Source organism: Paenibacillus sp. YAF4_2, from assembly GCF_052113225.1.
Lineage (GTDB): Bacteria > Bacillota > Bacilli > Paenibacillales > Paenibacillaceae > Pristimantibacillus.
In genome coordinates this window covers 403700-461370 of record NZ_JBFRCT010000005.1, presented here as the reverse complement: position 1 = coordinate 461370, position 57671 = coordinate 403700, and the positions used below count along the sequence as shown (strand labels likewise).

At 48.2% G+C, this 57671-nt stretch carries 49 protein-coding genes (2 of these 49 running past the window's edge); 7 read left to right on the top strand and 42 right to left on the bottom strand.

Annotated features, from left to right (window positions below; all coding sequences use genetic code 11):
- The 9 genes from AB4Y93_RS15130 to AB4Y93_RS15090 form a co-directional block, all read right to left on the bottom strand.
- Positions 1–949, bottom strand: the 5' portion of a protein-coding gene (locus AB4Y93_RS15130) for a glycosyltransferase family 2 protein (protein ID WP_441893295.1). Its footprint begins 302 nt before the window's first position; 949 of the gene's 1251 nt are visible here — the first part of the coding sequence; the start codon lies at positions 947–949; its stop codon lies off the left edge, out of view.
- Positions 946–2520, bottom strand: a complete 1575-nt coding sequence (locus tag AB4Y93_RS15125) for a hypothetical protein (protein ID WP_441893293.1) — start codon at positions 2518–2520, stop codon at positions 946–948. The genes AB4Y93_RS15130 and AB4Y93_RS15125 overlap by 4 nt, the downstream gene beginning before the upstream one ends.
- On the bottom strand, positions 2517–4055 hold the full coding sequence (gene wsfD, locus AB4Y93_RS15120) for a glycan biosynthesis hexose transferase WsfD (protein WP_441893291.1): 1539 nt from the start codon (positions 4053–4055) through the stop codon (positions 2517–2519). The genes AB4Y93_RS15125 and wsfD overlap by 4 nt, the downstream gene beginning before the upstream one ends.
- A 35-nt stretch (positions 4056–4090) precedes the next feature.
- Positions 4091–5242 (bottom strand): hypothetical protein, encoded by a 1152-nt coding sequence (locus tag AB4Y93_RS15115; protein WP_441893289.1) that lies wholly within the window; start codon positions 5240–5242, stop codon positions 4091–4093.
- 641 nt (positions 5243–5883) lie between these two features.
- A complete protein-coding gene (locus AB4Y93_RS15110; RefSeq protein ID WP_441893287.1) occupies positions 5884–7893 on the bottom strand; it encodes an alpha-L-arabinofuranosidase C-terminal domain-containing protein in 2010 nt (669 codons plus the stop codon).
- A gap of 49 nt (positions 7894–7942) precedes the next feature.
- Entirely contained in the window at positions 7943–8794 is an 852-nt protein-coding gene (locus tag AB4Y93_RS15105; RefSeq protein WP_441893285.1) for an AraC family transcriptional regulator, read from the bottom strand.
- 82 nt (positions 8795–8876) lie between these two features.
- Positions 8877–10400, bottom strand: coding sequence for a sulfatase family protein (locus tag AB4Y93_RS15100; protein ID WP_441893283.1), 1524 nt, complete (start codon positions 10398–10400; stop codon positions 8877–8879).
- Positions 10401–10539: 139 nt separating this feature from the next.
- Positions 10540–12096 (bottom strand): ribosomal protection-like ABC-F family protein, encoded by a 1557-nt coding sequence (abc-f, locus tag AB4Y93_RS15095; RefSeq protein ID WP_441893281.1) that lies wholly within the window; start codon positions 12094–12096, stop codon positions 10540–10542.
- 186 nt (positions 12097–12282) lie between these two features.
- A complete protein-coding gene (locus AB4Y93_RS15090; RefSeq protein WP_441893279.1) occupies positions 12283–13497 on the bottom strand; it encodes a stalk domain-containing protein in 1215 nt (404 codons plus the stop codon).
- Positions 13498–13990: 493 nt separating this feature from the next.
- On the opposite strand from AB4Y93_RS15090, the gene AB4Y93_RS15085 reads away from it, so the two are divergent.
- Positions 13991–14821: a collagen-like triple helix repeat-containing protein gene (locus tag AB4Y93_RS15085; RefSeq protein ID WP_441893277.1), complete on the top strand. Its 831-nt coding sequence runs from the start codon at positions 13991–13993 to the stop codon at positions 14819–14821.
- Positions 14822–14845: 24 nt separating this feature from the next.
- Positions 14846–15658: a hypothetical protein gene (locus tag AB4Y93_RS15080; RefSeq protein ID WP_441893275.1), complete on the top strand. Its 813-nt coding sequence runs from the start codon at positions 14846–14848 to the stop codon at positions 15656–15658.
- A 69-nt stretch (positions 15659–15727) separates the two neighbouring features.
- Here the strand turns inward: AB4Y93_RS15080 and AB4Y93_RS15075 are convergent, their stop codons facing one another.
- From AB4Y93_RS15075 to AB4Y93_RS15060, 4 genes are all read right to left on the bottom strand, one after another.
- On the bottom strand, positions 15728–16357 hold the full coding sequence (locus tag AB4Y93_RS15075) for a 2OG-Fe(II) oxygenase (protein ID WP_441893273.1): 630 nt from the start codon (positions 16355–16357) through the stop codon (positions 15728–15730).
- A 93-nt stretch (positions 16358–16450) separates the two neighbouring features.
- On the bottom strand, positions 16451–17287 hold the full coding sequence (locus AB4Y93_RS15070) for an RMD1 family protein (protein ID WP_441893271.1): 837 nt from the start codon (positions 17285–17287) through the stop codon (positions 16451–16453).
- Positions 17288–17392: 105 nt separating this feature from the next.
- Positions 17393–17962, bottom strand: coding sequence for a YcxB family protein (locus AB4Y93_RS15065; protein WP_441893269.1), 570 nt, complete (start codon positions 17960–17962; stop codon positions 17393–17395).
- Positions 17963–18246: 284 nt separating this feature from the next.
- Entirely contained in the window at positions 18247–19209 is a 963-nt protein-coding gene (locus tag AB4Y93_RS15060) for a phage baseplate protein (protein WP_441893267.1), read from the bottom strand.
- A 203-nt stretch (positions 19210–19412) separates the two neighbouring features.
- Between AB4Y93_RS15060 and AB4Y93_RS15055 the strand changes: the two genes are divergently transcribed.
- Positions 19413–20111: a diphthine--ammonia ligase gene (locus AB4Y93_RS15055; protein WP_441893265.1), complete on the top strand. Its 699-nt coding sequence runs from the start codon at positions 19413–19415 to the stop codon at positions 20109–20111.
- A 54-nt stretch (positions 20112–20165) separates the two neighbouring features.
- On the opposite strand, the gene AB4Y93_RS15050 is transcribed toward AB4Y93_RS15055, so the two are convergent.
- Positions 20166–21266 (bottom strand): S-layer homology domain-containing protein, encoded by a 1101-nt coding sequence (locus tag AB4Y93_RS15050; protein WP_441893263.1) that lies wholly within the window; start codon positions 21264–21266, stop codon positions 20166–20168.
- Positions 21244–25593 (bottom strand): endo-1,4-beta-xylanase, encoded by a 4350-nt coding sequence (locus tag AB4Y93_RS15045; protein WP_441893261.1) that lies wholly within the window; start codon positions 25591–25593, stop codon positions 21244–21246. The genes AB4Y93_RS15050 and AB4Y93_RS15045 overlap by 23 nt, the downstream gene beginning before the upstream one ends.
- A 301-nt stretch (positions 25594–25894) precedes the next feature.
- Here AB4Y93_RS15045 and AB4Y93_RS15040 point away from each other — a divergent pair, with 301 nt between their 5' ends.
- Both AB4Y93_RS15040 and AB4Y93_RS15035 read left to right on the top strand, forming a co-directional pair.
- Entirely contained in the window at positions 25895–26041 is a 147-nt protein-coding gene (locus tag AB4Y93_RS15040; protein ID WP_441893259.1) for a suppressor of fused domain protein, read from the top strand.
- On the top strand, positions 26041–26184 hold the full coding sequence (locus AB4Y93_RS15035; protein ID WP_441893257.1) for a suppressor of fused domain protein: 144 nt from the start codon (positions 26041–26043) through the stop codon (positions 26182–26184). Before AB4Y93_RS15040 ends, AB4Y93_RS15035 begins: the two co-directional genes overlap by 1 nt.
- Before the next feature lie 114 nt (positions 26185–26298).
- On the opposite strand, the gene AB4Y93_RS15030 is transcribed toward AB4Y93_RS15035, so the two are convergent.
- From AB4Y93_RS15030 to AB4Y93_RS15000, 7 genes are all read right to left on the bottom strand, one after another.
- Positions 26299–27249: a nucleoside hydrolase gene (locus AB4Y93_RS15030; protein ID WP_441893255.1), complete on the bottom strand. Its 951-nt coding sequence runs from the start codon at positions 27247–27249 to the stop codon at positions 26299–26301.
- A gap of 19 nt (positions 27250–27268) precedes the next feature.
- A complete protein-coding gene (gene rbsK, locus AB4Y93_RS15025) occupies positions 27269–28192 on the bottom strand; it encodes a ribokinase (protein WP_441893253.1) in 924 nt (307 codons plus the stop codon).
- Positions 28193–29101, bottom strand: coding sequence for a nucleoside hydrolase (locus tag AB4Y93_RS15020; RefSeq protein ID WP_441893251.1), 909 nt, complete (start codon positions 29099–29101; stop codon positions 28193–28195).
- Positions 29102–29160: 59 nt separating this feature from the next.
- Positions 29161–30105, bottom strand: coding sequence for an ABC transporter permease (locus tag AB4Y93_RS15015; protein ID WP_441893249.1), 945 nt, complete (start codon positions 30103–30105; stop codon positions 29161–29163).
- Complete coding sequence (locus AB4Y93_RS15010; protein WP_441893247.1) at positions 30098–31147, bottom strand: ABC transporter permease; 1050 nt, start codon at positions 31145–31147, stop codon at positions 30098–30100. The genes AB4Y93_RS15015 and AB4Y93_RS15010 overlap by 8 nt, the downstream gene beginning before the upstream one ends.
- Entirely contained in the window at positions 31140–32696 is a 1557-nt protein-coding gene (locus AB4Y93_RS15005; protein WP_441893245.1) for an ABC transporter ATP-binding protein, read from the bottom strand. Before AB4Y93_RS15005 ends, AB4Y93_RS15010 begins: the two co-directional genes overlap by 8 nt.
- A gap of 79 nt (positions 32697–32775) precedes the next feature.
- Positions 32776–33918 carry a BMP family lipoprotein gene (locus AB4Y93_RS15000; RefSeq protein ID WP_441893243.1) on the bottom strand — a complete coding sequence of 381 codons (1143 nt, stop codon included), beginning with the start codon at positions 33916–33918 and terminating at the stop codon, positions 32776–32778.
- Positions 33919–34088: 170 nt separating this feature from the next.
- Between AB4Y93_RS15000 and AB4Y93_RS14995 the strand changes: the two genes are divergently transcribed.
- Positions 34089–34841, top strand: coding sequence for an AraC family transcriptional regulator (locus tag AB4Y93_RS14995; RefSeq protein WP_441893241.1), 753 nt, complete (start codon positions 34089–34091; stop codon positions 34839–34841).
- Between the two features lie 392 nt (positions 34842–35233).
- On the opposite strand, the gene urtE is transcribed toward AB4Y93_RS14995, so the two are convergent.
- The 12 genes from urtE to AB4Y93_RS14935 form a co-directional block, all read right to left on the bottom strand.
- Positions 35234–35932, bottom strand: a complete 699-nt coding sequence (gene urtE / locus AB4Y93_RS14990; protein WP_441893239.1) for an urea ABC transporter ATP-binding subunit UrtE — start codon at positions 35930–35932, stop codon at positions 35234–35236.
- Positions 35910–36686: an urea ABC transporter ATP-binding protein UrtD gene (gene urtD, locus AB4Y93_RS14985; RefSeq protein ID WP_441893237.1), complete on the bottom strand. Its 777-nt coding sequence runs from the start codon at positions 36684–36686 to the stop codon at positions 35910–35912. Before urtD ends, urtE begins: the two co-directional genes overlap by 23 nt.
- Entirely contained in the window at positions 36658–37752 is a 1095-nt protein-coding gene (gene urtC / locus AB4Y93_RS14980) for an urea ABC transporter permease subunit UrtC (RefSeq protein WP_441893235.1), read from the bottom strand. Before urtC ends, urtD begins: the two co-directional genes overlap by 29 nt.
- A 17-nt stretch (positions 37753–37769) precedes the next feature.
- Entirely contained in the window at positions 37770–38675 is a 906-nt protein-coding gene (gene urtB / locus AB4Y93_RS14975) for an urea ABC transporter permease subunit UrtB (RefSeq protein WP_441893233.1), read from the bottom strand.
- 113 nt (positions 38676–38788) lie between these two features.
- Entirely contained in the window at positions 38789–40039 is a 1251-nt protein-coding gene (gene urtA, locus AB4Y93_RS14970; protein WP_441893231.1) for an urea ABC transporter substrate-binding protein, read from the bottom strand.
- Positions 40040–40412: 373 nt separating this feature from the next.
- The gene (locus AB4Y93_RS14965) at positions 40413–40934 is read right to left on the bottom strand and encodes a DinB family protein (protein ID WP_441893335.1); all 522 of its coding nucleotides are present in this window, start codon (positions 40932–40934) and stop codon (positions 40413–40415) included.
- 73 nt (positions 40935–41007) lie between these two features.
- Positions 41008–41916, bottom strand: coding sequence for a helix-turn-helix transcriptional regulator (locus AB4Y93_RS14960; protein ID WP_441893229.1), 909 nt, complete (start codon positions 41914–41916; stop codon positions 41008–41010).
- A 52-nt stretch (positions 41917–41968) separates the two neighbouring features.
- Entirely contained in the window at positions 41969–43120 is a 1152-nt protein-coding gene (locus AB4Y93_RS14955; RefSeq protein WP_441893227.1) for an enolase C-terminal domain-like protein, read from the bottom strand.
- Positions 43121–43154: 34 nt separating this feature from the next.
- Entirely contained in the window at positions 43155–44960 is a 1806-nt protein-coding gene (locus tag AB4Y93_RS14950; RefSeq protein ID WP_441893225.1) for an ABC transporter ATP-binding protein, read from the bottom strand.
- The gene (locus AB4Y93_RS14945) at positions 44953–46782 is read right to left on the bottom strand and encodes an ABC transporter ATP-binding protein (protein WP_441893223.1); all 1830 of its coding nucleotides are present in this window, start codon (positions 46780–46782) and stop codon (positions 44953–44955) included. Before AB4Y93_RS14945 ends, AB4Y93_RS14950 begins: the two co-directional genes overlap by 8 nt.
- 279 nt (positions 46783–47061) lie before the next feature.
- Positions 47062–47718: an SDR family NAD(P)-dependent oxidoreductase gene (locus AB4Y93_RS14940; protein WP_441893221.1), complete on the bottom strand. Its 657-nt coding sequence runs from the start codon at positions 47716–47718 to the stop codon at positions 47062–47064.
- Between the two features lie 195 nt (positions 47719–47913).
- On the bottom strand, positions 47914–48873 hold the full coding sequence (locus tag AB4Y93_RS14935; protein WP_441893333.1) for an MraY family glycosyltransferase: 960 nt from the start codon (positions 48871–48873) through the stop codon (positions 47914–47916).
- Positions 48874–49012: 139 nt separating this feature from the next.
- Between AB4Y93_RS14935 and AB4Y93_RS14930 the strand changes: the two genes are divergently transcribed.
- Positions 49013–49345, top strand: a complete 333-nt coding sequence (locus AB4Y93_RS14930) for a hypothetical protein (protein WP_441893218.1) — start codon at positions 49013–49015, stop codon at positions 49343–49345.
- Positions 49346–49394: 49 nt separating this feature from the next.
- Here AB4Y93_RS14930 and AB4Y93_RS14925 read toward each other — a convergent pair whose 3' ends face one another.
- From AB4Y93_RS14925 to AB4Y93_RS14890, 8 genes are all read right to left on the bottom strand, one after another.
- Positions 49395–50618 (bottom strand): RCC1 domain-containing protein, encoded by a 1224-nt coding sequence (locus AB4Y93_RS14925; RefSeq protein ID WP_441893216.1) that lies wholly within the window; start codon positions 50616–50618, stop codon positions 49395–49397.
- A gap of 93 nt (positions 50619–50711) precedes the next feature.
- Positions 50712–52820 (bottom strand): gluconate 2-dehydrogenase subunit 3 family protein, encoded by a 2109-nt coding sequence (locus AB4Y93_RS14920; protein ID WP_441893214.1) that lies wholly within the window; start codon positions 52818–52820, stop codon positions 50712–50714.
- 263 nt (positions 52821–53083) lie between these two features.
- Positions 53084–53707, bottom strand: coding sequence for a flavin reductase family protein (locus AB4Y93_RS14915; protein ID WP_441893331.1), 624 nt, complete (start codon positions 53705–53707; stop codon positions 53084–53086).
- Positions 53708–53854: 147 nt separating this feature from the next.
- Positions 53855–54352 carry a DinB family protein gene (locus AB4Y93_RS14910; protein ID WP_441893212.1) on the bottom strand — a complete coding sequence of 166 codons (498 nt, stop codon included), beginning with the start codon at positions 54350–54352 and terminating at the stop codon, positions 53855–53857.
- Positions 54353–54382: 30 nt separating this feature from the next.
- On the bottom strand, positions 54383–55138 hold the full coding sequence (locus AB4Y93_RS14905) for an RNA polymerase sigma factor (RefSeq protein ID WP_441893210.1): 756 nt from the start codon (positions 55136–55138) through the stop codon (positions 54383–54385).
- The gene (locus AB4Y93_RS14900) at positions 55138–55560 is read right to left on the bottom strand and encodes a VOC family protein (protein WP_441893208.1); all 423 of its coding nucleotides are present in this window, start codon (positions 55558–55560) and stop codon (positions 55138–55140) included. The genes AB4Y93_RS14905 and AB4Y93_RS14900 overlap by 1 nt, the downstream gene beginning before the upstream one ends.
- A 154-nt stretch (positions 55561–55714) precedes the next feature.
- A complete protein-coding gene (locus tag AB4Y93_RS14895) occupies positions 55715–57106 on the bottom strand; it encodes an MATE family efflux transporter (RefSeq protein WP_441893206.1) in 1392 nt (463 codons plus the stop codon).
- A 157-nt stretch (positions 57107–57263) separates the two neighbouring features.
- Positions 57264–57671, bottom strand: the 3' portion of a protein-coding gene (locus tag AB4Y93_RS14890; protein WP_441893204.1) for an NADH:flavin oxidoreductase. It continues 633 nt past the right edge of the window; the window shows 408 of its 1041 coding nt (coding positions 634–1041); its start codon lies off the right edge, out of view; the stop codon is at positions 57264–57266.

Here is a 57671-nt window from a genome sequence, read left to right as displayed (position 1 = left end):
TAACAAGTAAGAAATAGATGGCTAGAAAATATAAGATATCAAAGCGAATTGTACGCGCTTCCGGACGGAAGAGCAGCGGGATGTTTTTGACAATCACATAAATATTACCCTTCGCCCAGCGTGTTCGCTGCTTGAACCATACCTTAACCGTCTGGGGCTCTTGCTCCCAGGTAACCGACTTGGGCTGGAACTTGATCCGGTAACCCATCATGTAAATACGGAAGCTGATTTCTGTATCTTCCGCGATCGCTTTCGTGTCCCAGCCTCCAATCGCTTCAATAATATGCCGGCGCATGATGAAGTTGGTGCCTGGAATCGTACATAGCTTGAACAGCTTCCACCTGCCAGCTTGCGCCATCCACTGAAACGATAAGGTCTCGATATTAATGAATCGGGTGAGCAGGTTCTCATCCCGGTTCCGCGTCCGAAATTTGCCGATAACCGCTCCAAGCTTAGCGTCATTAACGATTTCGGCTACAAGATAACGAAGCGCTGTCCGCTCCGGGGTATTATCTGCGTCGTAAATGGCGATAAGCTCCCCCTTGCTACGAGTAAAGCCGATATTAAGCGCGTTCGATTTCCCTTTACCTCCCGTAACATTATCGGTATTAATGATGATCAGATTGCGGCTCTTATATTTCTCCTGCAATTGACCTAGCAGTACGCTGCTATTATCTGAAGAATTATCATTAATCACGATAATTTCATACCGGTCATGCGGATAATCAAGTGCGAGTAGTGACTCTACCGTTTTGGTAATCACTTTGCCTTCATTATGGGCCGGTACCATAATGGATACAAAAGGCGCTTCCCCTACGAGCTCGGGCGGCATCTCACTCTCCAGCTTCATATAGTAGAAGTAACCAGCGATGATCAGCGCTATATTCACGAGCAGTAAAGACCAGATACATAAAACGCAAATAACCATTAATATATCCGGTATCGTCATAAACTCCCTCCCGACTTGTAGTATTTTTTCTTATACAAACGATATCCGACCATTAGGAAAACGACGAACAGCATTAATGTTGTTACAATCAGTACAATCAAGACCCTGCTCTGCACCGAAAATAACAAATGAAAGCTCTCCTTTTGTACAGGTGCCTTCACCTGAAGCGCTTCCTCCGGGAGATTCGACTGGTCCTGCAGGTCAACCGGCTTCCCGTCGAGGAGCAGTGCCCCTTGCAATGCTTCGGCTTTGTGCATGCTGCTGCTCAGGCTATGCACACCGGACTTAAAATCTGCGAATGGCAGCCAACTGCTCGCTATAACCTGAACAGCATCCTCCTGCTTGGCTTCACTCTCAAACCAATCAAATGTAATCGCCAGATCTACTGGAAAAGCTGGCCATATCTTGCCTGCACGATTAACCTGGAACAGCTCTTCTCCCCGCATGCTGTAAGGTGACGAAGTAAAAGGCAGAACAGCATCCGATTGTTCCTGTATTAACGCTGTTTCATTGGGGAACAAAATCGTTGTATCCGAGAACTCAAAACCCGCTTCGCGTCCAGTCTTCTCCTGCGCCCGCTTCAATTCCCCCGTCATCCCCAGAGGGGCAATACCCGCTTCAGCCAAATGATTCAAAAATCCGTCCAGCTGCTCTTTTAACAACGAAGCATCCTGTCCCATTGACGTTGGTGTCGGTACGTTGACAAGCACACTGCCGTTATAGGACTGAACGGTTTGCAGAGCAGCTAGGTATCGCTTCATCGCCGGATAATCCGTATTGCTGAACAGTGGGCTTACACTAACCAGGAACGGAATGCCGGCTTCATACAATTGCTTCGAGAGCCCCTCAAGTCTATTCAAATCAATAAAAGGCGTCACGCCTCGAATGAGCAAATACGCCTGTGAAGGAGCATTTGCAGCGTCTATACCAAGCCATGCCCGCAGAACGTAGGTGATCGCCATTTCACTCATATTGCCCGGCTCAAAATACGGCACATAGGCGTAGCCGCCAGCCTTAATAGCGAATGGGGCATTAACAGTCCCGTCCGTAGACGTCATTCGTCCGTAAGTCTCGCCCTTTCCTTCCGCAATGAAATCCAGTCGACTGACGAATACATGGTCTTGCGAGAGTCCATCAACCGACAGTTTAAGCGATTGCCTTGCTCTGGTTTCTGTCTGCAAAACAAGGTTCTCACGAAGAACGTCCGGGGGATTGTAACCGATATGCAGCTGGTCAACTGTGTATTGTTCAGCCCCATGCGTGATAGAGTCACACAAATCCTCCGTGTTACAAACCGTAATCAGCTTCTGGTAATCCGCTGCCATCTCAGGCTTATAGGCGTCTGACGCTATTGTCTTAACGGCCATCCCAAACGATAAAAGCAGCTGCTGCAAAGCTTCTACATTACCAGCTGCAGGTGTATCAACCCCTAAGCTGTCATAGACGAGCAGCACATTCGTAGACTTAGACTCTTCTTGTGCAGCCGCAGGGACCGGGACCAGCAGGGCTGCTGCTAAACAGAGACATAGTGTATAGAACAACCAAAGCTTTATTCCTGCTAGTCTGCTCATTGCTGTCCCTCCTGGTGCTGCGCTAACGATTGTTCGTCGTCTTCTTCGCCCGCATTTTTCTGCGCATTTGGCCCCCACAACCGACGGCAGACGCAGTCGGCAATCGTCCAGAAGGTAACCAGATCAAACGTCACCGCGAATAAAAACTCATGCTTTGCAATGTCCGCATCTCCTGCGCCAATGACTGCTACCCCCATCGCACAAAGCCCCGCTGCCATCATCATGAGGATAATAGGAAGACGAAGTGCCCTTCGAATTGCACGCGCCTTAACAGCTCTATAGAAAGAAGGAGCATACAGTCCGGCAATCACAGTCATCCATAACACTACGAACCCCGATGTCTTCGGAGCCGCCAGCTCCTTCAGATAGCTGTATCCGGAAAAAGCTACTGTACGTGCCCCAAACGGCTTGCCTGCCGCCTTCTCGTAGTTGCCAAGCTTCGTTCGGTTAGAAAAAGCGTTATGCGCAGCTGTCTCAAAAATCTTGCTTGCTGCACCGGGATGGGATAAGTAATACCTTGCAATTGATGGGAATCCATACTTGTCCAGGAATTGAACCTGCATCTCTTCCGATTCGACGGGAATAGGGGAGAACTGGTCATAATAAATCGCACCAGTGAGGACAGCGAACTGCTTGTCTATGCCAAAAAAGGCCAGCGCTTCTTCCGGATTATCCGTCGTCATCAACACACCTCGCGTCATTGCGTGGTATTTGTTTATGTTGACGAATTGCTCCGGAATAAGGGCATACGTCCCCACTGCTGTAAGGAGTAGAACGACCGCCTGCAATCCGGCAAGTACTCGAAATATCCTCTCCCGCCCCAGGAAGACGAACAATACCCCAACAATCGCAACGATCAGACCAATAGGCGCATTCTGTTGTTTACTCGTCGTGAGTATGATTGCGCTGACGCCAAACAGGAACAGCAGGAAATAATCGTTGTACTGCCGCTGGTAAAGCAGCATACATGCGCTGAACAAGAGCAGCAGCATAATGAGCACGACGCTCTCACTATAGAAAGAATTGAAATACGCGACATACCCGATGTCCCCAAATACGAAAATCGCAGCAACTGCCAGCCCGTAGCCGGCTCGACGTGAAGCCTTCCAGGTTACGGCCTTGACGAGCAAATACACGGCACCAATGTACAGCACACCATACAGCGCAGCCTGTATTCGTATATCAAACTGCTTATCATAACCAAACCACTCACTGATCTGAAGCGATAAGCGGACAAATAGCGTCTGCGAAGACCACAACAGCGCACTATTTTCATTATAAAATTGGAAGATTCCGAAAGTTTTGACAAAATATCCGAGAGTTTGGCTCGTATAATCCGGCACATTAAAGTACAAGCCATTGCTGTATAAAATCCGGTAATAGTCCCCGTTATCCGCCATGCCTACATAAGGAGGAATAAAGAGCTCAATCAGCAAAATAAGTGCAACGCCAAACGCCGCCAGCGTGGCCGGAGATATGTACTTTTCTAAGAAGAAGAGCGTTTGTTTCCATTTCATCCGCTGCAGCTTATTCATGCTATGCCCCTTTCCGCAACTGTTCCTATGAAGTCTTAATAGGCATAAGCCAATAAAGCCAACAAATTATCGAACGAATAGACCTCTTCAGTAGCTGCATTCCCGAAGCTTCCGTTAATCGGGCTTGTCCCATCCTTAATTCGGTATTGTTCCATTCGATGAATGCCATCCTCATAAAGCTCTTTATCCTCAATTGTTGAGCCAATCATCGCTGCAATGGCGTAAGCTGCTGTAGACTGGATATCCGTCACTGGTTTACCTTCTCGATCGTAGCGGCCGTACAGCGTACCTGCCTCCACAACCTTCTTAATGTACGTGATGCTTGAGGCACGCTCCTTGCCGATTTCAGCGAGAGATAACACCGTTAGTAGTGACTCAATAGTACTTATTTCACCCTCATGGTCACCATATGTATCTGTTGCGTACTCATAGCGGGTTGCATAGAACGGGAACTTATCAGATAAATACCCACCCGAGACGATTTCCAAAAGCTTGTTTTCCAATTTCCGTTTATCCTTTGAGGAGGCGTCTAACAATCGAATGGATTGAAAATCGGCATAACATAAGGTTAAAAGATCATTGGTCGTTCCATAGGCTATATCGTAGAAATCAAACAGCTTGTCCTGCTGGACATTATGTTCAAATACAAGATCACCGTAACGATCAGCTTCCTGTCCGTATGCATCACCAAAAGCCGTCTCTGCCTCGCGCAGCGCACGGATAATCCGAAGATCATCAACGACGGCATTGACCGGGTATTTCTTATCGAGCAAAGGGCTATATCGATAACTGAAGCCAGCTTCCGTTGCCAGCGTCTGCTTTGCCCGGGACCATACATTGTCGAAGGCATCCTTCTGCCCGGTAAGCACGTAATAACGCATGAGCAAGCCTGCAGATTCACTTAACGTCTCGTGACCGGTGGCAACTTCCGCGGCTTCATCGGTTTCCTTGTAATTCGTATAGACACCGGCTTTGCCCATTAGCTTCTGCTCAATAAATTGCTGCAGCTCCAGACGATTCGGCTTAAACCCCAGCGTATCCCCGTATCTGGCAGGAGCCACCTTAACCGCTTCACCACTCTCGCTTCTGCTGTCACCGAGACTGCTTATGAACCAGACCGCTCCCAGCAGTACAGCTGTCAGGGTCGCCAGAAGAGTAATCCGCTTTTTCACCGTTTTCAACTCCATCTATATATTCTGCTATTCTATCATCTTTTGAATATCAAATTTTAATAATGTTATAGAATGATGATTAGAATTTAATGGAAATTTCAAAAAAAGAGACTTTTTTACTTCAGAATAACCTTAAATTGTTTCAAAAATATGAAGAACTCATAATTAGTTACACAAAACTAAGCTTAAAGTCCCGCATAGGCATTTTACCACCCATTTATGTTAAATATTTGCACAATAAATTGCGGTGTAGGATAATAGTACCAAATACCAAATATATTCTGTTAAAAAGAGGCTGTCCCATATAGGGAACTCAAAGGAGTTCCCTACATGGGACAGTCTGGTAAAACTAGTTACGTCGTCCTATAAGACCCTGCGAGGGTCTTATACAATGTTCGTTGTGTGAAACTAATATTCATAAGTCCCTGTGAGGGTCTTATTTTCTTGATATTAGCGGAAAATTAAGCTGTCTTGAGCACTTCGAGGTGCAATAAGACCCTGCGGGGGCTTTATAATGGTAGTTCAGTAAAATTAGTATTCATAAGACCCTGCGAGGGTCTTATCGCTGTACTACCACGTACCAAATGAATAAGGGGACAATCCCATCGTCAGTTTAATGACTATGGGACAGCCCCCTATTTTCTCTCATTTTTTGCTTAACGCTGAAGCTCCAGCACGTTGACGGAATGAGGACGAAGCCTCACCCGGAGGTGACCGTCATCTGAAAGTGTAAGCGACCTCTCAGTCGCACGGATCCGATCTGGCTCAAACACGGAATTGATTACCTCATAATCGTCAGCACCAATCTCCCAAAGCACAGCCTGCTCCTGCTCAAACGCTAGGGCACGGATATCAACCTCTTCGGATTCCAATCCTCTATTAACAACAAATACAGTAAGCACCTGCTTGCTGTCGTCCAGACATGCTGCTACATCAAGGGTCGGCAGCGGCGAAGCTGCAAGTCCAAACTCCGGACGGCTTCCTTCCCAAGGGTATGAACCACATTCTGTCTGCACCGGTACGACCGACGCGATCGGCCGGTTCGCATAGAGCTGCATGACATGGTACGTTGGCGTTCCGTATACCGTCTGGCTCTTCCCGCTCCAGCCGGCAATCTTGCCGCGATATTGATCCGCATAGTGGTCGCCTACCCGAATGCAGCCGCCCAGCCAGCCGTTGACGAGATCAGAGTAGCTGCCGATCTGAACCAGATTCGACTGACGGATAAATTCATTCAGATTCGCTGCATTAGCGACCGCCGCTTCAAGGGTATGCTCGTTCGGCAGTCCTTTCCGAATCGTGTTCGGATAATACATCGTGTTGTACTCCGTAATCGCTAGCTTAATGTGGCCATATCGAGTATCGCTATTAATCAGCTCACCTGCTTGACCAATAATGGCCCGGGAAATCTCCGGGAAGGACGAAACAGCAGTATACCTTGCTTCCTTCGGCGTGCCGGGGTGGATACCAACCGTCGCAGCGCCATGATAAATATGCAGCGTCAGCATATCAATATGTTCTGCTGCTGCAGAGAGCAGTGCACGATTCCAGGCAGGGTCAACATCACCACAAGCGAGAAGAACAACCTCCGGATCCACCCGCTTCAAGGCTTCAGCGAACCTGATGTAGCGCTCGGCGAACTGCTCAGCCGTACAATGCCCATGCTGCCAAGGTCCATAAATTTCGTTGCCGATCTCCCAATAACGGACCCGATACGGCTCCGGATGTCCGTTCTTTGCACGCAATGCCCCATAAGGCGTACTCTCGTCACCATTACAATACTCCAGCCATGCCGCTGCTTCCTCCGGCGTGCCCGTTCCTGCATTTACACAGATGAGCGGCTCGGTATCTGTTGCTTGGCAGAAGGCAAGAAACTCATCCGTGCCAAAATACTTGTTCGTCCAACCACCCCACGCCTCATTAACCAGATTCGGGCGCTCCAGCACCGGTCCAATCGCATGCTCGAAGTGATAGGCGCTAATATAGTTGCCGGCCAGCCGCATCATACCTGGCTTCAGTTGTCTAGTCATCTCCACGACCTCGCGTTTCACAAAGCCTACACTATCTTCCGAGAGCATCGATACGTGATCGATCCACAGCATACCCGAGCCGGTGGAATCTCTCCAAACCTCCTCTTCCGAGGAGATAAGAAGTCTAAGCTCTGCTCTATCGAGTGACTTCAAAGCCGTAAGCTCGAACTCATAGGTCTGCCAATTATGGTTCGTCAGCTCAAGCTGCGCCTTGCCTAGCTGATCTCCTGTTTCCGGGTCAACTAATTCGCAGACGAGCACTTTCAATTCAATCGCCGCCCGCGCAACAAGCTGCAGCCGGTACGTCATACCACCTTTGACTGCTACACGCTGAGCGATTCCTCCGTAACAGCGATCATCACTGAGGATGCGGATCCTCTGGCTGTGGCCGGAATGCTTGGGAGCGGCAGGCTCCAGACTGTATTGTGTGTTCTTCCCATTCGTGACCGGGTACCAGCCCGCCGATACACCATGGCTTGCGGCGTCTTCCTCAAAGTCCATGTCCTTAAGCGTGAAGGCGAGCATCGCGTCCATATGATCGCGGATATCCTCCACGAAGTGGCCGAAGATAAACGGGTTAATCCGTTCTTCACCCGCGGCCGCCGTATCTATAGTAATAGTCGAAAGATTGTTCATATTCAAATGTCCTCACTTTCCTCTTAATTAGCTTGTAAGCGTCGACACATCATTGCGACGATTGAAGCTGCAGACGATAGTTACTAGGCGAAATGCTGTAAAAGTTATAGAAAGCTCGGGAGAAAGCATACACATCCGCATACCCAAGCGAGAGAGCAATTTCGGTTACCGTAAGCGTTGCCTGCAGCAGCAGCTCACTCGCCTTCTCCATCCGCTTTTGAATCAAATATTGCTTGGGCCCCATCCCGTAGCTGCGAGTAAATTCCATGTATAGATGAGAGCGGTGAACACCAGCAATCTCAGCCACATCGGATACACTAATTGGCTCCATATAATGGCTGCTTATGTAGTCCTCGCATTTTTTCAGCCAATCTACCGTCTTCTTCTGGCTCTCATTCGGCGGAAGAGACAGCATGGCGAACAACTGATAAAGGACTTGTTGAAGCTGAAGCTCCGCCCCCTCTTCAGCCATCCAGTCGAAGATCTGCCGGACGAGGTCATGAACCTCAGCGGAAGCTTTACCGTGAAGATAAGGTCTTCCCTCGGTCAACCCGATTCTCTCTAGAAGATGGGATGCCTGTGGTCCGTCAAAAGCCAGCCAACACATACGAAGAGGCGAATGCGGGGTATATTCAGCAACCTGATAGCTATGTTTTCGGCCGGGATACAGACAGAACAAATCTCCCTTCCTGAGACGTTCCTTCCCTTCCTCGAACGTAAAATCCACTGATCCATTCAGCACAAGGTGAATGGAATAACACTCAATCATGCGAGTGCCTATGGCATAATTGGCTTTCGCCACGTTGCTGCCGGACCGGATGGGCCATAGCCCTCCCAGCTTCTCGAATTCGGACGGTGTATAATAACGGAAATCCACATATTCATGAGCGTGCTCCTTCAATCGTCAAACCTCCCCTGGGATTCTGACTCTTATTTAAGGATACTTAACTCGCTCTTATATAGCTACACGTTATTGTCCCGGATCACGCATGCCAAATACGAGGCATAGGCATTGGTTCCTTCCCAAGCTCTGCCCAAACGTATTTCAGCAGCAGCTCTGTTTTCAAAGCTTGATGCTCGGGGTCATCCCACAAATTACGCAGCTCGCCTGGATCGTTCTCCAGATCAAAAATCTCGCCGTATGTCTGATTGTAGTACACGGTGATTTTATAACGTAGATTCACATAGGTTTTCTGATGAATGGTCGTTGGCTCATGCCGGAATTCGCAGATCGCATGGTCTCGTGCCGAAGAGCTTTTACCCCGCCAAACATCGCTTTGATCAACCCCTGTGATCTCCGGACGAATGTCCAGGCCACTCATAGAGAGGAAGGTCGGAGCCAAATCAACAAGAGACTGGATCGCAGACGACTGCTGCCCTGCGGGAACTTGACCCGGATAACGAACAATAAACGGAAGCTTGATTAGATCTTCATAATGGAAGCCTCCCTTATATTGCAAGCCATGCTGGCCAAAAAAGTGACCATGATCCGTCGTAAACACGACAATCGTATTATCTGCGATCCCCAGCTCGTCGAGTTTATCCAGAATGCGGCCGATGTACTTGTCCATAAGGCTGATCATCCCGTAATAGGTCGCCACCAGCTGCTTACGTTCCGTTTCCGGCAGCAGATGCGATTGATAGCCATGAATCGCCCGCCCTGTCTCCAGCAAGTGAGAGAAGTCCGGATTCTCCTGCTGTGTTTGGCCAAAATGCGGTGGATTCTGATCATGCTCCCCTGGGGACACTCCGGGAATCGTCAGCTTATCTGGATCATACATACGGTCCCAAGGCTCGGGTACAAGATAGTCAGGATGAGGATCAAAGAAGCTCGACCATAAGAAGAATGGTTCGCTCGCCTCCTTATATTGTGTAAGAAGCGCATTGGTTCGTTCCGCGATCCACGTATTATAGTGGAACTCTTCCGGGATTGGCCAAGTGTGTGTAATAGATGGATCCATCGTCCCTGTTGGTGCAAGGAAGTAATCCCGCCAGTTATCGCAGCCCTTCTCTTCTAGCCAGAGGGTATAATGCTGCCCCACATGAGCTTCGTTCGTATGATTACGCGCAAGCTCGACATGGTCAAAGCCATAGAACGGACCATTAAAGTTACGCCAGAATTCCAAATCCTGCAGCGTCGGGTAGGCTTCCAGCGACGGATATTTCTCCGTGCTGTGCAGCGGCTGAAAATGAGCTTTGCCGACCAGAGAGGTCTTATAGCCCGCCTCCGAGAAATCTGCCCCGATTGTTTTCCGGTCTTCGAGCAGCTTGGTGCCGAGCGTCCACGCCCCATGCTGACTTGGATATGTCCCGGTAATGATGGATGCCCGTGTAGGTGTACAGGTCGGATTCGGGCAATAGGCCCGAGTGAACGTTGTCCCTTCCTTCACTAACCGATCCAAATTCGGCGTATGAAGCTCCGGATTAAATGCCCCTATCGTATTCCAATGCTGCTGATCGCTTGTAATAAGCAGAATGTTAGGTCGATCCACTGCAATACCTCCCATTGCTTTAGTGACTTTGAGGGTATCATAGCTCAGCCCGAGCCCAATGGGAATGTCCTTATGTATTTGGCAAAATGTTGGGTCGTAAAAAAAAGGAAGGCATATCACGGATTCGTGACTGCCTCCCTATTCCATCTATTCCTTATCTTTGGGTCTGCATAGCCCAAGATTCAACATCCCATGTTTTTGTTACCCAATCCTCATAGAAATCAGGCTCGTGAGAGACGAGTACGACTGTACCCTTGTAAGCTTGCAGCGCGCGCTTCAATTCGGCTTTAGCGACGATGTCCAAATGGTTCGTCGGCTCATCGAATAAGATCCAGTTGCTCTCTCGCATCATCAGCTTGCAAAGTCGAACCTTCGCTTGTTCCCCGCCGCTAAGCTGATTCAGAGCACGTGTAATATGCTCGTTCTTCAGACCGCAGCGGGCAAGCGCTGCCCGAACCTCATGCTGGTTCATGAAGGAAAACTCATCCCACACATCCTCCAGCGGAGTCATCGTAGGCGCCTTCGCTTCCTGCTCGAAGTAGGCCGGAGTTAAATAATCACCGAGATAAGTCTTGCCATCCAGTGGTGGAATAACACCAAGAATCGTCTTAAGCAGCGTCGACTTACCAACGCCGTTGCAGCCAACGATTGCAATCTTGTCACCACGCTCAATAACCATATCCATCTTAGGCAGCAGAGGCTTGTTATAGCCGATGACCATCCCCTCAGCTTCAAATACCGTCTTGCCGCTTGTTCTGGACTCCTTGAAGTTAAAGGTTGGCTTTGCCGCTTCCTCCGGCTTATCGATACGATCGATACGGTCGAGCTGCTTCTCACGGCTTTTCGCACGTCCAGAGGTTGAAGCGCGAGCTTTATTTTTCTGAATAAACTCTTCTTGCTTCTTAATATAATCCTGTTGCTTCTCGTAAGCGTCGATATGCTGCGCCTTGTTCAGCTCAGACATCTCCAAGAACTTCTCATAGTTGGCCGAGTAACGCGTCATCTTCGTAAATTCAAGATGATAAATCACGTTAACAACCTGATTCATAAAGCCCGTTTCATGAGAGATCAGAACAAACGAATACGGATAATTTTTCAAATAATTGGTCAGCCAGTTAATATGCTCTTCATCCAAATAGTTCGTAGGCTCATCAAGCAGCAGAACGCCTGGCTTCTCAAGCAGCAGCTTGGCAAGCAGCACCTTCGTCCGCTGTCCGCCGCTTAATGCTGTAACATCACGGTCAAGCCCGATTGCATTAAGACCTAAACCATTGGCCATTTCATCAACCTTCACGTCGATCAAATAGAAGTCGCCGATTTCAAGCTCCTCTTGAATTTCACCCATACGTTCCAACAGCTGCTCCAGCTTATCCGGATCGGCATCGCCCATTTGCGCAGCAATGTCGTTAAGCTCCTCTTCTAATACGAGCAACGGCAAAAAAGCATCCTTTAGAACATCCCGAATCGTCTTCCCTGCTTCAAGCTTCGTATGTTGGTCCAAATAACCGTAACGAATACGCGGCGTCCATTCCACCTTGCCTTCGTCCTTGAGCAGCTTGCCAGTCAAAATATTCATAAGCGTAGATTTTCCTGTACCATTCGCACCAACGAGCCCAACATGCTCCCCCTCAAGTAGACGGAAAGACACATTCCTAAACAACACCCGATCGCCAAACGTATGCGATAATTGCTCCACTGTTAACAAACTCATTATTATTTATCTCCAATCATTTATATAAACCTTAATTAGCACTCGCAAAGCATCATTGTAACACAGATCTGTCCATTCAACTTCGGACATTAGCGGATATACCTAAAATTTACTTGCCGCAGCCCACATAAAAAGGCCGGAATCCTCTGTGGTTTCCGACCTGCATATACGAAATACCATTCTACCTTAATCTACATACCGGTTTGCATTCATTCTAACCCATTCATCCTGCAATCCCAAGTCCTTCATCTCCTTAACAATGGCTTCCTCAATACCTTTTTCATGGTAGACGTAGGTTTCCAGGTGGAAATAATAATTTCTAATAAGTGCCAGCTTGGATGCATATGTGGCATTACTCAAAAAAGCCTTCAGTTCTTTCAACCCGATATATTCATCGAGTTCAATCGTTTCGTGCTTACGTCCGGCGTCAAGTGGATTCACATTCGTAACACCAAGTAGGTCTTCCGTTGGAACAAGGATGCCTGCGTCCCGCTCTGCCCTTACCTGAGCAGAATAGGTATAGGGATCGCTAATTTCAGGCAGCTTCAATTCTTTCTCAAGTCTCTCCCGAACAATCAGCCTGTTCTCACGTTCTTCATCCGTCTCGACGTAACCTTCCATATCTTCGGACCGCTGCTTTAGATAATCCTCTTCATTCGCATATTCCATATAGAACATGCTTGAATCGATTAATGCGATCCGCAGAAACTCCCTAATATTTTCGGCTACGATGACGGCTGGCTGGTCGAAGTTCATTGGGGTAACCAATACTATCGGAGCTTCCTCCAAATTCGTAACAGCACCGAAGTCAGTCAGGAATCCATAATGATCACCATCACCACCCGTCCGTCCGAAGGTGATAACATCCAGCGGCGTGCCGAAATATCCGCTATGATGATAGTCAGGATAAAATCTAAGCACATTCCATGCATTATAGCCCTCTTGCTCAAGCTCGGAATAAATGTTGGATAATGCATCAAGTGTTGGTGATCCTTCATATTTGCCATAGTTCGCCTTGATACTCTCCTCATCCGTCAGCTCCGGCCGCTCTGCTTCTTCCTCGTCTTCTTCATCTTCAACATCAGAAGAAATGACAATGGTGTTGGAAGCATCGTCCCACTTCACTTCCGAATCACTGATTTCGCCCAAACGATACATCTCGACGTAAGCGGTGCTGTTTATGATTCGGATCATGCTCTCATCTTCCAAATATAAATTGAGGGCTGTCAACAAATCCGTTGTTTGCTTTGAGATGGTAATAAGGTCAGGTTTCCAGTCCACCTTCCAGCCCATTTGCTCCAGCGCCGCCCGCATCGGCACAAACCGCTTCCTTCCATCCAGAATAACGTGCTTGTCTGTTTGCAGCGGCTTGTTGTCGATAACCACTTGTGTTTCCACCATCTTGCTCCCTTCCGCATACGAGGTATCATGAACCGATGTTATTCCAAATAAAATGATGCCGCTCAAAACGACGATTATAGTCCTTTTAACGTTTCGCATTCCCCAAATCCTTTACTGAAATCCCATATTTTTCAATGCTCTAAAGTACTTTATCGGAAAATGGAGCGATAGATATTAGTGGTTCTTTCAGCTTCCAATCACTAACAACGAAACTTTCTCCGCTACTTCCTCTTTATCATATCTGCGGCGGCATTGAATATTCAGGGGTTGATGGAAGTCCTCATTGAGCTAGAGAAGAAGCTATTTGAAATCAGGTATTCCATACTCGTTTTTGAAGGCGTGATGGCAGGAGCTCCTCGGTGCCTTAGCGCTGGCCTATGCTGTGTGCATAAACCTATGAAAGCTTGGGTTGCTGTCTATTAATCTAGTTGATTTGCCTAGCACCCCCTTCTCATTCACACATAAAATAAGTTATCTGCCAGGAGGTGTATAAATGGATTGTCAAATCAAGAGAACCAAGTGCAGAAAAGTTCATATAAGCAGTCAAAAAAAATCGTCAGTGAAAGATAGTCATCGCAATACAAAAATCAGAGTAGTTGCCCCCAAAGAAGTACAGGGGCCCGAAGGCAGCACCGGGCCGCAAGGACCTACAGGTCCCGCAGGTCCTCAAGGTGCTGCAGGACCTCAGGGACTAACAGGGGCACCAGGGCCTCAAGGCGTTACCGGGCAGCAAGGATTACCGGGAGCACCGGGAGTCGGATTGCTTGCGTTCTATGATTTTTTCAACATTCCAGACCCTATGGTTCCTGGTAGTCCCCCTATTGAGACGGCTACGCTGCCGATTCCTCCCGCCGAAACCGGACTAGAAATTATCGTCAGTGATCAATTCCTTTCCTTAGGCGGCATTGATGTTAACAGCAGAATCGATCTGAAAGTTACCGTCGTCTGGAGCTTTAGTTTTATTTCCTTGTCGGCCCCTGAGCTCACATCAGCAAGTCAGATTATGAATTTCAGCATTTTTCGCGACTTTCCCTTAGCCGGCCAACGTGTTTGTTCGATAGTAGATTCCGGCAAGGTCTCGCAAATTAATATAGAGGGTACCGAAACGACTTTGGTTAGCGGCACCTTCACTACGACGTTCGGATGTACAGATACAAATGTTGCAGGACCGACCGTAACTTATTATTTGACTGCAGCTGCTGGAGTTGCTTCAGGGGTGCAAGCTCCCTTGAATACTTTGCCCAGCCCTATCGCCAACTTTATGAACCCAACCATTAACGAAATTCATTTCAGCGGGAAGGTCATCCGTCCAAACTCGAATTAATCATCCCGAGGAGGAGTATATGTTATGAAGTGCGTCGTACCACGCCATCGCAAGAAATCAAGCAAGAAAGTATCCCGGCACCGAAAACGTAAGATTATAATCGTTGCTCGTCAAGGCCCGATCGGACCGAGCGGACCGTCTGGGCCAACTGGAGCAGTTGGACCGATGGGACCTCCTGGGCTTGCGGGGCCACAAGGAGAAGTTGGGCCGACAGGTTCTCAAGGCCCTGTCGGACCGCAAGGCTTGCCAGGCCCCTCAGGTGTTGGTCTGCTAACTTCCTTCGATTCTATTGAGATCCCAGATCCGATGGTAACCGGAGCTCCGCCAATCACTACGGTCGCACTCCCGGCAGCCCCTGCTGCGTTTGGTCCCGAGATTCATATTAGCGATCAGTTCGTTACGCTAAGTACCATCAATTTGGATAGCCGGATACTATTAAGCGCCACCATTGTATGGAGTTTTTCCTATATAAGTCAAATCCCTCCCGAGTTATCAGTAGCGAGTCAATCCATGCAATTCAGTATCTTCCGTGAAGCGCCTCTAATCGGCGAACGAATTTGCACGGTATTAGATGCCGGAAGCGTAACCCAAATCATCTTTGAGGAGGGGTTGGATCCAACTGTTATTACAGGAAGGATCACGACATCGTTTCGATGCACCGATACAGGAGTCAGCGGCCCTGCTGCCAACTATTATTTAACCGCCGCAGCCGGACCAGGCTCGGGTTTCAATGTCTCAGGAGATAACGGAATGCCTTCCCCTATTCCTAATTTCAACAATCCAATTATCAATGAGATTCATCTCAGCGGAGAAGTGATTGGTCCTAACGTTCTCTAAAGGCCGCAGCCCACATAAAAAGACCGGAATCCTCAGCGGATTTCCGGCCTTTCTTGTCTATATAATAATTTAGCGATAGCTCTGTCTTCTCATCCATTGGGTTGCCACCCATTTCTCCCCGGCTGCCACGGGATGACCCGCATGTAACGTTAATTCGTTTAAGTGAGGATCGTTATAGAAATATTCAAAGTAAACTGCACTGCCTTTCTTAGGCGTTACCGAAAAATGAAGAGATGGAAAATACGTCTCGCCGCCTTCTTCCACATCATTCAGATACATCACCAGCGTACTGATTCGATTATTAGCGTCATTACCTTTTGTGAAATAGTCAAAATGAGGATGATACTGTTCGCCAGGCTGATAACGTAATACTTGCAGCGGCTCCGCATGGGAGACTGGGATATTCATCAGCTCAGCAACTCGGGACTCCACTTGTTTAATGCTTTCATTTTCACTTTCCTCGAAGAACATGCTGCTGCTTGTTCTAACGTCGCTAACATCGTGAGAGTTCCCTATTTTGGCTCGCTGCATTCTAGCTGTAGCCAAGTCAATCATCAAGTCGCATTCCGCGGAGCTTAATACATTTTCCAGGATCAAAATAAGCGGTTCATCCATTTTCCCAACGATTCGAATCTCTTTATCCTTGGTCAGGATTTTGTTGCCCGTAGACGTTACGATCGTCTGCTCTTTAATGGTCATCGCCTTCGATCCTCCAATAAAGAATACTGAGGTCGTATTCGATTCGGCATTTTATCAGTCGATTAGTCATTCTCCGTCTGACGGGAAATACCTTTATGGCAAGAGCCCTGTAATCTGCAATACGGTCAGAACAACCTCAATAACAATAAGGATAACGATGATCCATTCCACAAATAATCCCCGTATCGAATGGCTGATCGTTGAGAACCCCTCCATGATGTGATGTAAAAGATCCGTTTTGCTTTTCAAAATTTTATATCGATCATTCAGCTCGAAAAACTCCAGCATTTTATCATAAAATTCGCCGGCGTGGCTAATACTCCATGTTATATCAGGCTTGTCCAAAATCATGATATAACCGAGGGTGTTGTACTCGTAACGCAAGATGATGGCCGTCGTCCTGGCCAGTTCCTTGTTGCCGATTCTGAGCCTTCCTTTTTCCAGTCGTTCAATCATGTTCTCAAGCTTGTCATGGATTTTCCCAAGCTGCTCTTCAATCTTCTCCAGCGCAACTGATTTCGCGAGTACTGTAGCTATAAGCTCAGGATAGAACACCTCATATTCCGGTACTTCCACATATTCATCGGTTAATTCCATCGTCTCGATCTCTCCGTAATGAAGGCGGTAATCATCGGTATATCGGTCGGCATTCGTAATGTCGATGTCCGGTTCAAAGGACTGGATGTATTTCATAAAGCTTTGTATATCTTTAGGACGCGAATTGTTAACGAAGACAAGGCTGCCAAAGGAAAATACCAGCACCTGCTGTGAATCGTCAACCTGGTGGTCAAGGATAGATGCTAGAATATCACCTCTGAGGATCAAAGGCTGCTCCCAGGTGTATTTCTTAGGAATTCCGCAATGGATGGCGATTTGGTTCAAATCAATTTCATTCGTAATCGCATAGGCTTTAAAGGTAACTTCCTTCATTTCTATCACTCATTTCAGTGGACAGTATTACCATATTATTCCCCGTGGCTTTGCCTTATAACCACAAAAACCGGGACATTCCATTACGGAGACTCCCGGTTCATATCAATTTGCCGCATAATATTGAACGATACCAACGGTCACAAGGAAAATTACCAAATAGATGATCGCATTTCTTACCCATTTATACTTATTTTTTCGTTTAATGCGGCTCTTGGTGATTTTCCGAAAATGAATCCATTGTTCCTGCGTAAAGCACCTCCGAGGTAACGCATGGGCAGCATTATGGCTGACCATTAAATAAATGGCCGATTTCGTCGTGATCGCATTGGTAAAGTCTGCCCACATGATTCTCGCGGTCATCGATTCAGATTCCATGAACAAGCCTTCATCCGACCACGTGTATGTCTTCGTTTCTTTGACGAATTTATTTTGAATACTCTTCCTGCTGCTTCTAATCGTTAAGAACACAATTAAAGGTACAAAGATGAAAAAGAGGATCATGATCGGATTAACACTGGTTATATCACCATCCACTATTGCGGCTACGATGTTTAAGATAGCCCCAATAAAAAAGAGTAGCAGCACCCACGTATACGTTTGCCTAGCTAGAAAGGAGAATTGCAGTCTAAGTAAATCTTCTTGGGTGAGTTGAACGTTAATAGATTCATGCATGAATAGTTCCTCCGGATATAATGAGATGAATGATTAACTGGATTTATTTCCAGTTAATTCAAACTGACTATACCATGACATTGTACCTATGCATAGAATCTATTTTGCTGTAATCCGTTTGCACGTGCCTTACGAGATGCAACATGAATCAAAAGAAATTAAAGAAGCCGGGAAATTCGCCAACTCGGCGTGTTCCCGGCCTGCTTGTGCTATTGGAGAGTATTTGAGCTGTTTGATCAGGCCTTCGAGCAACAAGAAGCAAGCTAGTCCGATTGAGCGTTTATTTAGAATACGCTGTCCGCAACATAATAAATTTTCTGCGTGTCCTTCTTATTCACCGTATCTGTAACGATATTAAAATACACGTTGCCGTCTTTCGTTTGGACCCCCTCGATTTCATGGGTGCCCACATTCGTTATTTTCACGAGGGTTTTGTACGTTCCAGTGTTCGACATCAACGCAATCTGCGGCGTATCGCCTTCCGCGCCGCCCGACGTGTAGATTTCCGTACTACCAAGCATATCGAAGCCCTGAAATGAACCATTTGGTCTGACGATAGAACTATCCGACTGGGTAATGCTTGCAACGTTTGCGTTTACCGCCGCCGCACTGTCCATTCTCACCTGTTCGTTGCTGTCGAGAAGCTTGTTCAAGGCTACTGTGTCATAAATGGACCAGGTTACGCTTCCTTCAGCGGTTTGTACCCGAAAAATCGTATAATCACTGTTGCCGCCGCCATCGACGCGGTAGGTTTCACCAAGACTTGTACCGGTCTCATCTGCGTAATTCATATAGGTGAACCGATGAAGATCCGTATAATCGTAAGTCGCACCAGCCGAGTATTGAAGTCTTGCTACCTGCAACGACCAGTTATACGTTGTCGAAGGATCTGCTTTCGAGCTGAAATAAAAGTAATTGATACCATTATACGTGTACATATCAAGCGTTTGGCCATGGCCTGCATTGGTGATGGTCATTTCGTCAACGTAGGTAGCGTTCGTTCCGTTCATTAGCAATCTGGACAGGTAGACCGTTCCTCCAGACCGCTGAGTGACGTAAAGATACGTGGATGCGATGTAGGCTTTCTGGACGGCCAGGTTGTGATTGAGTCCTTTGAGATTATAGGCGAGTGTTGCCGAAGCGTTTACCGTTTTACCGGGAGTCGCAGCGAAGACGGGCAAGACAGTCATGCCGAAAATAAGAACCGCAAGACCGACGGAAGCCAGTAGTTTCAATTGCCTTTTCATTAGTCCCTGGATACCTCCATTTCTATATTTCTCAAGTATTTGAGTACTACCTGATTATCAAATAATCGAATACCGCTTTGAATAGTCTTCAGGTACCATAAAATGTTAATTTTGTTTAAACGTTTGTGATCGCATTATTTTAAACATTACCCTGCCCTAAGTGTTACAATTCACAAAGCATAATAATAAAGGAGAACGATAGGATGAATGAAACGGTGAACTGGAAAAATGGTGCTCACGGACATACATTTATAGCTTCTTTTAGCGGGGGAAAAGATAGCGTCCTGGCGCTGTATAAATCAATGAAGGTCGGAGAACCAATTGGACTTATCGTCATGATGGAGGAGGAAGGAAAACGTTCCAGATCCCATGGCATGCCTCCTGAGCTTATCCGCGCCCAAGCTGAATCAATTGGTTTGCCTGTTTATACAACAGCTGCTAGCTGGGACGATTATGAGAACAAATTTATTGCTCTCTTAGAAGAGGCTAAGCGTCAAGGTGCAGAAGTGTTAGTCACTGGAGACTTGGATATGCCTATCGACAACTGCTGGCATGACAAGGTTACTCAAATTGCAGGCCTTAAACTTGGAATGCCGTTATGGGAAATGGATCATCAAGAGGCTGTCGAGGAGTTTATAAATCTCGGATTCACTTCCATTCTGGTCACTGTAAATTTATCCCTCGGAATGCGAGAAGAAGATTTGGGACGAACATTAACTCACGATTACATAAAAGAACTGCAAGCTCGTAAAATTGATCCTTGCGGAGAAGGCGGCGAGTTCCATACCAGTGTCATCGATGGCCCTCTCTTCAAGCATCCTATTCCTGTTCGCAAAGGCAGCATTCTGAGGCACGGGGATTACGCCTTTTTGCCTTTGGAGCTGTTAGAACAGTCCATTTAAACTGGCTTAAATCGAAAAAGCACCCTGCAGATCATAGTCTGCAGGGTGCTGTACTTAAAGAGACTTCATTAACAATTGATACAAAATAACTGCCGCTTGAGCACGAGTTGCCGTTCCCTTAGGATCAAACTTGTCGTTGCCGACGCCTTTGATGATACCTGCCTGATTCATGACAGTCACCGCTTCTTGGGCATAGCTTGCAATGTCTTGCGCGTCTTGGAAGCCAGATGCCGGATTCCCTTCATCCAGCATAATTCCTGCTTTCCGAATCGCTTGATATGCCATTGCAGCCATCTCTTGACGAGTAATCTTGTTGTTGATACAGAACGTTCCATCAGTCAGTCCAGACACGATACCAAGCTGCTGAGCTGAAGCAATCGAGTTGTAATACCATGCGCCTTGCTTAACATCCGAGAAAGTACTAGTTGCGTTAACCTGGTTCAGGTCAAGCGTTAGCATTAACATTTGGATAAACTCGGCTCTAGTAACCGAATTGCCTGGTGCAAATGTATCTTTTGTAACACCATTTACAACTCCACGTGCAGCTAGTCCCTCAATACTTTCACTTGCCCATGCGACTGCTTTTACATCGTTGAAATGTACAGGATTGGCGATGGCGGCGTATTTGCTGAAATGCTTCGCGTTAAATTCCACCATGCCCGTATCCTTGTTATAACGGCCATTCTTGATCACTTCGAGCTTGCCATCTTCCGTCAAATAGTAGATCACGACCTGACCCGGGTTTTCACCAGACTTAAGTGTGTAAGGCACCGCCACTTTCACAGTTTGACCTTGACCGAAGTCATTGATTTTCAGACCATTAACGCTCAGATTGAAGTCATATACAGTGTTCGAACCTACGACTCCGCGCACTTCTTGGGGCAACGTACTGTTGTCCACCTTAGCTATGGTTAATTCAACATTTGCATGACTTGCCGTGCCTTCGAATAACGATACAGGCAGCTGTACAGACGCGAATCCGGAGGAAATCTCGATACGTTTAATGCCTGCTTCTTTGGCTGCTTCCACCTGATCAACCGGTATAGAGACCGTAACCTGCTTCATATTCTGGACATCTTGAACTTGTAACTTCAAGGTACCAGCCTGCGCTTCAGATAGAGCCTTTTTTACATCATCGGCTGTGACTATTACCATTTGCATCAACTTCTGCCTTCACTTCACCAGGCTTCACTGGAGTTTGATCTGTAGGTGTTGATGGAGAAGTCCCCGAATTCGTACTTTTATTCGTTGTCGCTTGCGCTGCAGCGGATAGCTCGGATTCACCTGCATCATTGACAGCCATCACCTTGTAGAAATAGGTAGTCGATGCGGACAAGCCGCTGTTACGGAAATTGGTTTCGGTAATCAGCTGCGTATTCACTTTGCTATATTCACCATCTGCGGAAGCAGAACGATAAACATTGTAGCCCGTTGCGTTGTCCGCAGCTGTCCAGCTGACTTCAATCTCGCTTGTGCTCTTCGCTTGTGCGGAAACATTAGTCGGTGCTGCAGGTGCAGCTGGAACTTCGACTTTTTTCGGCCAGTCAACCAGAAGTTGATCAGCAGTGCCACCGGCACCAATCTTCTCCACTTTAATCCAGTTGATCGTGTAGGCATTGCCGCCGCCGCCGCCACGGATGGCAATATTGCCAATTAAGCCATTGGCAGGCTGTGAACCATCCAATTGGATTTCTGTTGTTAAGGTATAGCTTCCCATATTCACCATGCCGCTGTTGAAGTACGCAGGTAGTGCAGCAGCTACTTCGCTAGCTGAATACGGATGGCTGTTGACAGCCGCTCCATCAGCCTCGGTGTAACCGCCGTTTGTATCATCTTTGCTCCAACGAACACGAAGGGCAGTCGTCCCTTTCGCGGTGTAGTTGAAGGTAAGACGGTATTTCGCATCCTTCTCCGGTGTAAAAGCTACTTTGCCATCCTCACCCGCCGTCGACCACGGCCACGCATTCACGTCATTGCCTAGGATGATATTCGCGCCGGTCCAAGCGTCTCCATTACCAGCGTCATAGACATGGACGCCGTCAAGCGGCTCTTGCTTCGGACCGGTCTCCGGCTCAATGTATTCATGTGTTCCAAGATACGCAGCAGGATCTAGAACCGCCACCAACGCATCCTTGGCCAGTCCTTCCGAAGTGAACAGCAGTGCAAATTCGCCAGCACGCCATCCGGTTGTTGCATCTCTCACGCCGCAAATACTTACGCGATCGATAACTTTCGGGTTGTCCGTCTTGTTGGCTGAACCTGTCGCATACTTTTTGTAAATCTGGAACAACTCAGCGAACTTCATAGCTTGGTTGTTCTCATTTTCTGGAGTGAGAGTTCCAACAGGCGGGCTGCCGATATCCATCTCCGTAATATTGATACTGACACCTGGAAGCGTCGCGAACAGCTTAATGGAGTTCTCGACATCTTCCGCACTTGTGGTCAGGTTATAGTGCGATTGCATACCGATGACTTCAATTAATGGCTTGCCGTTTGGACGCACGCCAGCGTAGCGCTCGTTAATGTCCTTAACCATCTCATAGACAACGCGAGCCTTGCTCGGTGAATCAAGACCAAAGTCATTGTAGATCAGTTTGACATCCCAATCTGGGTGACTGTCCACCACGCTGGCTGCTTTCAGGAATGCAAGCTCAACCCACTCCCAGCCAAGCGCCATGTACCAGCCTTCTCCTTTAGCGAGCGAGGCTTTCCAGTCGTTCGGGTTCGCCGTACCAACAGCTTCATTAACTACGTCGATGCCTGTAAGACGTCCACCGTAGTAACCAAGTACATTCTCAATGTGATTATTGAGATTGGCTAGGGCGGTGTCCTTGTCGAACGTGCCTGGCTGTCCATATCTGGCAGGCGGAGCGTCCCACATCCACGTAGGTGTCTGCGAATGCCAAGCCAGCGTATGCCCGTAGAACAACATGTCCGGGTTCTGGTTAGTAAGGTTGTTGAACGTATTGTCTGTGCTATCGTACGTAAAAGTGCCCTTAACATTTTGCGTGCTTTCAGGCTTCATCTGATTGCCAGGCGTAAACGAGGCAAAATTGTGGATCAAGGCATTATTCTCGCCTGCGCCAAAAATCCCCATAGTGAAGTAATCTTTGTAGACATCCCTCAGTGCCGGATATGCTTCATAAGTTTGGCCAGCAGGCGGGATTACGATCGCAGGCTCTTCGTTTTCTCCAGGCTCTGTACCTGGCTCGTCGATTCCTTCCGGCCAATTAACAAGCAGCTTATCAACCGCGCCGTCGGCACCAATCTTCTCCACTTTGATCCAGTTAATCAAGAAGCTGTTTCCTCCCGCTCCTCCGCGGATCCCGATGTTGCCAATCAGGCCATCAGCAGGCTGGGTGCCGTCCATCGTAACTTCACTAGTTAACGTGTAGGTTCCGGCATTCACCATACCGCTGTTGAAGTAAGCAGGTATTGCAGCAGCAACTTGGCTGGCTGAATACGGATGAGCGTTAACAGCTGCGGCATCAGCCGAGGTGTAGCCGCCGTTTGATTCATCTTTGAGCCAGCGCACGCGTATAGCACTTGTGCCCATCGAGGTGTAATTGATGGAGATCCGATACGCCGAGTTTTTCTCAGGAGTGAAGGCCACTTGGCCATCCTCACCTGCCGTCGACCATGGCCACGCACTTGCGTTATTGCCTAGAACGATGTTCGCACCAGACCAGCTGTCTCCGTTAGATGTGTTATAAATATAAACGCCTTGTGTTCCGGCTTTTGGCATACCATCCGGCCAATTGACCAGCAATTTATCGGACACATCGCCGGTACTAATTTTCTCCACTTTGATCCAATTGATAGAGAAGCTATTGCCTCCTGCACCTCCGCGTATAGCAATGTTGCCAATCAGGCCATCGGCAGTTTGGGAGCCGTCGAGTTTGATTTCATTCACTAAGGTGTAGCTGTTGCCAGTCGACATGCCACTGTTGAAGTAGGCAGGTAATGCCGTGGCGACCTGGTCAGCCGAATAGGGATGACTGTTGACTGCTGCTGCATCGGCCGAAGTGAAGGAGCCGTTTGTATCATCTTTGAGCCAACGCATGCGTATAGCATTAGTTCCAAGTGATGTTAAATTAACGGAAATACGATACGTCGCATCTTTCTCGGGTTTGAAGGCTGCTTTGCCATCTTCGCCCGCCGTCGACCAAGGCCATGCGCTCGCGTTATTGCCAAGGATGATATTTGCACCAGACCAGGAGTCCCCCTTGCTTGTATCATAGACATGAACACCGTCAACAGGCTCTTTTTGCTCCTGTTCAGGCTCATCTACAACAGGATTCTCTGCAAGGTAAGTGTCTGGATCGAGAACCGCTACCAGCGCCTCTTTGGCCGTTATATCCGTCCCACTCGGAGCGTTGAAGAGCAGCGGTAAGCCATCATGCTTCCAGCTGTCTCCATCATTCGAGCCCCAGAACGTCACACGCTCAATGACCTTCGGATTTTCCGTGTCATTTGCCGGACCCGCGGCGTACTTCTTGTAGATCTGGAAGAACTGTGCGTACTTTTGGGCTTGCGCCACAGCCTGTGCTGATGTGAGAGAACCCAGATTAGGCCATTCCATATCAAGCTCGGTGACGCTCACATTCACGCCCGGCAGGGTTGCGAACAGCTTAATGGAGGCTTCTACATTCTCAGGCTTCGTGCTGCTGTTGTAATGCTCCTGCATACCAATGCCTTCAATTAATGGCTTGCCGTTCGGACGTGTGCCGGCGTATTTCTCGTTGATTTCCTTAACCATCGCGTACACGGTTTGAGCTTTGGCTGCGCTGTCGAGACCAAAATCATTGTAGTACAGCTTCGTATCCCAGCCGTTCTCGTCAATTACTTTGGCCGCCTCCAGGAAAGCAAGTTCAACCCAATCCGAGCCGAGAGCTAGAGACCAGCCTTCTCCTTCATCCAAGGAAGCTTTCCAATCGCTTGGGGTCGCTTTGCCGATCGCTTCGTTCACCACGTCAATGCTGTAAAGCTGTCCACCGTATCTGCCAAGGACACTATCGATATGGGTATTAAGATTGTCCAGCGCAGTATCCCGATTGAAATTAGGCGCGTCCCACATCCAGTTGGGTGTCTGCGAATGCCACGCAAGTGTATGCCCGATCAGTGCAATATCGCTGGACAAGGTGGTAACGTTATTTAGCAGCCCGTCCAAGGTATCAAAGGTAAAATTGCCTTTGACGTTCTGCACGCTTTGGGGCTTCATCTCGTTCTCTGGTGTGTACGCGTTAAAATTGTAACTGATAAGGCCCGACCTGGGGCCCGCCAAGGAGCCGACCGTACCAACCTTGAAGTAATCCTTGTATACGTCCTTCAACGCCGGGTATTGATCATAATTCAGCCCAGCGGGAGCAAGCTGCGATTCGGAGCTCGGCTCACTCGCAACGGCTGTTGTTGTGAAGGTGGCGAATGAGGAAACCATCGCAGTAATAAGTGTCAGAGAAAGACATCGTTTCAAATTCCGCAAAATAGATATAGCCTCCTTTTTCTAATTTTTATACGATACAAAGCATGAATGCGCTTTCATAAATGTATTGTACTCATTCTCCTAACAAAACTCCCCAAAAATGTTACTATACGCTTCTCAATTATTGCGATATTTCAAGTATTTAAGCACTAAAACTGGATGTATCCAAAAAATGCACAAAATTGTATTATTTAATTAATAATATTAAATCTTTATCCCAAAGACTAATGAAGTTTCCCTTGATCTCATTTCCGAGCATGTCGAAAAGCATATCGGGCCCATTCAAGCCGTTTTCCATGAAATGATCTCCGATCTCATTCATCTCGATATCTTGTTCGTCGCTCCAGCCCAAGAGAGAAACTACATTATTACCTTGATAACCTGCGGAATGAGTAATATGCCTATGACGGTGCCTGATGGAGCGGAAGATTTCAGTTATGCCGAATAATGCCTCTTTATAATAGTGAAATGAGCTTTAAACTCAAGCATGGCTCAGATGCCTTATTAGAGAAGCTTGATAAAGCTGGCGTTACTCCGGTTGTCGATCCGGGGCGCAAAAATACCTGCAAGAAGTGGTTAGGTTTTTTCTAATATCATTAAATTGGATATTATTCTAACGTAGTAATCCACGTTGCCTGCAACAAAAAACAAAAAAAACAGAGCATCGGCTAATCTCTCGCCGTGCTCTGTTTTGAACTCATAACCTTATATGAATACTTCTAGCAGCAGATCAATTGCCTGCTCTGCCGATACGTCGACGCATACCTGGACAGGACTTCCAACAGACGGCTTCACACGTTGATCAGCTACGGTCATGCCTGCACAATGCTCGCCCCCGCACTCAACGGATAAATGCATGGTCTGGGTCCGGACGATTCCCGGCTCAACAGCAATCAGCACCGTCAGCGGGTCATGCATAGGAGCGCATTCACGGTAAGCGTTGACTTCCCGGTAAAAGTCAAAATAATATTGCATCGATTGATTAATGAAGCTGACAATCGGCTGATTCTCCGATTTGCTTAACCGCGCTAGGGAATCCAGATGGCTCTGATGGAGTAACGTCTTCATCGTTACATCAAGGCCAACGAGCGTAATCGACATGCCTGACTGGATGACCAAGTCGGCGGCTTCCGGATCTCCCCAAATATTCGCTTCCGATACGGGAGTTACATTACCCGGTACGTTAACCGCTCCGCCCATGATATACAGATGCTTCACCTTGGAAGGCAGCCCCGGATCCTTTTGCAGCGCATGCGCAATATTGGTTAGTCTGCCCATCGCAACAATGACGAGCTCGCCCCTGAGTTCTTCAGCCTTGCGTATAATGAAATCTGCCGCAGGCTCTTCGAGCTTCTGCTGCGAGGATACCGGAAGCTCAACATCCCCGATACCGTTCCCGCCATGAACATGCGTCGAGAACCCATTCAAGCTGCGGGTAAGCGGGCGTCCTGCCCCTTCACTGACAGGGATTTCATGCTCCCGCCCAGCGAGCTTTAGTATGCGCAGCGTATTATCCGTTGCCATCTCAACGGGAATGTTGCCAAATACCGTTGTAATGCCCTCCATATCAATCTTCGGCGACTTGAGTCCATATAAAATGGCAAGCGCATCGTCGATTCCTGTGTCTGCATCAATAATCATCTTAGTGCGATTCATGACTGCCTCCCATGATCTTTTATCTAGATTTGAATAACTCTACTTCTTGCAATGTCGGCATACCGTCCTGGGCACCAAACTTAGTGACAGCAAGTGCTGATACAGCTATGCCATGTTTAACACTATACTCAATTCCAAGGCTCATAGCCAGAGAGCAGGCCAAGCCGCCGTTGAATGCATCACCTGCTCCAGTCGTATCCGCAACCTCGACCCGATGAGCCGCAGCACGGTGCAGGCTGCCGCCGCGCTCTTTCCAAGCCGCACCTTTGCTGCCAAGCGTCGCAATGACAATTTCAGGTCCGCGGTCAAGTAAGGCATCTATGGCCTTCTCAAGCCCTTCGGCTTCCGGATCGATACCCGTAATCGCATACAGCTCGGACTGGTTCGGTGTTATATAGCTTACTTTACGAAGAATATCTTCTGGAATATTGCAGGCTGGTGCCGGATTTAGAATGATAGGAATGCCTTGCCCTTCCGCAAGATTCACGGCTTCAGCCACGGCTTCCATCGGGATCTCGAGTTGGACAAGCATAATGGCTGCCTCTGAAATAATGTCCTTCCATGCGGTCACGTCCACGGAAGTAAGCGCACCGTTCGCTCCTGGCACAACTACAATCGAATTATCCTGCTCGGCCAGCGTTATGGAGGCAATACCAGTTACGACCCCTGGCTTTGACAGCAAGCGGCCAGTGTTCACACCATTTCCTTCAAGCGATTCAAGCAGACTTTTGCCGAAAGCATCCTCTCCAACAGCACCAAGCATCACTGTCTCATGCCCCTGTCTTGCGCATGCAACAGCCTGATTAGCCCCTTTGCCGCCGGGATGGAAATGAACTTCCTGCCCGGACAACGTCTCGCCTTTTTCCGGAAACCGTGTCGTCTGGACTACGATGTCCATGTTCAGACTGCCCACGACTACAACTTTACCTTTGCGAGTGCTCATTCAAGCCCCCTCCTTGAGAAGGCGGCTTATCAAGAGCTGAACCATCCTGTCCGCATCAACCTCGAGGCAGACTTCTACGTTCGGATTGTCCGCAAGCGTCGCAATCGTCTGACCAGTTCTTGGCCGATGATCATATTCAACCTCAATTCTCATCTTCTTTGTCTGAACAAGGCTGCGGTCAATCAGTAAAGAGACCGTAAGCGGATCGTGCATATACGTATGCTGCTCCTTGACGAAGCCGAACCAGCGCTCCATCATATCGGCAAGTTTCAAATTTAGAGGATCATTCGAGTCGATCAGGCTTTGCCGTTCCTTTTCCGTAATTTGAACCTTCATCGTCACATCTAGGCCAACCATCACGATCGGTGCTCCACTGCCAAATACGACCGAAGCAGCTTCCGGGTCGCAGGCAATGTTATGCTCCACCACACGAATGTCCGCGCCATTATCAGCAAGCCTCGTCGCACCGCCCATCAGGACGATCTCCTTAACATGACTTGCGATCTTCGGTTCCCGAATGAGACTAGCCGCAATATTGGTCAAAGGGCCAATCGGAATAAGCGTAATTTCTCCCGGATTATTCATGACCGTTTCAATAATGAAATCAACGGCATGACGGCTGTCAAACCTTAGTTCTTCACCCGGTTCCAGCAGTCCTTCCCCCTCATGCCCCGCCATCCAGATCGGGCGGTTGCCAAGCAGCGGACGATCTAATCCTGCCATAACAGGTATGTCCGATTTACCGGAAAGCTGTATCATTTTGCTAACCATCTTGGCGCGCAATTGAGCATCCCCGTATACCGTTGTTACTCCTTCAAGCTTCAGCTCTGGCGAGCGCAGTGCAAGGGCCAGCGCCATCGCATCGTCAATGTCGCTGCCAATATCCGTATCGATAATAAGACGAATCATAATTCCATCCTCTCCCGGATCCACCAATCGATCTTGATCGTTTGATGAATAAACGGCTGTTATTTATTCTTATCTAGGTTTTTAGCCAGCTTCCGGCTCTTTACTTTCGCTTCTGTAATCGCGTAAACAACCAGACCGATAACCGTAACTACATAAGGCGTCGTTCCAATTAACTCCGCCGGAATCTTCAATACTTGCAGCGCATTTGCCAAGGCATCTGCTGCTCCGAAGAGCAGTGAGGACAGGAACGTGCCTATTGTCGAGCTTCGACCTACGGCTTCAGCCGCGATACCAATCCAGCCTCGTCCGGCCGTCATATCTCTTGTGAAGAGAGACAGATAACCCATCGACATGTATACGCCGCCAAGCGCTGCGAAGAATCCCGAGATCAGGAGGGCTGTGAATTGAACGCGGTTCACGCGGACACCAACGGACTGGGCTGCCTGCGGATTCTCGCCAACGGCACGGATACGCAGTCCAAGCGGAGTTTTGGCAAGCATATAATACAGACCAGCAACGCAAAGCACCGAAATATAAGTAAGCACATTATGACCGGACAATATAGGACCAAGCACAGGGATATCCTGCAGCAGCGGAATATGAAGCGATGGCAACACTCCGCTTTTCAAGGACGTTGACGCACCTTTGTCTCCGCTCACCAGATACAAGATAAATACGGTACCTCCTGAGGCGAACATGTTTACCGCAATACCGCCAAGAATGATATGAGTTTTAAATTTCAGTGTAAAAAATCCGAGTAATGCAGCAATCGCAACTCCGGCTGCAATACCAGCGAGAAGTCCGAGCCACGAGCTGCCTGTATAGGCACTGACGATAACACCAGTCAATGCCGAAGTAAGCATCGTTCCTTCCATACCAATATTCACGATACCAGCTTTATTCGAGATCAGTGCCCCTAGTGCAGCGAACAAGATTGGCGTCATAACGCGGAGAACAGAGAAGGCAAAGTCTGTGGAAAACAGAATATCGAAAAAATCATTCATGGATACCCGCCTCCTTGAGCAGCATGCGAGTCTTCCAGAACTTCAGAAACTGTTCTGCGGATATAAGCAAAATAATGACAGCCTGAACAATTGAGATCAGCTCTGCTGGTACATCGGACATACGGGCCATTTGATCGGCACCGATACGGATGTAAGCCAGGAAGAGTGCCGCACCAATCACCGACAAAGGGTTGTTCTTGGCGAGAAGCGCAACAAGTGCCCCGTCCAATCCATAGCCGGGAAGGCCTGTCCATTGAAATCGGTTATACATCCCGAGCACTTCGACCGAGCCGCCCATACCAGCGAGGAAACCTGCAATAAGATGAACAACGATAATAACCTTTGTTGTATTAATCCCCGAATACTCAGCAAAGGAGCGGTTCGAGCCTGTCATACGCAGCTCGTAACCCCATTTTGTTTTGTACAAGTAATAATGCACAGCCAATATAGATAGGAGTGCCAGAATCAGACCAATATGAATTCGCGTTCCCGGTACGAGATTATTGAGCATCGCCGTCGTGTTAAATTTATAAGATGCATTCATGAACGATTGCGGATCCCGGAGCTTGTAATTGAGCAAGTACAGACCAACACCGAACAAGATGCTGTTGAACATAAGTGACGTGACCAGCTCATTGACGTTCCATTTGGCTTTCAGGACACCTGGAATCGCTGATAGCAGCGCTCCTGTCAATCCGCCTGCCAATATGGCAGCAATCGGGTGAAGAAATGAGCTTAATGTGACATGAATGGCTACCGTGGAAGCAATAATCCCGGCAAAATAGAACAGACCCTCTGCACCGAGGTTGAACAGATTCGCCCTGAACAACAAAGCGACGGACAAACCCGTAAACATTAAGGGAATTGCCATTTCGACTACGTTACCAATATGCGAAACCGAAGAGATAGGCTCGGTCAAGAAAACGACCATCGTGCGCAGCGGGTCATCGCTCACAACCGCAATAACGATCAGCGTCAGGAGCAGCGATATCGCAATAACCGCAATCGTCCGTATTTTCTCAAAGTGGATGGCTTTAATCATGGAGAGCTCTCCTTACTTCGGCTTCGTCCTGGCGTTTGATACCAAGCATCGCAAAGCCTAATTCTTCTTCCGTTACATGTTTAACGTCTGGGTAATACGCGACGAACTGTCCGTTATACATAACTAGCAAACTATCGCTTACCTCAAGGATTTCATTCAAATCTGCCGACAGAAGCAGAATGGCACAGCCATCATTCCTCATCTCCAGCAGCTTCTCATGAATAAGCCGCGCCGCACCGATATCAACGCCTCTCGTCGGCTGCTCGGCAATGAGCAGCTTAGGCGCCGCTTCGCATTCCCGAGCGACAACAATCTTCTGCATATTACCGCCGGACAACATGCCAATGGGCTGCTCTGGCCCGTTGCAGCGCACGTTATAGCGGGCGATTTGCTCCTCGGAGAACCTAGTGATTTTCCGCTTATTCAAGAATAAACCTCGATTCCATTCCTTCATTCGGTAAAACATCGCGATCAAATTGTCCGAGATACTAGCCTCCTTAGATACCCCTTGGTGCATTCGGTCTTCCGGTATATAGGAGACGCCTCTATCCCGGACTTCCTTGATTGGACGCCCAATAAGACTCTCCCCTGCGACCTCTGCCGTTCCCGAAACCCCCGGCATGCCACCCGTCAAGGCCTTAACAAGCTCTGCCTGCCCATTGCCTTCCACGCCTGCAATGCCCACGATCTCCCCTTCGCGAACCGAAAAGCTGACATTGCGCAGCAGCACCTTGCCTTCCGTACCAACGTACGATAGTCCCTTCGCCCTGAGGACAGCGGAGCCGGCAGGCCGACCAGCTTTCTCATACTTGAGCACAACATCCCTGCCAACCATCAAGCGAGAGATATCCTGCTCGGACATGTCCGATGTCGTGAATACACCTTCCGTCTTGCCGCTGCGCATAATCGTAATGCGGTCACAAATTTCTTTTACTTCCTTGAGTTTATGGGAAATAAACACGATCGTATGGCCTTCACGCTTCAATCCCTTTAGCTCGCGGAACAACTCTTCCGTCTCCTGCGGTGTAAGTACAGCCGTCGGCTCGTCCAGAATCAGAATTTTGGCACCGCGAATGAGTACTTTCAAGATCTCAACCTTCTGCTTCATCCCGACAGACAAATTCTCGACCTTTGCAAGTGGATCAATCGCAAGGTTGTACTTGGCCGACAACGCCTCCGTCATCCGAACAGCTTCTTTATAGTCGATATATCCAGCCTTGGTTGGTTCCATCCCAAGCACGATATTTTGCACCACAGTAAAAGAAGGGACAAGCATGAAGTGCTGATGCACCATACCAATTCCGTTGTCTATGGCGTCCTGCGGCGATCGGAACCGAAGCGTTCGGCCGGCCAGCCGCATTTCGCCCTCACTTGGCTCTTCCATACCGAAGATCATTTTCATAAGGGTAGACTTGCCCGCTCCATTCTCGCCCACGATGGCATGAATCTCGCCTTCATTCAGAGAGAAGTTGACATTCGAATTGGCAACAACGCCGTTTGGATATACTTTTGTTATGTTGCGCATTTCAAGCAATGGAGTAGATCCCATACTTGTTCAACGTCTCCTTTCTTTTACGGAGTGACTTCAAATAGAAAGGGGATTCCGCTTGGCAGAATCCCCTTCGGAATTATGGCTTCACAGATTGACGAATCTGATCAATCGCCGCCGTATCCATGCCCATTGCGTTGCTCACCTTAATCTCTCCGGATGCGAGCTTCGTTTTTAATTCATCGATTTCGGTGCGCAGATCTTCCGGTAGAACCTGGACGTATACATTGTTCTCGGCAAGACCAACACCGCCTTGCTGCAGGCCTGCAACGACCAGCTTGCCGGTTGGCAGCGTGCCTTCTTTTGCTTGCTTCACAGCGTTTAATATCATTTCGTCAATTTTCTTGATAGCAGATGTAACGATCAGGTTCGCTTTTGTATCATCGGTACCTTGCATCATTGCGGATTGATCGGAGTCGACACCAATGGCATATTTCGTCTGATCTTTGGCAGCGTCGAACACACCAAGCCCTGTCCCGCCTGCAACGTTAAAGATCACATCTACGCCCGATTTATACTGCAGCAATGAGAGCTCTTTGCCCTTACCTGGATTTGCAAAATCTCCAGCATAAGAGATCGCTACTTTTATGTCAGGTACGACATATTTCGCACCCTCGATGTAGCCTACGAGGAAGGCATTAATGCCGGGAATATCCATGCCGCCAACAAAGCCAATCTTCTTGTCCGGATTAGCATTTGGCAGTCCTGAGGTGGATGCCAATGCCGCCGTTGCTCCAGCAAGGAAGGAAACTTCGTTTGTTGCATACGATACGCCGTAGACGTTTGAAGCAAGCTCTGCGATGTCCGTATCGTAGTTAATAAATTTCTTGTCCGGATGACTCTGAGCTGTCGCGTTCATAAGCTCTGTAATTTGCGAGCCGCCAGAAATAATAAGATCCCAATCCTGCGCAGCGACATCCTCCAAGGTAGGCTGATACTTCGTTTGATCGGTACCCATCTCAATAACTTTTGTCTCTACGCCAAGCGTTTGCTTAGCTTGTTCTACGCCGGCGTTGGCGGCATCAAAGAATGACTTGTCCCCAAGCGTACCTGGGATAAGCAGTACGACCTTGAAAGCATCTTTTCCATCAGTTGTTGCATCCCCATTTGCCCCCTTATTCGGAGCTGCACTTCCCGATGTATCCGGGGAAGAAATATTCTTCTCGCAAGCGGTTACAAAAAATAGAGTCATTAGGAACAGCAGCATGAAAGCTTTTCTCATTGACCAATTCCTCGCTTCATCGTTGTGTATCATCGATGGCCTTATGATCAGCGCCAATAATAGATCCGGCATCAATGTGACCTCATTGTAGCAAAATACTGCCGTTATCTTTATTGCCATTCGGTCAATATTATTATATGATTCGGCTAAAATTGAAGGAGGGCTGCAGCGTGAATCTGCTCGACTTTCTATTCTATTCCAATCGGGAGAAAAGCCGGTATATTCCCCCGCATAGTCACGAATGCTACGAGTTAGTCTATTATTTCGGTGGATCTGGCGAGTCCCGAATCGGCTCCAAATTTTATACATTCGGCGGTGACATGCTTGCAGTCATCGCCCCGGGAACGGTACATGATGAACGGCATGATTCCGAAGGAGAGGTTTTGTTCATCGGATTCCACAGCGACAGCGACACTCTCGGAAACATGAATACAATTATCAAAGACCATGAGAACAGCGGCATCAAGCCTCTTATTTTACGTATGTATGAGGAGTTCAAAGGAAAGAAGCAAGGATACTCCGAAATGCTGAATTTTATGACTGGTGAGCTCGTGATTCAGATTAGCAGGCTGACAGATTCACGCAAATCAGAACAGCCGCTCATGAACCAATTGCAATATGTACGAAACTATATGGAAGAGCATTTCCGGCAGAAGATTTCAGTCGAAGAGTTAGCCAAAATGTCCGGGTACAGCTATGACCGCTTCCGCCACTTGTTTAAGGAAGAGTACGGAGTTCCGCCGTTGCAATTCTTGTTCAATAAGCGGATGAACTACGCCAAACTCATGCTGTACGAGACAAACGAACAAATCTCCCAGATCGCTCACTCATGCGGGTTTTCCAGCGAGGTGCAATTTTGCAGCATGTTCAAGCGTGAAACTGGCATGACTGCCAAGGCATTCCGCCAGCGGAACAAAAAGTAATGATAAAAATGATAAAGCAGGTTTCCGTACTATCCTTGCCTTATCGTTGCATAAAGAAAACACCGCAAGTAGGTTTGTAGCATATTTGATATTTGATCACAACAAAAAAGCAGCTGCACAGGTTTTCCTACCTTGTACAACCGCTTTTATTTACCTTGGATCTTACATTGGATTTCATCCAATATTTAAGCTTAAATGGTGTACCGCTTCGAACCTTGATTGGATTAAATCCATTGAAATCCTCCATTTATACGAATCTTCTGTCATTCTCGAGAATTCTAATGGAGTAAATCCAACGTAGGCTTCTTCTATCATTCTCCGCGTATCATTCTAGTGGAGATAATCCAATGTAGACCGCGTTTCTAGACAGGTCAGATAATAACTTTGGGGCCCTACACCGTCAAATACTTCTTAATCACTTCATCACTCAGAGCCTCCAGGCCGCCTTCCCATGCGATAGCACCCTTTTCTAACACGTAGAAATAATCACCAACACTTTTCACAAAATCAAGGCTTTGCTCCACCAGCAAAATCGATGTTTTCCCATCCGCCTTAATGGATCGGATTACATCACGGATATCATCAACGATGGATGGCTGGATCCCCTCGCAGGGCTCATCGAGCAGCAGCAAGTCCGGCTTTGAAGCGAGTGCTCGAGCAAAAGCCAGCTGCTGCTGCTGGCCGCCGCTCAGGTCGCCGCCGCGCCGGGTGTACATCGTGGGCAGCACCGGGAAGTTGGCGATCGCCTCTTCCGGAATGGACTGGTGCTTATTATCCCGCGAAGCCTCAAGGCCGACCAATATATTCTCATACACCGTCAGCTGTCCGAAGATTTCACGTCCCTGCGGCACATAACCGATACCACTCTTTGCACGGCGTCCCGGCGCGGCCTTCGTCAGTTCGCGTCCGTTATATGCTACCTTTCCTTTACGCGCCTTGAGCAAGCCCATAATACTCTTCATGAGCGTTGTCTTTCCTACTCCGTTACGTCCAAGCAGGCAGACGACCTGCCCCGGCTCCACCCGCAGCGTGACATTACGCAAAATGATGCTTTCCCCATAACCAGCTTCAAGCTGTTGAACGGCTAACATCCGCATCCCGCCTTTTCCCTAGATAAACTTCCGCTACACGGTCATCCCGCTGCACCTCTTCCATCGAGCCTTCCTTCAGCAGCTTCCCTTCATGCATGACCGTCACCTTGCTCGCAAAATTACGGACAAACTCCATATCATGCTCCACCACAACGATCGAACGATGCCTTGCTATCTCGATCAAGAGCTCACCTGTTTTATCCGTTTCCTTATCGGTCATCCCTGCTACAGGCTCATCCAGAAGCAAGACTTCCGGCTCTTGGAGCAGCATCATGCCAATCTCAAGCCATTGCTTCTCGCCATGCGATAAGCCGCCTGCCCTCCAATCAGCCTTATCCTGAAGCCCAATCATAACAAGCTGCTGCTCGATACGTTCCCGCTCCTCCGCCTTCATCCGGGCAAACAGTACCGTAAACACGCCGCGCCGCTGGCGCATCGCAATCTCCAAATTCTCGAACACCGTCATTGATGGAAAAATTGACGGCGCTTGAAACTTGCGTCCGATGCCAAGCTCGGCAATCTGATGCTCTTTTTTCTTCGCAATATCGATGGATTGCTTGAAGGTAACCGTGCCAGTCGTCGGCTTTACCTTGCCGCAAATGACGTCCAGCATTGTTGTTTTACCAGCACCATTAGGGCCAATTAGAAAACGAAGCTCTTCTTTCTGTAAATGCAGGCTCATGCCCTGAATCGCTTTGAACCCGTCAAACGCCACAGTCACCTCATCACACTGCAGGATGCTCGATTCCGTCATGCTCCACCTCACTCCTAACCTCTCTTGTTTTGCTAAATTTGAGCTTACTGACCAGGCCCGCGAGCCCATTTGGCAGAAAGACAACGACAAGGATAAACACGCCACCAAGGAAATATGTCCAGCCTTCCGGATAGGTCGTGCTGAACTCGCTTTTTGCCCAGTTCATCAGCACAGCGCCAAGTGCCGCACCGATCAACGTGCCACGACCACCAATAGCAACCCATAGCACCATCTCAATCGAAGGCACAATCCCCATCATAGAAGGCGAAATAATACCAACATGGAGGACAAACAGCATTCCTGCAATCCCCGCAATCGCAGCCGACAATGTGAAAATAACCATCTGATAAACAGCCGGATTATAACCGATGAATCGAACCCGGTTCTCTCCGTCACGGATGGCGCGAAGCACTTTGCCGAACCGGCTTTTCACGACGTAACGGCACAAAATAAACACCGCCACCAGCACCGCTGCGGTCACCCAATACAACAGCCTTTTCGTATCGGGCGAAGCAATGGATTCCCCTAATATTTTGCTAAAACCCGTAACGCCGTTCGTCCCGCCAGTATACGCCTGCTGACCAACAAGCAGCGTTGTCGTAATGATGACAAGCGCCTGCGTAAGAATGGTGAAATAGACGCCGCGGATTCGGTTACGGAAGGTGAAAAAACCAAGAAACAGTGCCAATGCAGCAGGTATAAGGATCCCCATCAGCACCGCAAATCCGAAATTCTCGAACGGCCTCCAGAACCACGGCAGCTTTTTTAAGCCGCTCCAGCCCATAAAATCCGGAAGCTTCCCGCCACTTGCCTCAAGCTTTAAGTACATCGCCATTGCATAGGCGCCAAGACCAAAGAAGATGCCATGCCCTAGGCTAAGAATACCGGTGTAGCCCCAGATGAGATCAAGGCCAAGCGCGACAATCGCAAAAGCCAGGAACTTGGCAAGCAGATTTAGCCGGAAGTCGCTTAAGAACATCGGGGCTGAGAACAGAGCTGCTGCAGACGCTGCATATCCGGCGAGCAGCCATAAACGTTGGGGAGATAATTTTCTTAGTGTCAACATCGATTCTCCACCTTTCTCTATGAATCAAGCGAACGCGAGCGCATCGCGATGAACCCCATCGGTCTCCATTGCAGGAAAGCAACGATACAGATAAATACGAGTACTTTGCCAAGCGATGCATTCGTCCAATATTCGAACATCGTATTAAATACACCGATTCCAAGCGCACCAAGCACGGTACCAACCAGCTTGCCGACCCCGCCAAGAACCACAACCATAAAGGCGTCTACAATATAATAAGTGCCAAGCGAAGGTCCAATTGGACCAAGCAGCGTAAGCGCACATCCGGCAATGCCTGCAATCCCCGAGCCGATTGCAAATGTCATTGCATCAACGCGGCGCGTCGATACACCAAGGCATGCAGCCATATCGCGATTTTGCATAACCGCCCGCATTCTGCGCCCTTCAAGGCTGCGGTAAATATAGAAGTACATCGCAAGCAGCGTGAGTGCGACAAGCCCGATAATAAACAACCGTTTGTATGGAAGCACCGCTCCAAGGAAGGTAACACCACCATCCAGCCAGGACGGGCTCGTCACCGCAACGTTTGGGGCTCCGAAGATGGACCTCGCGAGCTGCTGCAGCACCAGACCAACACCCCATGTAGCGAGCAGGCTGTCGAGTGGTCTGCCGTATAGAAACCGAATGAGGGTCATTTCAAGAATAAGGCCGAATAAGAAGGCAATCAGGAAGCTGACAGGAATCGCGAGCACGAAATACCAGTCGAACATCGATTTCGGCAAATAATCGTTAAATATATTTTGCGTCAAGTACGTGGAGTAAGCACCGATCATAATAAGCTCTCCGTGCGCCATATTGATAACCTTCATCAAACCGAACGTAATGGCTAAGCCAAGCGCAATCAGCAGCAAAATCGAACTGACGCTCAGCCCATTAAACAACTGCAACGCAATTACCTCCATACACCCTCAACTCCTTCATGATTTACGCCACAAAAGGAAAAGGAGTATCCGAAGCAAAAATCTGTCGAATACTCCTGACCTTAATCACTGCCGCTTAGCTTAAGCCCACCCGATTAATCCGTCGGTTTGATGCTTGCTGCCCAATCGTAGCCTTTCAAGAATGGATCCGGTTTAACCGCATCCCCGGAGTTCCACAGCTCTTTGAACTGTCCGTCAGCCTGCACTTCGCCGATCCGCACGGTTTTGAAAATATGCTGTGTCTCTCCATCAATCGTCACTTTACCTTCAGGAGCATCCCACTCGAGCCCTTTCGCCGCTTCTTTCACTTTATCCACGTCGGTCGAGCCTGCCTTCTCTACTGCAGCCTTCCACAGGTATACTGCGGTGTAGCCTGCTTCGATAGGGTCTGCCGTTACGCGGTCTTCGCCGTATTTCTTCTTATAGTTCGCAACGAACGTTTTGTTCGCTGGTGTATCCGTCGTTTGGTAGTAGTTCCATGCAGCCAGCTGACCTTGCAGCACGTCTACGCCGATGCCGCGAATTTCTTCTTCGGCCACCGATACGGACAGTGTTGTCATATCTTTCGCCGTAATGCCTGCATCCTGCAGCTGTTTGAAGAAGGCAACGTTACTGTCGCCGTTTAGTGTGTTGAAAACAACGTCCGGCTTCGCTTCTTTGATTTTACTGATGATTGTGCTGTAGTCCGTATGGCCGAGCGGCGTATATTCCTCTCCAACCATTTCTCCGCCTTTTGCTTTTAATTGCTCTTTGATGATCAGATTTGCTGTACGAGGGAATACGTAGTCCGAACCAAGCAGATAGAACCTTTTGCCGCGATTCTCGAGCAGCCAGTCGACCGCTGGAATGATTTGTTGATTGGTTGTTGCACCTGTATAGAAAATGTTAGGGGAGGCTTCGAGGCCTTCATATTGCACTGGATACCAGAGTAATCCGTTCAATTCTTCAAACACCGGTTTCATCGCTTTACGGCTGGAAGACGTCCATCCTCCAAACACGGTTGCGACTTTATCTTCCGAGAGCAGCTTACGTGCTTTCTCAGCAAAGGTTGGCCAGTCGGATGCGCCATCCTCTTGAATCGCTTCGATCTTCTTGCCAAGCACACCGCCAGCTGCGTTGATTTCTTCAATCGCCATCATCTCTGCGTCCCGAACGGATACCTCACTGATTGCCATCGTTCCGCTCAAGGAATGCAGCACCCCTACCTTGATTGTGTCACCGGTCGCAGCTCCGGAGCCGCTCTCTGTTGTCGTGGATGCAGGTTCCTCATTGTTGCCGCACGCTGCAAGCAATAAGCTTAATACCACTGCAACCAGCCCCATCTGATAAAACCATTTCTTCTTCATCTCTCCACTCCCCAACTCTTCTTTGTATTTGTCTAATCACGAACAATAAATTGGATTGCATTTCCATCGTTCGCATCATCATTATAGGAGGGGGCAATTTTGATGTCAATATACATGACATTAAAATTAAAAAATGAGGAAATTCGTCTCATTAATTGAGTAGGTTATGGCATTTTTCGATAAATTTCGTCATGACCTGCGACAAGCAATCGAATATATCAATAATTTACACCATTAAATTAACACTTTATGTAATGTTTGTTACATTTAATCTGTCAAGCAGAGGCAAAAGAGATGGCTCCCGAGTCGTACAGGAGATCACACAAAAAAACAGTGCACGATATACCGTGCACTGTCGCCGTGTTACCCTAACCTATGAAACCTCTGCCTGTTCCGCAGGCTGCTGATATAAGAATAAAACGTAGTCGTTCATCGTAGAAGCATGCCCCAACTGACGCAGCATAGTGGAAATATTGCCTCTATGGTAGCTTCCGTGATTAGCCACCTGAAGCACGATCTCTGATAGGCGTGTTTCACGTATTCCCGCATATGGATTGTTAAGCATAATGGTTCGGTCCAAATCGGACTCACTACCGATCCATTCTCTGAATTGTTCAGATAGCTCGGCGAAAAGTTTGACGTACTCATCAACCGTCTGAAGGATACGCCCATTTAACGGCATGCATTCTTGCAGCGCTTCTCCCATATCGGTGCCCGTTAACACCATATACCACATTTTATCAACGGCATAAATATGATTAAGTGCGTGGGCGATCGTTGGGAAAGAGCTGTTGACTTCCTGATGCAGTACAGCGGCTGGCAGCTCCTTGATTCTCCCAAGGATCGTCTGGCTTGCCCAAGTGTGGTAGTTAAACATTTCTGATGGATAATTCATCATGTATATCGTCTCCTTTTTGATTGGTCATGTTGTCATTATAAAAAAAGTAGTATGACAACTGTGTGTCATACTACTCATAAAATTGCAGTGTTTTTCGAAGCTCTTGTTTTAAAATATCTCGCAGTCCATGTGGCTCGAGCACTTCGGCGCCGCTGCCGAAACTTAGCAGAATAGCCCATAGCCAGCAGGCCTCCAGAGGCTTATACACCGGGATTCGCATCATCATGCTGCCGTCCGTATGAAAGGATTTTTCCACATGACCAAACTGATCCATCGCTTCCGCCAAAGCCTCCGGCCCGACCCGGATCACGACATCTTCTACGTGAATCTGCTCCCCCACAAATGGACCAGCCTCCTCAGGCACCTCCTGATGCGGCTGAAAGGTATGCTCTGTCAGGGATAACTCCACCATCCGGGAAAGCCGGAACTCCCGATAATCGCAGCGCGTTCTGCAATAGCCATACATATACCAGTTGCCATACTTGAAATGCAGCCTGATTGGTTCCATTTCACGGGTTGTTCGCTCGTTCTTCCCACTAATGTAATCAAACCGGATAATTGTCCGTGCCGAAATGGCTTGACGTATTAGCGGAAGGACTTCGGGATCCATCCGGCGGGTTTCAAAATCTACAGCTAAGCGGGAATTCTGCTGTTCCGTTCCGATCGTTTGCAGTCTCTCGATCGTCCCCTGCGCACGTTCGTCCTCAAAGACGGTGGAGAGCCCCTTCAGTACGGTGATCAAGGAATCGACGTCATACGAACCAAGCAGACTTCTATCCATTTTGAATCCGTCCATCATGCCAAAGCCGCCCTTGTTCCCCTGATACGACACAACCGGAAATCCCGCCGCACAGATCACATCGATATCCCGGTAGATCGTTCTCTGAGAAACCTGGAACTCTTCTGCTAGAGTGGATGCCGGCAGAACATCGTTATTAAGCAGCTTGTAGATGATGGAGATCAAGCGTTCTAGCTTCATAGATACCTCAACCTATTTCGTATTGTTGCCCACTATCATACCACTAACTCCGTTAACGGCTCCAGCCGTTTGCCAGAACCCGACTTACAAACAGCTCCTCATCAAAATCAAGACCAAAACCAGCCCTATTCGGAACGTAGAACTGGCCATTCTCCACTCGATATGCCGATGTATCCATGCCTTCGATTGCGATATTATCGTATTCGACGAATTCGAAATGATTAATCGCAGCAGCGATATGGCTAAGCGCGTAGATGCCGTAGGCATTACCGTAACAATGCGGTGCAGAACGCAGCCCCGCTTGGTCAAGCTCAGCACCAAGCTCCAGCCAATGCGTAAAGCCTGGATAAATAATGTCATATTGCAGCACGTCAACAAGACCTTTTTTCGCCCAATGGACGAGATGTGGAGATGCAAGTCCCTCTCCATCGGCAATGAGTACGTTTTGTCCACGTTTACGAAGCCACGCTTTCAAATCCGCATACAAGGCATCATCCTCGTGAAAAGCCTCTTCGACCCAATGAAGATTCACGTCTTGGACGGCTGCCAGCACTTCTTTGGTCAAATTCAAGTTATAAGCATTGTTGGCATCTATCATAATCTTTCCCGCTGGCCCCGCAACTTCAGCGACACCATGAATGATGGCTATATCCCGCTTTGTCCCTTCCCATAGCGGCATGTGTCTGCCTCCACGGCCGACTTTAATCTTGAAATTCCGATGACCTTTGTTGAACCCCTGCTCAGCTTCCTCTTGGAGCAGCGCCACCGCATCCCGCTCATTCTGCAGGTGAAGATCATCGAAGTACAGCGAAGTATCATAACAAGGTACAACAAGCGGCGAACCCGGCTCGCGATTAATAGCGGTTACCAATTCGTATACAGGAGTGTTTAGTCTTTGCCCCAGCCAATCCAAAATCGGATATTCAAGTGGTGTACGATACGGTTCAAGCACTCTTCCACTCTCGTCGAACAGATCGATCAGCCTCATGCCAATAACGGCTTCCGCCAATTCCTTCGACAATGCTCCCGTGTGACCAAAGCCTGTCTCGCCGTCAATCGTAACTCGGGCGATACGAACCGAACAGCTTTTACCGTGATCACCAAGCCTGCCGTTGGAACCCGCGCTTCTTGCGCGCTCACCTGTAAGAGTTGCAACCTCAATCTTCTCTACTTTCCATTCTGGCTGAATAATTGATATATCCATTAACGTTTCACTCCCTATCAGTTAGTCAGCTATATTAAGCTGTTCGATAACGTCCCGCCTGAAGCTGGAAAAGACGAGCATAGCTTCCATCCAGGTGTATTAGCTCATCATGGCTCCCTGATTCAATAATTCTGCCGTTCTCCATCATATAGATACGATCAGCAAGCCGCGTCGTTGACAGTCTGTGTGAGATAAAGATAACCGTCTTGTCCTCGGCAGCCTCGAGCATCGCCCGATTCAGGTTATATTCACTGATCGGATCAAGTGCACTAGAAGGCTCATCCAGAATAAGGACGGAGCATGGCTTCGCAAAAGCACGCGCGATTGCGATCTTTTGCGATTCACCCCCTGAGAATATTTGCCCTTCTTCTGAAAATTCCCGCGTCAGCTCCGTTTGCAGGCCTTTATCCAGACGGCTCAAGCGATCAGCGAAATCTGCTTTATGCAGGGCTTGATAGATTTTGTCATTCAACCCCTTATCCTCAGCTGACACCTGATCCATCCAAACATTTTCCGCTAGACTGGCCGCAAAGAGCTGGAAATCCTGGAATGCAACACCAAACGCAGCACGGTAGTCTTCTGCCTGATAAGCTTTGATATTACGTGCATCGTAGGCGATCTCGCCTTCCGTCACATCATAGAGCCGCAGCAGCAGCTTGATCAGCGTTGATTTGCCCGCCCCGTTATAGCCGACTATAGCGATCTTCTCCTTGGGCTGAATGTTCATGTTGATATCAATAAGCGTTGGCTGGTCGCTGTTCTCGTAGGTGAAGCTGACATCAGACAACCTAATCTCCTTCGGCTTGTCGGGCATTGCAACGGGCTCGGCTGGATCTTCCATCCGCGGCTCGTCCTCCAGAAAGCCTCTTAATTTCCGAATATAGAGATTGTTCTTCTGGAAGGCTGTTACCGAATCAATCAGATTGTTGAGGCTCCACCCCATGGTCCATACGCCGTTTGTGACGGCAGCAAATGTCCCGTAAGTCATCGTATGCAGGACAATCACCTGATAAGCGGTGAATGCGAAATATAGGCCGTCCATGAGAAGCGAGCGAAATACGAAGTTATTCAATACCTGAAAAACGATGATACGAGACGAATATTTGCGCACAACCTGCTGCATCGCGACGTTTGTGTCCCGGTAATCCTCCATGAGCGGATCCGTAATCCGGCTGGTCCGCAGCTCCTTGGCATAGTCAGGCAAATAAAACACCCGGCTGATGTAGCTTTTCTTGCGCTCGAGAGGCTTGGACTCCAGCTCACTTTTGAATTGAACCTTATTGCTCAAGATCGTAAGCCCGAACCTTGCAGCCATTCCGACAATGACAACTACAACGCCAAGCGGATTCAAGGTAAGCAAGGCAACAAGGATGCCGGACACCGTAATGACGTTCTTGAGAAGCGACGCCGCATGATCCAGCACGACTGCCGCCTTACCTTCGGTTTGAGAGGCTGCCCAGACGAACTGGTTAAAAAATTCCGGATCATGATAACGAGAGTAATCCATCTTGATCGCCTTCAGGAAAAGCTCCTCCTGCATGGCTTTGTTCAGCCTCTGAAGTTGAATAGGCGCGAACATCTCGTACACATAGGCTGCGGCTGTCTGAATGATCGAGCCGTAGAGCAGATACCCCCCTGCAGCAAGCAGCACGGGTACAAAAGACTGGCTGACCGTTACTGCGTCTACAACGAGTTTGATCAGCAGAATCCCCCACATGACATCGAAGAGGCCAAACAGCGCTTGCATGAACAGATGCACCACGGCGTAGAGAGGGACAATCCGGAAGACATAGCCGAGCATAAAAAGATTATTGCGAACAATTTCTCCCCGCTTACCCAATTTTAATAGCCTCCTCTCTGTAAGACTCCGCCTGCTTGTGGAACATATCTGCGTATTTGCCGCCGAGCGCCATCAACTCTTCATGGTTACCACTCTCAACGATCTGGCCATGCTCTAACAGGAAAATACGATCCGCCAGCGCAGCCGAGGAAAGCCGATGAGATATAAAGATGACGGTCCGGCCTTCCGAAGCTTGCAGCAGCAGCTCAAACATGTGGTACTCCGCCACAGGATCCAGTGCACTAGACGGCTCATCCAATATCGCAATACGGCTGTCACTGGCAAACAGACGGCCGATCGAAATCTTCTGAACCTCGCCACCCGAGAGAACGAGTCCTTTGTCATCGAACTCGCGAGTCATCACAGAAGCTGCCGATCCGCCAAGGCTGGCTATTTTCGGATAGACGCCTACCGCCTCCAACACTTCTTCCGCTTGTTTATACTCACCTGTGGAAGCCCTTCGCATGAACAGGTTATCCGCGAGCGGCATCGCCATCACCTTGCAATCCTGGAACACCGTACCGAAGATTTCCCGGTAACCCTTCACCTCGTAATCACTAGCGGCCACTCCATTCAAGCGAACGACCCCATCTGTAGGATCGTACAGCCTCATGATTAACTTAATTAATGTGGATTTACCAGCCCCGTTGTGGCCAACGAGGGCAATCTTCTCGCCAGGCTCCACCTTGAAATGAATCCCGCTTAATATCGGCTTGGAGCCGCCGTCATAGACGAAACCTACCTGCTCCAGCTCAAGCCGCAGCCGTTCTCCTTCCGGCTTAAGCCCAGGTTGACTCTCCGAGATAACCGGCTCATACCGAAGAAACTCTCGTACATTTTCGATATAGATGCCGTTTTCCTGTAAGTTCGTGAAGAACCCCGATACCTCCGCAACAGAGCGGGATAAATTATTAATTGCGTTAAGCATAACGATGAATTGAAAAGCTTTAATTCTATGGAGTACCAGCACACTAACAGCCGCATACATCATAGCCAGCGGGAAAGGAGCGACTCTGCCAAACACGTCATCAAGCGCCCGGTATTTAGCAGCTTTCCTGCCCAAATGAAGGAAGTTCCCACGCATGACGTCAATTGCCCGATCATATCGGCCAAGCAATACCCGAAAAATATGCGACATTCTAAGCTCCTTGGCGAAGCTCTCGAGGTAAGCGATACGATTGACGTATTTGCTTACCCTGACAGGGGCTGTATTCGCTTTGTTAAGCTCATATAGCGCCCGGTTGCGACGAACCGTAATCGTCAATTTGGTCAAGGCCGGAAGAATCATAAATATAAGTGCGATTGGATCGAGATAAATGACGGTAAACATAAGTAGAACAAACGAAGTCAGCGCGCCAAAAAAATTAGTTAAATTGTCCAGAACACTAGCCATTCGCGTATCGGCTTCATTGCCAGCCCGGGTATATTTGTCATAAAACTCTGCATCCTCGTAACAAGCGAGCTCTACCTCTGAAGCTTTCTCGAACAGCATACGATTCAGTTCCTGGGAGATCTTCAGATCACACACCAGCTTGTACCGGTTCTGAAACCATTCAGAGATGAGCGTTAAGGAGAAGGACACCACCATCATAGCCGCAATAAAGACGAGCACATGCACATAAGGCGTACCATGCTCGACAGCGCCAAACACGTAACCGATGAACAGGATCGCATACAAATAATCGATTCCATAGTTCAACATGCTAAGAATGAATTGCAAAATAACTCGACGCGGAGCAGTTCGATACGCGATGCCCAAAAAGAACATGTTGTTGCTCCAATAGGAGCGTAATTGCCGGTAAGTATCCGTTTTACTTGTCATCCAGTGCTCATCTCCACCTTTCCGGTGACAGTACTAATTGAATTCCATCTTCATCCAATATATTATGTCTAGGTCTAATATGTCAAAATAAAATATATTCATTATATTATTGCGGTGATTGATTATGCCCGAGTCTCAATAACGGCTGAAAAAATAGACGATTACGGCAGCAGAGATGGACAATTGCAAAAAAAAGAGCAACCGAGGATAGCATCCCGTTGCTCTGTTCTAAAATCATCTTATTTTCTCAACTATTTAATAACCTGCTAACTTAGCACTTTAGGATTGGGCAAACACATACTCCACTTCGTCACGCTCTTGATACAGCTCCCAGTACTTCTCAGCAATTTGATCCGGATCATAAAATGTACCTTTGGATACATACCCGCCGATTGTGACTGTACCAACGTAGATACTGTGAGCTTTCAGTTCCTGAGCTAAGGAATAAGTGAGTGAGCGGACCCCAGCTTTACCGATCGATAACGAAGCATATTCCGGATTCGGAGTGATCGCAAGTCCACCACCTGTAATAAGAATTGTCCCTTCTCTGCGTTCCACGAATGCGGGTACGACCTGCTTAACGCTCGTCAACGCACCAACGACATTTACTTTGAATTCATCAATTAATTGCTGTTCGTTTAAGTTAGAAACCGTGGACTGTGAAATGACAGCCGCATTGTAGAGTAAGACATCCGGCGTGCCGAACTGTTCTCTAATAACCCGAAACGCATTTTCGACCGACTCTGTGTTCGTTGCATCCGCTGTTATAGCGAACGCCTCGACAGTCTCATCCTTAAGATCATTCACTAACGTATCCAGAGAACCTTGATTACGTGCGATAAGTGCAACCCGGAACCCATTGGATCCAAATTTACGCGCAACGGCGGCGCTCACTCCCTGTCCTGCTCCAACAATAACTAAAAGCGGCTTACTCATTCCATCCACTCCCTTACATATTTTTCTATATACTATCATCCCCATCGGAATTTAACAATATAAACCTTGAGGGATGCCCGACGTTATGTCTTCCAGAGCACATGTGAATTAAGTATTTTCCAAAACAAAAAACAGAGTACAGCGTTTTTTCTCGCCGTGCTCTGTTTTTTCATGCGTAAACTGCTATATTTCCTCTTACACTTGTACCAGCATTAAAATAATAGAGGACAAGCCCATACATGTGCCCATTAAGCACAATACCATTAGAGCCTGCTTGTGATTAAGCCCCGCCCTTAGCAAACGGTAATGAGCCTGACTAGCGTCTGCCTGGTAGATCGCTTTTCCTTGCAGAAATCGTTTGATCATCACATACAGGTTATCGAATATCGGTACGCCTAATGCAAGGATCGGAATGAAGATAGAGAGCGCCGTTGCTTGCTTGAAAGCCCCGTCTAATGAAATAACAGCGAGCATGAATCCAAGAAAAGTAGCTCCCGCATCGCCCATAAATATTTTAGCCGGAGGTTTATTGAATCTTAAATACGCTAATGTTATACCTACTAAAATAATAGCCATACTAGCAGAGTTCGACTGTCCCATGGTTAACGCCACAATAAACAAAGTCATCGCAGATATGGCAGACAGCCCACCAGCTAGTCCATCCAGTCCATCCGAGAAGTTGATGACTGTCGTAACACCAAATATCCACAGCGTAGTTAAAATAAACTGCAAAATGACAGGAAGCTCAACATATTCACCAGAAAACGGATTAACAAAGCCGGTAAACACAACACCTGCGGCATAGACTAATATAGCAGCGGAGAGCTGAACAATCAGTTTGGGCAGAGCAGGGAAGTCCTTCCCTTTTGTCTTATACCAATCATCAACCGTACCAATCGCTAGCAACAATAGCCCACCCAGAAAAATAGCCCCTGTTTCCATAGAGAAATCCCGAACGACAACTAAGTAAGCAACAAAAAAGCCAATAAAAATAGCATAACCAGCTGTAAGCGGAATAGGCTTTCGATGCAGTTTACGCTCAATATTTTTTCTAGGCTTGTCCACAAAATCAATTCTAAACGCCAATTTACTGAATGGAGGAATTAACACGAGTACCGTCACAAAAGACAGCAGAAAAGCAATAAAATATAAAATACTATCACCACCATTTGTAGAAATACCTCATCTATTAATTATACCTTTAGCTCGAAGGCTGTCGACTGATGTTTTACTGACTATCGACTGACGCCAATAAGTATCTGCAATGTATAAGGATCGACAGGAGGTGCGACTATTGGCTTGGAAAAGAAACCTATGGTGCGCTTTTATCCCTCTATTTGTCGCTAGTCTGCTGCTTGCTGCTTGTTCCCGGCATAATGAGCATTCCGCAGAAACGAGAGCGATTGTCTCCAATGTTCTGGTTACAGATAAGGGAACAACGGATAACGGGCACTATTGGATCCTGGCTGTATATCCAGATAAAAAGAAGTTCAAAAGCACAGTTAAACTGAATGTGGAAGAAACACTCTGGAGCACGGTTGAGATCAACCGGAAGTATACCGTCCATTATGTCAAACAAGGAGATGGAACTTATGATTTGTATCAGATCCGTCTGCTCACAGATTAAAGGGAGAGCCACCGGATAGGTGACTCTCCCTTTTTGCACTTAACTGCTGTTATAATTTCATTACTCTATAAGCTGACGTCTGATTATGATTAGTAACGATTTTCGCCGGATTCTTAAGGTCGATAATCGTCTCCTGGCCGTTCCCAATCATCCCATTCACGTTATCTCCCCATGCCCACAGGTAACCATTCGTATCTAAGGCGTAGAAACTTCTCGAAGAGGAAGCTGCTACATCAACAATGCCGGTTAACCCAGGAAAATGAAAAGGTGTTGTTCGGTTACTCTTCCCGTCACCAATTTGACCGATCTCGTTGCCGCCCCAGATATACACCGCTCCGGTCTGCGTCAGTGCAAGTGTATTGCCCTTGCTGGCAGCAACCTTGATAACACCGCTGATTCCTTGAACTCTGGCAGGGCGTTTCTGATCATGATCAACGCTCTTCAAGGAGACGCCACCGTTCCCAAGCTGTCCACTGCCATTTACTCCCCACGTCCATACCGTTCCATCCTTTTTCACCACGACCGTATGCGGGGATGAACCGCTGGCTACTTGCTGCACGGAGGAAATGCCTTTCACCTGCAGGGGCTTATTCCGGTTAGTCTTTGTTCCGTCCGCTAATTGATAGCCTGAATTATCTCCCCATGCCCACAATGTACCGTCATCACGGATCGCATAGGAGGTCTTATACCCGGCATAAATCGAGACGACATTCGTTAGCCCCGGTACTTCTACCGGCTCTCGGCTAAGTCTATTATTCCCTGTGCCAAGCTGACCCGATGTATTATCTCCCCAAGCGAGTACAGCACCCTTCTTCGTTAAGGCCAGATTATAAGAATTGCCTCCGCTAATAGAAACGACGTCTTTCAATTGCGGGATAAGAGCCGGCTGCGTAATGTATTCTGCTCTGGAGTCAATGCCGACTTGTCCTGCACGGTTGAGTCCCCATCCCCAGACCTTTCCATTCGCCATTGCAAAGGCATGTGACCCGCCGGCCACGATTTTGTTAATGCTTTTAATCCCTTTAATTTGGATTGGCAGCGTCATTGCCTTCTGGGATATTTGACCTGTGGCTAATTGGCCGGCAGCATTACTTCCCCATCCCCATACGGTACCATCACTCTGCAACACAATAGCAAAGGAATCCCCCGACGATATGCCAACCTCCCGTTTCTCCGCTCCGTCAGCCTTCTGTAACCCCATTGGCAAAGAACTTAATACAAGTAAGGAGAGTAAAGATAATGCCGTCAAACGAGTCCATAGCTTAAATGCCATGCTCGATCCTCCTATGTAGGTCCGTTTTTACTATCACAATAGCATAGTCTTTCTGCTTTAAAAGGATGACAGTTTGCTCTTGGCATTCTTTGGCTAGCCCAGCTTAACCAGGTTATCCGCGGTGCGGAAAGCCAAGGCCATAATCGTCAGCACCGGGTTAACGCCGCCGTTGGTCACATGAACGGAGCCATCACTCACCCACAGATTGTCGTATCCGTGCACGCGCCCAAATGGATCAGTAACGGATGTGGCAGGATCGTTCCCCATGCGCAGTGTACCTGCCTGATGCTGCCCTCCACTTAACCCTCCACCGGGCTTGGTTTGCCACACTTCACGCGCTCCAGCAGTCCAAAGCCACTTCTCAGCCTGCTCTCCATTTACTGCCGACGCACGAAGAGACTCAGGATGAACGCTGCCGGAAAGGGATGCAACCGGTATGCCAAAACGGTCCTTAACCGACTTCGAGAGCAGTACCCTGGACTCGGCGTTTGGAATCTCTTGAATTGGGCCTTGAATTTGACTCGTGCGCAAGAAGGTATCGCGCATTGTCTCCTTGCCTTTAATTCCCCATCTTGCCGCATTCGGCGAAAGTGCCCGATACCAGTGAATAAGAGGCAGCCGGGTAAACTCGTTTGCGAGCAGCCCTCCGCCGATAATCCCCTTATTGCTATGTTCAGAGCTGAAGCTCGCTATGCTGACCCCTGGACCAAAGCCGTCTTGAACGATCTCATCAAAAATCCCATACGCTCCAGAATAAACATGGCCTTGCAGGTTTCTTCCGACTTGGCCGTTCCGATTGCCGATTCCGTTCGGCTCTGCATCGCTTGCGGAATTCAGAAGGAGCCGTGCACTTTCGATCGCCCCCGCAGCTACGACTACATGCCCTGCCCTTATTTGCCGCCGATGGATCGAACCATTCAATTGCTGCACCAGGCGAACTCCGGTCGCATGCCTTCCTCCTTCGGTATCGATGTGCTCCACCATCGTATCGCAGATCAGATCGCAATTGCCCGTAGCTAACGCTCTTACCAGCATGGTGTTGTGCCCGCCGTTCTTGCTATTCGTCGGACAGGCAAATCCAACGCATTGACCACATCTGCCGCAAGCCTGCCTTCCATCCCTTTCAACAGAGTTGATAAGAAGCGGTACTGCTCCGTAGTGCCATCCCAGCTTTTGGGCAGCGCGGGCTAACCGTTCGGCTTCCAGCGTCAGAGGCATAGCCGGCATGGGATAAGCATTGTGACGTTTGCCCCTCCCTGGGTGGGCATTCCCATCACCGGATACGCCAACCTCCCATTCCGCACGCTCGTAATAAGGTTCAAGATCTTCATATCGAATTGGCCAGTCGCTAAGCGAGCTTCCTTCTGGCACTCCGTAACGGCTTGCCATACGGAAATCATCCGAATGAAATCGCCATGCCTGCGCCCCATAAACCCGCGTTCCTCCCCCAACCGTCATCGCATTATTGTGGTAATCGCCATCAATAGGCAACGTCATTTGCTCGCTGCCATTCGCGAGTATAATCGTGCGGGGGTTGCCTTCCACATCCGGTCCAGTGTTATGCCCATATTTGCTAATCCGGTGATTCCGCAGGTGATCCCTGCCAACCTGATCGTATTGCAGCCAGCTGCCGCGCTCGACGACAAGCACCTGCATTCCCGCTTCGGCTAGGACAGCCGCAGCTACTGATCCCCCTGCTCCGGATCCAATCACAACGGCATCATACCGGTCCCGCAGCTGTTCAAGTGATTTCTGAGACAGATCAGCTTCAGGAGCCGGTGCAGCCGTTCCTGCCACAGAGCCGGGACGAAAACCTATCATGTCCCATGACTGACCTTTTCTATTACCTCCCGCATCCGGGCTACCATAATAACCCTCTGCAGTTAGATTCAATAACGTATCGAAAACCAGCTTTGACGAAACAGGCCAGTCCATGAAGACATCAAGCTCCGCCTTCTTGAGCAGCTGATCTTGCTCATTAGCTGACAAATCGGTAAACGACTTCCCATGAAGCTTTAATGCCTCCTCCTGCAAGAAGCGAAGTCCAGGTTCAATCACCTTCTTCCAGTCAGCAGCACCTGTCGCGGCATATTGCTCCAGATAGGTTACAACTCCCGCTTCACTTGCTGACTGCCAATCATCCTTAGGAATCATCCGGTCCGTAACCGCTTTCAAAAGAGACTCTGCATCATATTGACTCATTCCCTTGCCCCTCCCTGATTCTAGCTACCTCTTCATCATAATCCGTTCTTCTAGTTTTTCAAGACCTATCTCTAGTTAAAATCAGTTTATACCTGCAAATTAAATCAGCCCAGCCTCGTTATGAGGTGGGCTGTATTTCACTTCTTTGAATCGGAACTTTTATCTCTTTTTTTGTAGTTTGGATATTACAGCATTTATCTGGGCTTGTGTGAGCGGTGCTCATGGCGAGCTATCAGGATCCAATAATGCTCCCGCCATCAGCATTATTTCATTGCACCTGGCCCAAATACTGGGGACAATCGCGATTTAGAAAGCTGTTCGCTTAGGCCGAAATATTCACAGAAGTTCATAATCATTGGATTCCATTTGGACGGATCAATGTAATTGGGATGGTCTATCATCGTCAGATCTTGATCGACGTGAATTTTCTCGATGTGGACCTCTAATGCAACCAATGAACTCGGCTCTTCGAACGGATGTACCTTTATAAGCTTCGCCTCTAAGTGAACGGGACATTGTTGTACGCGAGGAGCTTTGACATCTTGAGATGGTAAGGGGGTGAGCATCGACCTGCCGAATTTGTCCGGCTCGAATTGATAACCCCTAGCTGCCTTGGATTCCGGAACCGGGTTTCGTCCGGTTACCAAGGTGAGACTTTCAATAGCAGGAATCAGGTCGATAGACGGCAGGTTCAGCACGCATTCTCCCTCTCTAATCAAATTCAGAGCGGTCTGAGATCTACTGCTTAATCCGAGCATGCAAGACCGATTCAGCCACCACGCTGACGACATCGGCGCCAAATTGGGTGTTCCGTCTGCATTCATCGTGCTAATCAGCACGACAGGCGAGCCGAAATACAAGATTTTAGGTTCGATTTCCACATGTATGGTCATGTGTTATGAACTCCCTTCCGAGGCTTAATATGATCCTAATGTAGCACAGAACATTAGGCGTTCATACGAATTCGGAATGAGACAGCAAGAACACGAAAGAACAAGCGCTCCAGCTGTAGGATTGACCTCGGTAGCCGTAAGTTAAAAAAGTCCGCCTAAACGATCATCGGCTGGAGGCGGGTAGCCCAGATGTCTAGCCATCGATACGATTTGACCCTTGTGATGAAATTCATGCGTCTCAACATGAGTTAATAGCAGCAAAGGAGTTGCTGTCTTCGGGTAACCCTGCCAGCTCTCATCTTGTTCGATAGATTCAGACCAACGATCGCGATATTCGTGCAAGAACCGTTGTACGAGTTCATCTACTTCCTCAAATCTTTCGCGGACGTTCTTTACATCTGCACGTTCAATCTCGTGTACGGAAATATCCCTATGCTCGTTGATCTTCTTAAACGCAAAAGATTCCAACCAGAACCTGTAACAGTCAACGACATGAATATAGGTTCGTATGATTGTTCCACGTCCAAATTCGGAAACTGTATGGTGTAATATTTGAGGAGGAAGTTCCTCCAAGAATGCAAACATGTTTTGTCTTGCTAATCTGATCCAGCTGTATTGCTGCTGCAAGATTTCCAACAACCGCAATCACTCCTCGAATTTCGAAAGATACTATCCGTCTTGCCATTTCAACTTCTCTGTTATCGTCAATAGATTGCCATCGGGGTCGATGATTGTAAAATAAAGCATATTGCCGCGTAATTCGATCCGATCCACCGTGGCGCCATCGTCTATCATCGCCCTATACGAACGGAATATCGCATAGGGGTCCGCACGGCGAAAACCGTCAACAAGGGCTTCGAATACCTCGATGCTAAGTCCGCGGCGCGGAACCATAGACACAGAATCATCCCAACATTCAGGATGGCGTTCGACGGCCGTCTTCAGCCTCGTCCTCGCCCGCTTCAGAGCTGCCTTCATCGAGCCTTCGGATTGTCCGAACAGCTTTCCTGTTTCCTTCGCGGTAAAGTGAAAGACATCGATCAGCAATACCAGAACAACTTGCCTTGGTTCAAGCCGATCAGCCAATAGTTCCAGCGCCTCACGCACATCCCACCTACTCCATTCATCATAGGAAGCGATCTGTTGTTCGTCGAGCTGTCCGACTTGCGGCTGCAATTTACGGCTGCGGCATATATCTATCCATGCGTTGGAGGCGATTCGAAACAAAAATGGCTTCGTCATTTCTCTATCCGGAAAACGAGTATGCCAACGATAGGCCTTAAAAAGTGATTCCTGCAGCAAATCATCTGCGTCCCAAGCCGAGCCGGCTTTTGCCAGACAATACCTTTTCAGATCGTTTTGCAGCGGAAGCGTCATTATCGAGAACGCCTCATATCCTGCGTCCGAATTATTCCCCTGTGGCACTATCGTTGCTTCCTTATCTTATCCTTGTGAGTAAAATACGGCGTATGCCCCAGCTCTTCCACGACACTTAAGGGATTGCCATCGGGATCAAAGGCTTCGAAAAATCGATATCCATCCTCTTCGTGAATTTCGCTCAACTTCGCTCCCTTAGCCTTAAGCTGACTATACGAATGGTTAATATCGTACGAAGTAAAATTGTAATATGGCATCCTATCTCTGCCCGAATCGAACTGAACAGGCTGCGGTTTTTCCACTTTCCATAATAAAACCAATGTTTGACAGTTAGGGAACGCGAGTGCAACTCGATAATCGGTCTTTTCAATTGGTTCCAGATCGAACATTCGTACGTACCACTCCGCTGAACGTGCAATGTCGGTTACAGGGATAAAAATGCTTGATACAAATGCGACGATTTTTTCCATAGATCGGCCACTCTCCTTTATCCTCATTTTCAATCTATTAACGATAAAAATCCATAATAAGATACGGGTAAGTCATGTTAGGCAAAAAAAAGCGTCCGAATCGATTGTACGATTCAGAACGCTTTGCTCATGGATCAGCTTCTCAAATCCGTTTTTAAGCCTGCGCTTCCACGCCGTTATCCGAAACGGAAGCAGGCTTCACTAGCGCTTTCTTTTCCCAGACTCGACTTCTCCAGCGAAGCAGCATCATGAGTCCACGCAGCCACTCGTCAACCGTAAAGGCAATCCATATGCCAAGCAGTCCGATTCCGAAATGAACGCCCAGCAAATAGGCAAGCGGTACGGATACTCCCCACATGGAGATGGTGCCCATCAAGACAGGAAACCGCGCATCCCCGGCGGCACGCAGCGAATTGATGACAACCGTATTGAAGGTTCTGCCTGGTTCAAGTACGATGGAAAGCAAAAAAATACTCGATCCAGCAGCGATGATCTCAGGATCATCTGTAAACATGCCGATCAGCTCATGCCGGAATATCGCTGCCACACCGACGATCACTAATGTTAATAAGAAGCTGACCTTCAAGCTCTTCATCAGTCTCTGGTAGGCCGCTTTCATATCCCCCGCACCGACCATTTGTCCAACGATGATTTCCGTCCCCACCCCGATCGATAATCCCAACGCCATAAAATAGTTCGATATATTCATAACATAAACATGCGTATTTAACGCAGTGATGCCAATCATATTAACAAAACTAATAATCATCAGATACTGCGACTGATAAGAGATATGCTCCCCAGCGGCAGGCAAGCCAATGCTCATGATCTGTTTCGCGTAAGAACCGTTCCAGGTCACGTAATCCTTACGACGAATGGGTTCAGAAATCCGGCGATACAAAAGGATAAATAAAACGATAATGCCGAGCAAACGACTGACGACCGTAGATATGGCCGCTCCTGTAACCCCCCATTCGGGGAAGCCCAGGTTGCCAAAGACGAGCAAATAGTTTCCTGCAATATGAACAATATTTACACCTAGCGTGACATACATGACGCTCTTCGTGTTTCCGCTCGAACGGATGACCGACGACACGGCGTAAGAAAGCGCCTCGATCCAAATAAAACCGCCAATGATCTTCAAATAATGATTAGCAATTCCAATCTGTTCGGGATTTAATTTCAACAGCTGCAGCAGAGACTCCCCAAAACTTACGAGAACGATGCTGACAAGGATTCCGAATATCAGGTTCATCGTAATCGCCAGTGCCGAAATGCGGCTCGCCTCTTTCGCCCGGCCTGCACCGATATACTGGGCAACCGCTACGCTGGTGCCTACCCCAACAAAGCCGAACATCAGAATACAAAAATAAATCATTTCATTGGCTAAGCCTACTGCTCCTGTCGCCTTGTCGGAGATACGGCTTAACATAAACACATCAACTGTGCCCAGCAGCATCCGCAGCACGAAGTCTACGAGTATGGGCCATGTCACAGCATAAAGACTAAGTTTTTTCCATGATGGAGTACTATCGGATAAGGTCACGTTTACAAGCTCCTACTTTTGTTTTCTCTGTTGCCTTCCCTAGTGTAGCGCTCGTTAGTTGATACGTCTACGGGGGAAATGAGGATAATAAAAAAGCCCGGAAGATCACGCGAGCAAGTCGCGGACCACCGAGCTTCAATTGTTATTTGTATGCTGTTTAGAATAGGGTCTTTAGCGCTTCAGGCGTGAACGGCACCAATTCAGCCAATTTACCCTCGCGGATTTTGCTGGCCCATGCTGGATCAACGAGCAGTGCCCTGCCGATCGCCACCAGATCAAACTCCTCATTTTCGAGCTTTTGCACAAGCCCTTCAATTCCTGTATTGGCAGAGCTTTTTCCTTCTGTGAAGAAGGTCATGAAATCACTGTCGAGTCCAACCGAGCCGACGGTAATCGTCGGTTTGCCGGTGATCCGCTTCACCCAGCCCGCAAGATTCAAATCCGATCCGGCAAATTCAGGCTCCCAGTACCGGCGGGTCGAGCAATGGAAAATATCCACGCCTGCATCCACCAGCGGTTTTAGAAATTGCTCCAGCTCTTCAGGATTATAAGCCAGCTTCACGCT

Excerpts from the sequence above, each read along its gene's own strand:
- AB4Y93_RS15125 (WP_441893293.1), bottom strand. The coding sequence starts at position 2,520 with ATGAGCAGACTAGCAGGAATAAAGCTTTGGTTGTTCTATACACTATGT.
- wsfD (WP_441893291.1), bottom strand. The coding sequence starts at position 4,055 with ATGAATAAGCTGCAGCGGATGAAATGGAAACAAACGCTCTTCTTCTTA.
- AB4Y93_RS15115 (WP_441893289.1), bottom strand. The coding sequence starts at position 5,242 with ATGGAGTTGAAAACGGTGAAAAAGCGGATTACTCTTCTGGCGACCCTG.
- AB4Y93_RS15110 (WP_441893287.1), bottom strand. The coding sequence starts at position 7,893 with ATGAACAATCTTTCGACTATTACTATAGATACGGCGGCCGCGGGTGAA.
- AB4Y93_RS15100 (WP_441893283.1), bottom strand. The coding sequence starts at position 10,400 with ATGGGAGGTATTGCAGTGGATCGACCTAACATTCTGCTTATTACAAGC.
- abc-f (WP_441893281.1), bottom strand. The coding sequence starts at position 12,096 with ATGAGTTTGTTAACAGTGGAGCAATTATCGCATACGTTTGGCGATCGG.
- AB4Y93_RS15090 (WP_441893279.1), bottom strand. The coding sequence starts at position 13,497 with ATGGTGGAAACACAAGTGGTTATCGACAACAAGCCGCTGCAAACAGAC.
- AB4Y93_RS15085 (WP_441893277.1), top strand. The coding sequence starts at position 13,991 with ATGGATTGTCAAATCAAGAGAACCAAGTGCAGAAAAGTTCATATAAGC.
- AB4Y93_RS15080 (WP_441893275.1), top strand. The coding sequence starts at position 14,846 with ATGAAGTGCGTCGTACCACGCCATCGCAAGAAATCAAGCAAGAAAGTA.
- AB4Y93_RS15075 (WP_441893273.1), bottom strand. The coding sequence starts at position 16,357 with ATGACCATTAAAGAGCAGACGATCGTAACGTCTACGGGCAACAAAATC.
- AB4Y93_RS15070 (WP_441893271.1), bottom strand. The coding sequence starts at position 17,287 with ATGAAGGAAGTTACCTTTAAAGCCTATGCGATTACGAATGAAATTGAT.
- AB4Y93_RS15065 (WP_441893269.1), bottom strand. The coding sequence starts at position 17,962 with ATGCATGAATCTATTAACGTTCAACTCACCCAAGAAGATTTACTTAGA.
- AB4Y93_RS15060 (WP_441893267.1), bottom strand. The coding sequence starts at position 19,209 with ATGAAAAGGCAATTGAAACTACTGGCTTCCGTCGGTCTTGCGGTTCTT.
- AB4Y93_RS15055 (WP_441893265.1), top strand. The coding sequence starts at position 19,413 with ATGAATGAAACGGTGAACTGGAAAAATGGTGCTCACGGACATACATTT.
- AB4Y93_RS15050 (WP_441893263.1), bottom strand. The coding sequence starts at position 21,266 with ATGGTAATAGTCACAGCCGATGATGTAAAAAAGGCTCTATCTGAAGCG.
- AB4Y93_RS15040 (WP_441893259.1), top strand. The coding sequence starts at position 25,895 with ATGATCTCCGATCTCATTCATCTCGATATCTTGTTCGTCGCTCCAGCC.
- AB4Y93_RS15035 (WP_441893257.1), top strand. The coding sequence starts at position 26,041 with ATGCCTCTTTATAATAGTGAAATGAGCTTTAAACTCAAGCATGGCTCA.
- AB4Y93_RS15030 (WP_441893255.1), bottom strand. The coding sequence starts at position 27,249 with ATGAATCGCACTAAGATGATTATTGATGCAGACACAGGAATCGACGAT.
- rbsK (WP_441893253.1), bottom strand. The coding sequence starts at position 28,192 with ATGAGCACTCGCAAAGGTAAAGTTGTAGTCGTGGGCAGTCTGAACATG.
- AB4Y93_RS15020 (WP_441893251.1), bottom strand. The coding sequence starts at position 29,101 with ATGATTCGTCTTATTATCGATACGGATATTGGCAGCGACATTGACGAT.
- AB4Y93_RS15015 (WP_441893249.1), bottom strand. The coding sequence starts at position 30,105 with ATGAATGATTTTTTCGATATTCTGTTTTCCACAGACTTTGCCTTCTCT.
- AB4Y93_RS15010 (WP_441893247.1), bottom strand. The coding sequence starts at position 31,147 with ATGATTAAAGCCATCCACTTTGAGAAAATACGGACGATTGCGGTTATT.
- AB4Y93_RS15005 (WP_441893245.1), bottom strand. The coding sequence starts at position 32,696 with ATGGGATCTACTCCATTGCTTGAAATGCGCAACATAACAAAAGTATAT.
- AB4Y93_RS15000 (WP_441893243.1), bottom strand. The coding sequence starts at position 33,918 with ATGAGAAAAGCTTTCATGCTGCTGTTCCTAATGACTCTATTTTTTGTA.
- urtE (WP_441893239.1), bottom strand. The coding sequence starts at position 35,932 with ATGTTAGCCGTTCAACAGCTTGAAGCTGGTTATGGGGAAAGCATCATT.
- urtD (WP_441893237.1), bottom strand. The coding sequence starts at position 36,686 with ATGACGGAATCGAGCATCCTGCAGTGTGATGAGGTGACTGTGGCGTTT.
- urtC (WP_441893235.1), bottom strand. The coding sequence starts at position 37,752 with ATGTTGACACTAAGAAAATTATCTCCCCAACGTTTATGGCTGCTCGCC.
- urtB (WP_441893233.1), bottom strand. The coding sequence starts at position 38,675 with ATGGAGGTAATTGCGTTGCAGTTGTTTAATGGGCTGAGCGTCAGTTCG.
- urtA (WP_441893231.1), bottom strand. The coding sequence starts at position 40,039 with ATGAAGAAGAAATGGTTTTATCAGATGGGGCTGGTTGCAGTGGTATTA.
- AB4Y93_RS14965 (WP_441893335.1), bottom strand. The coding sequence starts at position 40,934 with ATGAATTATCCATCAGAAATGTTTAACTACCACACTTGGGCAAGCCAG.
- AB4Y93_RS14960 (WP_441893229.1), bottom strand. The coding sequence starts at position 41,916 with ATGAAGCTAGAACGCTTGATCTCCATCATCTACAAGCTGCTTAATAAC.
- AB4Y93_RS14955 (WP_441893227.1), bottom strand. The coding sequence starts at position 43,120 with ATGGATATATCAATTATTCAGCCAGAATGGAAAGTAGAGAAGATTGAG.
- AB4Y93_RS14945 (WP_441893223.1), bottom strand. The coding sequence starts at position 46,782 with ATGACAAGTAAAACGGATACTTACCGGCAATTACGCTCCTATTGGAGC.
- AB4Y93_RS14940 (WP_441893221.1), bottom strand. The coding sequence starts at position 47,718 with ATGAGTAAGCCGCTTTTAGTTATTGTTGGAGCAGGACAGGGAGTGAGC.
- AB4Y93_RS14925 (WP_441893216.1), bottom strand. The coding sequence starts at position 50,618 with ATGGCATTTAAGCTATGGACTCGTTTGACGGCATTATCTTTACTCTCC.
- AB4Y93_RS14920 (WP_441893214.1), bottom strand. The coding sequence starts at position 52,820 with ATGAGTCAATATGATGCAGAGTCTCTTTTGAAAGCGGTTACGGACCGG.
- AB4Y93_RS14900 (WP_441893208.1), bottom strand. The coding sequence starts at position 55,560 with ATGGAAAAAATCGTCGCATTTGTATCAAGCATTTTTATCCCTGTAACC.